50 protein-coding genes and 1 tRNA gene (2 of these 51 cut by a window edge) are annotated in these 57,671 nt (G+C 57.5%); 10 read left to right on the top strand and 41 right to left on the bottom strand.

Annotated elements, in window-relative coordinates; translation table 11 throughout:
* From hflC to HCU74_RS16755, 9 genes are all read right to left on the bottom strand, one after another.
* Positions 1 to 363 carry the 5' end (the start) of a protease modulator HflC gene (gene hflC, locus HCU74_RS16715; protein ID WP_168451556.1) on the bottom strand. Its footprint begins 510 nt before the window's first position, so 363 of the gene's 873 nt are visible here — the first part of the coding sequence; the start codon lies at positions 361 to 363; its stop codon lies off the left edge, out of view.
* 2 nt (positions 364 to 365) lie between these two features.
* Positions 366 to 1,508: an FtsH protease activity modulator HflK gene (hflK, locus tag HCU74_RS16720; protein ID WP_168451557.1), complete on the bottom strand. Its 1,143-nt coding sequence runs from the start codon at positions 1,506 to 1,508 to the stop codon at positions 366 to 368.
* Between the two features lie 110 nt (positions 1,509 to 1,618).
* Complete coding sequence (gene hflX / locus HCU74_RS16725) at positions 1,619 to 2,911, bottom strand: ribosome rescue GTPase HflX (RefSeq protein WP_168451558.1); 1,293 nt, start codon at positions 2,909 to 2,911, stop codon at positions 1,619 to 1,621.
* A 26-nt stretch (positions 2,912 to 2,937) separates the two neighbouring features.
* Positions 2,938 to 3,192 (bottom strand): RNA chaperone Hfq, encoded by a 255-nt coding sequence (gene hfq, locus HCU74_RS16730; RefSeq protein WP_168451559.1) that lies wholly within the window; start codon positions 3,190 to 3,192, stop codon positions 2,938 to 2,940.
* 126 nt (positions 3,193 to 3,318) lie between these two features.
* Entirely contained in the window at positions 3,319 to 4,233 is a 915-nt protein-coding gene (gene miaA / locus HCU74_RS16735) for a tRNA (adenosine(37)-N6)-dimethylallyltransferase MiaA (protein WP_168451711.1), read from the bottom strand.
* A gap of 37 nt (positions 4,234 to 4,270) precedes the next feature.
* Positions 4,271 to 6,109 (bottom strand): DNA mismatch repair endonuclease MutL, encoded by a 1,839-nt coding sequence (gene mutL / locus HCU74_RS16740; protein ID WP_168451560.1) that lies wholly within the window; start codon positions 6,107 to 6,109, stop codon positions 4,271 to 4,273.
* Positions 6,109 to 7,446, bottom strand: coding sequence for an N-acetylmuramoyl-L-alanine amidase (locus tag HCU74_RS16745; protein WP_168451561.1), 1,338 nt, complete (start codon positions 7,444 to 7,446; stop codon positions 6,109 to 6,111). Before HCU74_RS16745 ends, mutL begins: the two co-directional genes overlap by 1 nt.
* Positions 7,443 to 7,904 carry a tRNA (adenosine(37)-N6)-threonylcarbamoyltransferase complex ATPase subunit type 1 TsaE gene (tsaE, locus tag HCU74_RS16750; RefSeq protein WP_168451562.1) on the bottom strand — a complete coding sequence of 154 codons (462 nt, stop codon included), beginning with the start codon at positions 7,902 to 7,904 and terminating at the stop codon, positions 7,443 to 7,445. Before tsaE ends, HCU74_RS16745 begins: the two co-directional genes overlap by 4 nt.
* Positions 7,894 to 9,393, bottom strand: a complete 1,500-nt coding sequence (locus tag HCU74_RS16755; RefSeq protein ID WP_210425344.1) for an NAD(P)H-hydrate dehydratase — start codon at positions 9,391 to 9,393, stop codon at positions 7,894 to 7,896. Before HCU74_RS16755 ends, tsaE begins: the two co-directional genes overlap by 11 nt.
* A gap of 61 nt (positions 9,394 to 9,454) precedes the next feature.
* Between HCU74_RS16755 and queG the strand changes: the two genes are divergently transcribed.
* Positions 9,455 to 10,534, top strand: a complete 1,080-nt coding sequence (queG, locus tag HCU74_RS16760; RefSeq protein ID WP_168451713.1) for a tRNA epoxyqueuosine(34) reductase QueG — start codon at positions 9,455 to 9,457, stop codon at positions 10,532 to 10,534.
* 28 nt (positions 10,535 to 10,562) lie between these two features.
* Here the strand turns inward: queG and HCU74_RS16765 are convergent, their stop codons facing one another.
* Both HCU74_RS16765 and orn read right to left on the bottom strand, forming a co-directional pair.
* Positions 10,563 to 12,401 carry an autotransporter domain-containing protein gene (locus HCU74_RS16765; protein WP_168451563.1) on the bottom strand — a complete coding sequence of 613 codons (1,839 nt, stop codon included), beginning with the start codon at positions 12,399 to 12,401 and terminating at the stop codon, positions 10,563 to 10,565.
* Between the two features lie 189 nt (positions 12,402 to 12,590).
* Positions 12,591 to 13,136, bottom strand: coding sequence for an oligoribonuclease (orn, locus tag HCU74_RS16770; RefSeq protein WP_168451564.1), 546 nt, complete (start codon positions 13,134 to 13,136; stop codon positions 12,591 to 12,593).
* 108 nt (positions 13,137 to 13,244) lie between these two features.
* On the opposite strand from orn, the gene rsgA reads away from it, so the two are divergent.
* The gene (gene rsgA, locus HCU74_RS16775) at positions 13,245 to 14,255 is read left to right on the top strand and encodes a small ribosomal subunit biogenesis GTPase RsgA (protein ID WP_168451565.1); all 1,011 of its coding nucleotides are present in this window, start codon (positions 13,245 to 13,247) and stop codon (positions 14,253 to 14,255) included.
* 126 nt (positions 14,256 to 14,381) lie between these two features.
* On the top strand, positions 14,382 to 15,254 hold the full coding sequence (asd, locus tag HCU74_RS16780) for an archaetidylserine decarboxylase (protein WP_168451714.1): 873 nt from the start codon (positions 14,382 to 14,384) through the stop codon (positions 15,252 to 15,254).
* Position 15,255: 1 nt separating this feature from the next.
* Here the strand turns inward: asd and epmA are convergent, their stop codons facing one another.
* A complete protein-coding gene (gene epmA / locus HCU74_RS16785) occupies positions 15,256 to 16,212 on the bottom strand; it encodes an EF-P lysine aminoacylase EpmA (RefSeq protein WP_168451566.1) in 957 nt (318 codons plus the stop codon).
* Between the two features lies 1 nt (position 16,213).
* A complete protein-coding gene (gene efp, locus HCU74_RS16790) occupies positions 16,214 to 16,783 on the bottom strand; it encodes an elongation factor P (protein ID WP_168451567.1) in 570 nt (189 codons plus the stop codon).
* 46 nt (positions 16,784 to 16,829) lie between these two features.
* Here efp and epmB point away from each other — a divergent pair, with 46 nt between their 5' ends.
* The 3 genes from epmB (at position 16,830) to HCU74_RS16805 (ending at position 21,748) form a co-directional block, all read left to right on the top strand.
* Positions 16,830 to 17,840, top strand: a complete 1,011-nt coding sequence (gene epmB / locus HCU74_RS16795; RefSeq protein ID WP_168451568.1) for an EF-P beta-lysylation protein EpmB — start codon at positions 16,830 to 16,832, stop codon at positions 17,838 to 17,840.
* Between the two features lie 74 nt (positions 17,841 to 17,914).
* On the top strand, positions 17,915 to 19,705 hold the full coding sequence (locus HCU74_RS16800; protein ID WP_168451569.1) for a hypothetical protein: 1,791 nt from the start codon (positions 17,915 to 17,917) through the stop codon (positions 19,703 to 19,705).
* A 36-nt stretch (positions 19,706 to 19,741) separates the two neighbouring features.
* Positions 19,742 to 21,748, top strand: coding sequence for an EAL domain-containing protein (locus HCU74_RS16805; RefSeq protein ID WP_168451570.1), 2,007 nt, complete (start codon positions 19,742 to 19,744; stop codon positions 21,746 to 21,748).
* Here the strand turns inward: HCU74_RS16805 and serB are convergent.
* Positions 21,724 to 22,962: a phosphoserine phosphatase SerB gene (serB, locus tag HCU74_RS16810; protein WP_345889702.1), complete on the bottom strand. Its 1,239-nt coding sequence runs from the start codon at positions 22,960 to 22,962 to the stop codon at positions 21,724 to 21,726. The two genes, HCU74_RS16805 and serB, sit on opposite strands and share 25 nt — an antisense overlap.
* Before the next feature lie 133 nt (positions 22,963 to 23,095).
* On the opposite strand from serB, the gene HCU74_RS16815 reads away from it, so the two are divergent.
* Positions 23,096 to 24,298: a hypothetical protein gene (locus tag HCU74_RS16815; protein WP_168451571.1), complete on the top strand. Its 1,203-nt coding sequence runs from the start codon at positions 23,096 to 23,098 to the stop codon at positions 24,296 to 24,298.
* Positions 24,299 to 24,307: 9 nt separating this feature from the next.
* On the opposite strand, the gene parC is transcribed toward HCU74_RS16815, so the two are convergent.
* Positions 24,308 to 26,566 carry a DNA topoisomerase IV subunit A gene (gene parC / locus HCU74_RS16820; RefSeq protein ID WP_168451572.1) on the bottom strand — a complete coding sequence of 753 codons (2,259 nt, stop codon included), beginning with the start codon at positions 26,564 to 26,566 and terminating at the stop codon, positions 24,308 to 24,310.
* Positions 26,567 to 26,712: 146 nt separating this feature from the next.
* On the opposite strand from parC, the gene HCU74_RS16825 reads away from it, so the two are divergent.
* The gene (locus HCU74_RS16825) at positions 26,713 to 26,967 is read left to right on the top strand and encodes a hypothetical protein (RefSeq protein ID WP_168451573.1); all 255 of its coding nucleotides are present in this window, start codon (positions 26,713 to 26,715) and stop codon (positions 26,965 to 26,967) included.
* A 32-nt stretch (positions 26,968 to 26,999) separates the two neighbouring features.
* Here HCU74_RS16825 and HCU74_RS16830 read toward each other — a convergent pair whose 3' ends face one another.
* The gene (locus HCU74_RS16830; RefSeq protein ID WP_168451574.1) at positions 27,000 to 27,185 is read right to left on the bottom strand and encodes a hypothetical protein; all 186 of its coding nucleotides are present in this window, start codon (positions 27,183 to 27,185) and stop codon (positions 27,000 to 27,002) included.
* A 103-nt stretch (positions 27,186 to 27,288) separates the two neighbouring features.
* On the opposite strand from HCU74_RS16830, the gene HCU74_RS16835 reads away from it, so the two are divergent.
* Entirely contained in the window at positions 27,289 to 27,771 is a 483-nt protein-coding gene (locus tag HCU74_RS16835; protein ID WP_168451575.1) for an FKBP-type peptidyl-prolyl cis-trans isomerase, read from the top strand.
* Here the strand turns inward: HCU74_RS16835 and HCU74_RS16840 are convergent, their stop codons facing one another.
* From HCU74_RS16840 to rlmE, 18 genes are all read right to left on the bottom strand, one after another.
* Positions 27,772 to 28,665 carry an alpha/beta hydrolase gene (locus HCU74_RS16840; RefSeq protein WP_168451576.1) on the bottom strand — a complete coding sequence of 298 codons (894 nt, stop codon included), beginning with the start codon at positions 28,663 to 28,665 and terminating at the stop codon, positions 27,772 to 27,774.
* Positions 28,647 to 30,449: an Lnb N-terminal periplasmic domain-containing protein gene (locus tag HCU74_RS16845; RefSeq protein ID WP_168451577.1), complete on the bottom strand. Its 1,803-nt coding sequence runs from the start codon at positions 30,447 to 30,449 to the stop codon at positions 28,647 to 28,649. The genes HCU74_RS16840 and HCU74_RS16845 overlap by 19 nt, the downstream gene beginning before the upstream one ends.
* 85 nt (positions 30,450 to 30,534) lie before the next feature.
* Complete coding sequence (locus HCU74_RS16850) at positions 30,535 to 31,023, bottom strand: DUF3015 domain-containing protein (RefSeq protein WP_168451578.1); 489 nt, start codon at positions 31,021 to 31,023, stop codon at positions 30,535 to 30,537.
* Positions 31,024 to 31,321: 298 nt separating this feature from the next.
* Positions 31,322 to 33,442, bottom strand: a complete 2,121-nt coding sequence (gene pnp, locus HCU74_RS16855) for a polyribonucleotide nucleotidyltransferase (RefSeq protein ID WP_168451579.1) — start codon at positions 33,440 to 33,442, stop codon at positions 31,322 to 31,324.
* 76 nt (positions 33,443 to 33,518) lie between these two features.
* Positions 33,519 to 33,788, bottom strand: a complete 270-nt coding sequence (gene rpsO, locus HCU74_RS16860) for a 30S ribosomal protein S15 (RefSeq protein WP_168451580.1) — start codon at positions 33,786 to 33,788, stop codon at positions 33,519 to 33,521.
* A gap of 148 nt (positions 33,789 to 33,936) precedes the next feature.
* Positions 33,937 to 34,902, bottom strand: a complete 966-nt coding sequence (truB, locus tag HCU74_RS16865; RefSeq protein ID WP_168451581.1) for a tRNA pseudouridine(55) synthase TruB — start codon at positions 34,900 to 34,902, stop codon at positions 33,937 to 33,939.
* Between the two features lie 2 nt (positions 34,903 to 34,904).
* A complete protein-coding gene (gene rbfA, locus HCU74_RS16870; RefSeq protein WP_168451582.1) occupies positions 34,905 to 35,294 on the bottom strand; it encodes a 30S ribosome-binding factor RbfA in 390 nt (129 codons plus the stop codon).
* Positions 35,295 to 35,320: 26 nt separating this feature from the next.
* Positions 35,321 to 38,143: a translation initiation factor IF-2 gene (infB, locus tag HCU74_RS16875; RefSeq protein WP_168451583.1), complete on the bottom strand. Its 2,823-nt coding sequence runs from the start codon at positions 38,141 to 38,143 to the stop codon at positions 35,321 to 35,323.
* Positions 38,144 to 38,172: 29 nt separating this feature from the next.
* Entirely contained in the window at positions 38,173 to 39,675 is a 1,503-nt protein-coding gene (nusA, locus tag HCU74_RS16880; RefSeq protein ID WP_168451584.1) for a transcription termination factor NusA, read from the bottom strand.
* A gap of 47 nt (positions 39,676 to 39,722) precedes the next feature.
* Entirely contained in the window at positions 39,723 to 40,178 is a 456-nt protein-coding gene (rimP, locus tag HCU74_RS16885) for a ribosome maturation factor RimP (protein ID WP_168451585.1), read from the bottom strand.
* Positions 40,179 to 40,434: 256 nt separating this feature from the next.
* The gene (locus tag HCU74_RS16890; protein WP_168451586.1) at positions 40,435 to 42,201 is read right to left on the bottom strand and encodes a hypothetical protein; all 1,767 of its coding nucleotides are present in this window, start codon (positions 42,199 to 42,201) and stop codon (positions 40,435 to 40,437) included.
* 346 nt (positions 42,202 to 42,547) lie between these two features.
* Positions 42,548 to 42,633, bottom strand: a tRNA-Leu gene (locus tag HCU74_RS16895).
* An 18-nt stretch (positions 42,634 to 42,651) separates the two neighbouring features.
* The gene (gene secG, locus HCU74_RS16900; protein WP_168451587.1) at positions 42,652 to 43,020 is read right to left on the bottom strand and encodes a preprotein translocase subunit SecG; all 369 of its coding nucleotides are present in this window, start codon (positions 43,018 to 43,020) and stop codon (positions 42,652 to 42,654) included.
* The gene (gene tpiA / locus HCU74_RS16905) at positions 43,021 to 43,776 is read right to left on the bottom strand and encodes a triose-phosphate isomerase (RefSeq protein ID WP_168451588.1); all 756 of its coding nucleotides are present in this window, start codon (positions 43,774 to 43,776) and stop codon (positions 43,021 to 43,023) included.
* A gap of 61 nt (positions 43,777 to 43,837) precedes the next feature.
* Positions 43,838 to 45,172: a phosphoglucosamine mutase gene (gene glmM, locus HCU74_RS16910; RefSeq protein ID WP_168451716.1), complete on the bottom strand. Its 1,335-nt coding sequence runs from the start codon at positions 45,170 to 45,172 to the stop codon at positions 43,838 to 43,840.
* Positions 45,168 to 46,031 carry a dihydropteroate synthase gene (folP, locus tag HCU74_RS16915; protein WP_345889703.1) on the bottom strand — a complete coding sequence of 288 codons (864 nt, stop codon included), beginning with the start codon at positions 46,029 to 46,031 and terminating at the stop codon, positions 45,168 to 45,170. Before folP ends, glmM begins: the two co-directional genes overlap by 5 nt.
* Before the next feature lie 67 nt (positions 46,032 to 46,098).
* Positions 46,099 to 48,054: an ATP-dependent zinc metalloprotease FtsH gene (gene ftsH, locus HCU74_RS16920; protein ID WP_168451590.1), complete on the bottom strand. Its 1,956-nt coding sequence runs from the start codon at positions 48,052 to 48,054 to the stop codon at positions 46,099 to 46,101.
* Between the two features lie 145 nt (positions 48,055 to 48,199).
* Positions 48,200 to 48,823, bottom strand: coding sequence for a 23S rRNA (uridine(2552)-2'-O)-methyltransferase RlmE (gene rlmE, locus HCU74_RS16925; RefSeq protein ID WP_345889704.1), 624 nt, complete (start codon positions 48,821 to 48,823; stop codon positions 48,200 to 48,202).
* 113 nt (positions 48,824 to 48,936) lie between these two features.
* On the opposite strand from rlmE, the gene yhbY reads away from it, so the two are divergent.
* Entirely contained in the window at positions 48,937 to 49,245 is a 309-nt protein-coding gene (gene yhbY, locus HCU74_RS16930) for a ribosome assembly RNA-binding protein YhbY (protein WP_168451591.1), read from the top strand.
* A gap of 33 nt (positions 49,246 to 49,278) precedes the next feature.
* Here yhbY and greA read toward each other — a convergent pair whose 3' ends face one another.
* The 7 genes from greA to dnaJ all read right to left on the bottom strand — a co-directional run.
* Positions 49,279 to 49,764, bottom strand: a complete 486-nt coding sequence (gene greA, locus HCU74_RS16935; protein ID WP_168451592.1) for a transcription elongation factor GreA — start codon at positions 49,762 to 49,764, stop codon at positions 49,279 to 49,281.
* Positions 49,761 to 52,982: a carbamoyl-phosphate synthase large subunit gene (gene carB / locus HCU74_RS16940; protein ID WP_168451593.1), complete on the bottom strand. Its 3,222-nt coding sequence runs from the start codon at positions 52,980 to 52,982 to the stop codon at positions 49,761 to 49,763. Before carB ends, greA begins: the two co-directional genes overlap by 4 nt.
* An 84-nt stretch (positions 52,983 to 53,066) precedes the next feature.
* Positions 53,067 to 54,215, bottom strand: coding sequence for a glutamine-hydrolyzing carbamoyl-phosphate synthase small subunit (carA, locus tag HCU74_RS16945; protein WP_168451594.1), 1,149 nt, complete (start codon positions 54,213 to 54,215; stop codon positions 53,067 to 53,069).
* Positions 54,216 to 54,457: 242 nt separating this feature from the next.
* Positions 54,458 to 54,886, bottom strand: a complete 429-nt coding sequence (locus tag HCU74_RS16950; protein ID WP_168451595.1) for an acyl-CoA thioesterase — start codon at positions 54,884 to 54,886, stop codon at positions 54,458 to 54,460.
* A gap of 8 nt (positions 54,887 to 54,894) precedes the next feature.
* Entirely contained in the window at positions 54,895 to 55,713 is an 819-nt protein-coding gene (gene dapB, locus HCU74_RS16955; RefSeq protein WP_168451596.1) for a 4-hydroxy-tetrahydrodipicolinate reductase, read from the bottom strand.
* Positions 55,714 to 55,756: 43 nt separating this feature from the next.
* Positions 55,757 to 57,178, bottom strand: coding sequence for a YhjD/YihY/BrkB family envelope integrity protein (locus HCU74_RS16960; protein WP_168451597.1), 1,422 nt, complete (start codon positions 57,176 to 57,178; stop codon positions 55,757 to 55,759).
* A gap of 102 nt (positions 57,179 to 57,280) precedes the next feature.
* Positions 57,281 to 57,671: the end of a molecular chaperone DnaJ gene (gene dnaJ, locus HCU74_RS16965; RefSeq protein ID WP_168451598.1), read on the bottom strand. Its footprint extends 734 nt past the window's final position; only the last 391 of its 1,125 coding nucleotides appear in the window; its start codon lies beyond the right edge, outside the window; its stop codon occupies positions 57,281 to 57,283.

The raw sequence follows: 57,671 nt of genomic DNA on the forward strand, positions 1-57,671 counted from the left end.
GGTATTGATACGCTGCGCCAGCAGGCCCTCGGCGCGAACTTCCTCGCCGTTGGTTGCGGTGTAGAACTTCTGCGTATCGGTGACCCGCCATTTGGCGTAGAAATCCACGTCCAAAGGCTTTTTCTCAATCGTCAGAAAGCGCTGAGTAGGCGCGTCCAGAGTCAGAATACGCCGCTCAAACTTGCGCACCACGTGAACGAAGGGCATTTTGATACCCAGACCCACTTCGATATCCGGGTCTACCATTTCACCGAACTTGAGCATTACCGCCCGCTCGGTTTCCTTGACGATAAACAGCGAGTTATAGCCGATAACGATCACCGCCAGCGCCGCCAGTAGAACTGTAAATTGACGTCCCGCCATGATTAACGACCCTCCCGACGACTGATCTGACTATCGCGACGCAGCTGCTCGATAACCTTGTCGGTCAGCTCGCGAATATCGATATCCTGAGAACCGCTCGGACGCGACACGGAACGTTGCTCCAGCAGCTTGTCCAGCGGCAGATACAGCATGTTGTTGCCACCCTCGACCTCGACCATCACTTTGGTGGAGTCGGCATAGAGTTCCTCCAGCGCGTCGATATACAGACGCTCCCGGGTCACCCGTGGCGATTTTTTATACTCGGTGTGCAGCTCGGCAAAACGCTGGGCTTCACCTTCGGCCTTGGCAATCACTTGCTCTTTATAGGCCTGGGCTTCTTCCAACTGCCGCTGGGCACTACCGCGAGCCTCGGGAATAATACCGTTGGCGTAGGCTTCGGCCTCGTTTTTCAAACGCTCACGATCTTCCTTGGCGCGGGTCACGTCATCGAAGGCATCCTGCACCTGTGAGGGTGGCTGGGCATCTTCAATATTGACCTTGGCCACCAGGATCCCGCTCTGGTAAGTCACCAGATAATCCTGCAGACGCTGCTGGGTATCGACGGCGACCTGTTCCCGGCCCTCGGTGATAACCTGATCCATTTTGGAACTACCCACCACATGACGCAGGGCGCTTTCCAGAGCGTGCTCCAGACTCAGCTCGGGGCTTTTCACCTTTAACAGGAAGTTGGCGGGGTCAGAAACGGTGTACTGCACCGACACCGAAATATCGACGATGTTTTCGTCTTCGGTCAGCATTTGGCCACGGCTTTCGGCTGCTCTCACCTTGGTGACGTTGATAACATGGACTTCGTCGATGAGCGGTGGGTTCCAGCGCAGACCCGGCATCACCGTGTCGTGGTACACCCCAAAGCGCAGCACGACGGCGCGCTCCTGCTGATCGACCTGATAGAAACCAAACAGGCCCCAGGCGACCAGCACCAACACCAGCAGGGCACCAAGGCCACCCAGCGCCGCGGCGGGACTGCTGCCACCCCCGCTGCCACCACTGTTGTTGCCGCCACCGAAAATAGTATTCAGTTTTTCCTGCAGCTTTTTCAGTGCTTCGTCCAAATCCGGGGGACCTTGGTTCTTGCCCCCCCAGGGATCGTTGTCACGACCACCACCCGGTTCATTCCAGGCCATATGTATCTCCCTGACTAGGTTGTAATAGGTTTTATTCAATACCGACCTACATTGGTCGATGTCATTAGAATGTTTACGCTGCGGCAGTCTAGCAGATTCACACCGAGCCTCTAAACTGTATCGTCCCGGCGCGGCGCTCCCGGCAAATTCTCCGCAGACAAAAAGCGATACCACTCCACCGCGGGCAGGCGCAGGTGCAGGTGACTGCCCCCGTGCTCGTCCAGCTCCTCGGTCTGCACGGCACCAAGGCTGTACAGGCGCGCACGGAGACGACCCTGCCCCGGTGTTAAATCTATTGTTGTCTCGACGATATCGCCACCCAGAATTTCACTCAGCGCCTGGTACAACAGCTCAAGCCCTTCCTGACGACGCGCAGACAACCACACCCGCACAGGCCTACCCTGCTCATCGCGCTCGATTTTGCACTCAGCGCCGAGCAAATCCGTTTTATTGTAGACCTCCAGCACGGGAATCTCGTGGGCGCCGATCTCCTCCAGCACCCGCTTCACCTGGGTAATATTGTCGCGACGCTCCGGGTCAGCGCAGTCAATAACATGCACCAGCAAATCTGCCAACACCGCCTCTTCCAGGGTCGCCCGAAAGGCTTCCACCAATTTATGCGGAAGATGACGAATAAAGCCCACCGTATCCGCCATCACAACCGGCCCAACGTCATCTATGGCTATGCGCCGCAGGGTCGGATCGAGTGTGGCAAACAGCTGGTCAGCCGCATAGACCTCAGAGGTGGTAAGGGCGTTAAACAGAGTGGATTTGCCGGCATTGGTATAGCCGACCAGCGACACCGCGGGAATATCTGCCCGAACCCGTGCGCGCCGAGCCTGTTCGCGCTGACGGCGCACCTTGGACAGGCGGGCCTGAATGCTTTTGATACGCGCACGCAGAAGCCGTCGGTCAGTTTCCAACTGGGTTTCACCGGGGCCGCGCAGGCCAATCCCCCCTTTCTGTCGCTCAAGGTGGGTCCAGCCGCGAACCAGCCGGGTAGACATATGCTCGAGCTGGGCCAGCTCGACCTGCAACTTACCTTCGTGGGTACGGGCGCGCTGAGCGAAAATATCGAGAATCAAGCCGGTGCGATCCAGCACCCGGCACTGTAATTCCTTCTCGATATTGCGCTCCTGGCTTGGAGACAGGGCGTGATTGAACAGCACCAGCTTGCCGTCATTGGCCTCCAATGCCGCACGAATCTCCTCCAGCTTACCGGAGCCGACAAACAGGCGGGAATCGGGGTGCTGACGGCTGCCAGTGATAAATGCCACCGGGTCGCCACCGGCAGAGGTCACCAGTTGCACAAACTCGTTGGCATCTTCACGCTCGTCCTCACTGCGCAGATCCAGATGGACGAGTACCGCACGCTCACCGGAATCGGGTCTTTCAAATAGCAAGGACGAACCTCAACAGTATTATAGGTTTACGCGTCGCCCTGTTCGTCATCTTCCGGCGGATGAGCCATGGGAAGACGGACAACACGAGACGGAACCACGGTAGAAATGGCGTGTTTGTAGACCATTTGGCTTACTGTGTTTTTAAGCAACACGACAAATTGGTCAAAGGACTCTATCTGTCCCTGTAGTTTGATACCGTTAACCAGGTAAATGGATACCGGAATACGCTCCTTGCGAAGAATATTCAGATAAGGGTCTTGTAAGCTATGCCCTTTTGACATGGTAGAGCCTCCTTGAGTGCCCAAAACGGGCTTTGATAAAAATGTATCAATAAAATACGAGCTTCTGACCGCACTGGGCGTCGCGAGTTCGCAAATCGACCTGAGTAACCCGCAGTATAACGCAAGTCAATTCTTTATAGCATCGCCGAGAGCGTCTATCACCGTATTTAGATGATCTTTCTGATCTCTTCCTGTTTCCAGCCAGCAAAGATCAGGCCATGCCCGCAGCCAGGTCATCTGGCGCTTGGCCAACTGGCGGCTGGCGATCAGCGCCCGTTCCAGTGCCTCGTCGTAACTCAGCTCGCCGTGGAGGTGCTGCCACAACTGGCGATAGCCCACCGCCCGCACCGCCGGCAATCCGTCGTGCAGGTCTCCCCTGGCCACAAGGGCACGCACTTCGTCGAGGAACCCCGCCGCCATCATCAGTTCCAGGCGGGTCTTGATCCGCTCGTGCAATGTGCGCCGCTCCAGCGGCGCTATGGCAAACTGAAACACCCGCCAGGGCAGGTGCTGAGCCTGCTGACGGCGGCGCCACTCGGTCATGGTGACGCCGCTGATACGGTACACCTCCAAAGCACGGCTCAGGCGCTGACTGTGGTTGGGGTGAATCGCGGCGGCGATCTCCGGGTCGACACCGGCCAGTTCGGCATGGACCGCCGGCCAGCCCTCGCGATCAGCCAGTTCCGCAATCGAGGCTCGCACTGCCTCATCGGCCTCAGGCATCTCGGCCAAGCCCTCAACCAGCGCCTTGTAATAGAGCATCGTGCCCCCGACCAACAAGGGAATCCGCCCCGCCGCGGTAATACGCTGCATTTCCCGCAGCGCATCCTCGCGGAACTGAGCCGCCGAATAAGCCTCGCTGGGGTCGCAGATATCGATGAGCGCATGGGGATAGCGGGCCAGCAGCTCCGGCTCTGGCTTTGCGCTGCCTATGTCCAGCCCGCGGTAAACCAGCGCCGAATCCACACTGATCAACTCGCAGGGCAAGACATCGCAGAGCGCCATCGCCAGATCGGTTTTGCCGGACGCTGTTGGCCCCATCAGCAAGATGGCCGGTGGCAGCGACCCTGAATTCTGCTCACCGACCACGCAAAAACCACTTATCCAGCTCGGTCATGCTGACCTGCACCCAGGTAGGGCGCCCGTGATTACACTGACCACTGCGCTCGGTGGCCTCCATATCACGCAGCAGGGCGTTCATTTCCGGGATGCTCAAACGACGGTTGGCGCGCACCGAACCATGGCAGGCCATCGTCGACAAAATTTCGTTCATATGGGCGGCGATGCGGTCGCTGGTGCCAAATTCCAGCAGGTCGGCGAGCACATCGCGCACCAGCTGTTCCACTTCGCCTCCTGCAAGCATCACCGGCAGCTCGCGCACCACCAGCGACTCCTCCGACGCCCGCTCTACTCGAATACCCAATTGCGCGAAGACCTCGGCATGCTGCTCCGCACAATCGGCCTCGCGCTCGCTTACCGCCATGGCCTGGGGTACCAGCAGCGGCTGGCTACGCAATCCCTCGCCATCCCGCGCGGCTTTCATGCGCTCGTAGGTAATCCGCTCGTGAGCGGCATGCATATCCACCAGCACCATACCGCTGGCATTCTCCGCCAGGATATAAACCCCTTTGAGTTGTGCCAACGCATATCCCAGCGGGGGAATTTCATCGGACTCAGCCTCTGAGGGCGCTTGCAGACGCTGATACGCCGAAATTTGCTCGCCAATTCCCGCACTGCTATTCGCCGCTGGCCGACTGCTTTGATAGCCACCGGGGGGCGCAGCTGGCGACCCACCCAAAAATGCCGGGGACTGGGGCGATGTTTCACGCAGCGGCATCGCTTCCTGCTGCCGGGGCATCGCCATCATCGTCTCAGTAGGCACGCCAGTGGTGGCATTTTGTGCCACCGTGTCAGGTCGCACATCCGCCAGCACCTTGTGCAGGGTACGGAAGATAAAATCATGCACAGTACGGCCATCACGAAAACGCACTTCGTGCTTGGTCGGGTGAACATTGACGTCCACCGAGGTCGGGTTCAACTCAAGATACAGGACAAAAGCCGGATGACGGCCGTGAAACAGCACATCGCGATAGGCCTGACGCACAGCGTGAGCCACCAGCCGGTCGCGAATATAGCGGCCATTCACGTAAAAGTGCTGGAGGTCGGCCTGGCTGCGGGAAAAGCCCGGCAGGGCCACCCATCCCCACAGCCGCAAATCGACGGCACTGCGATCGATAAACAACGCATTTTCCATAAACGCCGGACCGCATACCGAGGCCAAGCGCCGCTCCTGCTCCAACTGGCTCTGTGCAGGTTTCAGGCTGTGCACTGCGCGGCCGTTGTGGCGCAGGGAAAACCCCACATCAAATCGCCCCAACGACTGTCGCTTCATGACTTCTTCAAGATGGGAGAACTCGGTTTTTTCCGTGCGTAAAAACTTCCGCCGCGCCGGCGTATTGAAAAACAAGTCCCGCACTTCTACCGTCGTCCCTCTGGGATGGGCGATTGGCTCTAGTACTGCGGCCATATCGCGACCTTCAGACCGAGCCACCCAGCCGGATTCGCCCCCCTCCTGTGCGCTGCTCAAACTCAGCCGGGAAACCGAGCTGATACTGGCCAGGGCCTCACCGCGAAAGCCGAGACTGGCCACCGCCTCAAGATCCGACAGCTCGGAAATTTTACTGGTGGCATGGCGACTCAGTGCCAGCGGCAGGTCCTCCTTGCCGATACCACTGCCGTCGTCGCGCACGCGAATCAGCTTTACGCCACCCTCTTCAATATCGAGGTCAATGCGACTGGCTCCTGCGTCGAGGCTGTTTTCTACCAGTTCTTTTAATACCGAGGAGGGGCGTTCAACCACCTCCCCTGCCGCGATCTGGTTGGCAAGGCGAGGATCTAATAAATGAATCTTGGACATCAGGATGCGGGTATCTGTATTTTTTGGCCGACGCGAATAGTGCTGCCGGAAAGACCATTGTGTCGCTGTAACTCACCAACGCTGATGTTATAGCGGGCGGCAATACCAGAGAGGGTATCCCCTCGCGCGATAATATGTTCGCGGGCGCCGGGATCAACCACCGTATCGCCCCGCTTTACCGCGGCAAAGTAGGTATCGGGGGGAGGACTCTCGCGGAAATAACGGTCGATCCCCTCAAAGATCGCCTGGGCCATCTGCGCCTGGTAACGGCTGGTGCGCAGTTTATTGGCCTCACCAGGGTTGGAGATAAAGCCGGTTTCCACTAGCAGCGAGGGAATATCCGGCGACTTCAACACTGCGAAGCCCGCCTGCTCCACCCGTTTGCTGTGCAAGCGGGAGATCTTGGCCATTTCCCCCAACAACTGGGCTCCGACATTAAGACTGGCATCCAGCGTTGCGGTCATCGATAGGTCGGTCAGCACACCGGCCAGCACGTGGTCCTTGTCAGATAGGCTCACTCCGCCAACCAGATCGGCCTCGTTTTCCCGCTTCGCCAGAATGCGCGCCGAAGCACTGGTGGCGCCACGCTGAGAAAGGGCGTACACCGAGCTGCCATTGGCGCTCGGGTGGGTAAAGGCGTCGGCGTGTATCGACACAAAAAAATCCGCCTGGGCCTTTCGGGCCAGGTCGCGGCGTTTGGCCAATCCCACGTAATAGTCGCCATCGCGAATCATTACCACCCGATAGCCGCGTTTCTGTTCAAATTTAGCCTGCAGCTTCTTGGCAATGCTATAGACCACATCTTTCTCTTGCAGACGCCCCGGCCCAATGGCACCGGGATCTTCCCCGCCATGACCGGCATCGATGGCAATAACCACGTCGCGCTGGGCACTCTGGCTGACGCTTTTCACCACTCGGGGCTCATCGCTGGGCTCCTGATCGAGAAAGTCCACTACAAGGCGGTCATGCTGCCCCGCACTGGCGGGCAGAAAGAAACTGCGGGCTTGGACACTGGCGGAAAGGTCGAACACGATGCGCAATTTGCCATCGGGCTTTTCCGCATAGCGGAGCCGGGCTATAGGACTGTTTTCAAAGGTCAAACCGTCGGTGGACTTGGCCATGTTGGCGGTGGCGATATCCAGCACCAGACGATCGGGGTTACTGAGGGTAATCACTTCATGGCTGACCGGGGCGCTGAGATCAAACACCACCCGGCTGTGGTCCGGTGCCCTCCAGAAACGGACATCACGCACTTCCGCCGCGAACGCTGTCCCCGCGCAGAATAACGACACGTATAAAAAGGATAAACACAGGGCGGCGATGTGATGAGGTTTCATAGAGCCTTAAATTTAGTAATAAGCTGTTTACCGCGCTCTGACTCAGCCTGCAGCGTGAGTTTTCGCCCCAGACCTTGCTGGACGATGTTAACCCTTATATCCGGGCTTGGCAAAATACCCGCCCCGCGCCCCGACCATTCCACCAGACAAATGGCATTGCCGTTCAGGTAGTCGCGAATCCCCATATACTCCAGCTCCTCGGGATCGCCAAGACGATACAAATCAAAGTGATACAGGGTTTGTTCGGCCAGCTCATAGGGCTCAACCAGGGTATAGGTCGGACTTTTAACCGCGCCCTGATAACCAAATGCCCGCAACACCCCACGACTGAAGGTGGTTTTTCCCGCGCCCAGCTCACCGTCAAGAAACACCAGACAGGGTGAGTCCAACCCCTGCCCCAACCGTTCGCCCCAGGCCACTGTTGCCGCTTCATCGGCTAATTCCACATCAAACTGCATTGATTACACCACGAAGTTCATGAATCACATCTCCCGCCAGCAGGCCCCGCTGTCCCCGCTGCGCCGCCCGGTCCGCGGCGCGGCCGTGCATATCAACCCCGAGACAGCAGGCGTCTTCCGCCGACATCCCCTGCGCCATCAACGCGGCGATCACGCCGCTGAGCACATCACCCATACCGCCACTGGCCATACCCGGATTCCCGGTGGCATTGATCCACATTCGGTCACCGTCACCCACCAACGTGCCCGCTCCCTTCAATACCACCACGGCAGCGTAGCGCCGAGCCAGGGCGGTTACGGCGGCAAACCGGTCACGCTGCACCTCGGCGACACTGCATTCCAGCAGGCGCGCCGCCTCACCCGGATGCGGGGTAAGCACCAGTGCCGCGGAGCGCCCCGCAACGGCATCGGGCTGCTGCGCGAGAAGGTTCAGGCCGTCGGCATCGAGCACCAACGGTCGGTCGGCGGCGATCACCTGCTGCCAGAGTTCCCGACCCCAGGCCTGCTGCCCCAACCCCGGCCCCAATGCCACAACCGAGGCCCGGGATAACTGCTCTGCCAGCACCGCGCCGGGCCCCAGACCGTGGGCCATCACCTCTGGACGCACGCTCACAATTATTGCGACGTGCTCCGGGCGAGTCAGGCACGACACCAACCCGGCACCACTACGTGCGGCCGCCGCGCTGGCCAACGCCGCCGCCCCGGCCATCCCGTAATCGCCGCCCACCACCAGCACATGCCCGGCCTGCCCCTTGTGACTGCTCGCACTGCGAGGCCCCCACTGGCCGAGCATGGCCACACCGTCGATACGCCGCGCCGACGGACGGACCTGCTGATATACCTCTGCGGGCACCGCCAGACGGTCAAACACCACGTCACCCACCACCTCGGCAGCCAGCCCGGTGCACAGCCCCTGCTTCAAACCGATAAAGCTGACAGTGACATCTGCCAATACACAGTCGCCGCAAGGCATCCCGGTATCAGCGTGCAAGCCGGAAGGGAGGTCAATCGCCAGTACCGGACAAGCGCGTCGATTAATCTGCTCGATGGCCTCCCGGTATATCGGGCGCAGCTCGCTGTTTACACCGGTACCGAGCAGAGCATCGACCACTACCGCCGCCCGCAGTGCACACTGCGGCGACCACTGAATAATTGGCACTCCCGCCGCGCGGGCGCGAGCGGCGGCGCGCAGGGCCTCTCCCTTCAGCTCATGCTTTAGCGACAAACAGCGCACCGACATTCCCTGCTGGGCCGCGAGGGCCGCTACGATATAGCCGTCACCGCCGTTATTTCCGCCGCCGCAGTACACATCGACGGCAGTAGCATCCGGCCAGCGCCGCCGCAACTCATCAAAGGCCACCTGCCCCGCACGGCACATGAGTTCAAATCCCGAAGGACCGGACGCAATGGCCAAGCGGTCCAGTTCCCGCACCTGCTCTGCACGATATACCGCCTGCGGATATCCATCAGTGTTCATTTCCACGGCCATTTCCACTCCTTGGGGTGTAGAATGCGCCCATGATACCTCTCCCGATACTGAACGTAAGCTGATGGACGCCGCCGACACGGAAAAATTTTATGCTGACCTCGCCACCCAGGTAAAAACCTGGGGGAAGGAGCTGGGCTTTGCCCATATTGGCATCGGCCCGGCAGACAATGTTCAACACGCGGTACGCCTGCGGGAATGGTTAGCAAAGGACTTCCACGGCGAGATGTCCTATATGGCCCGTCACGCCGATTTACGCGCCGATGCCGATGCCCTGCTGCCGGGGACCGTACGGGTCATCAGTGCACGCATGGATTATTTGCGTGAGGGTGAAGACCCACAACAGGTGCTGGACAACCCCGACAAAGCCTATATCTCACGCTATGCGCTGGGCCGCGACTACCACAAGCTGATTCGCAAGCGCCTGGCGCAACTGGCAGAGCGGCTGGGTGAGCACGCCGGGAGTAGCCATCGCGCCTTTGTCGATAGCGCACCGGTACTGGAACGGGGCTACGCGGAACAGGCAGGGCTGGGCTGGATCGGCAAGAACAGCATGTTAATCAACAGCCGCGCCGGGTCGTGGTTCTTTCTGGGTGAAATATATACCGATGCGCCACTGCCCATCGACCCACCACAGCAAACCGCCCACTGTGGTAGTTGCACGGCCTGTTTACAGGGCTGCCCCACCGGCGCAATCGTCGCGCCCTACCAGGTTGATGCCCGGCGCTGCATCTCGTACCTGACGATTGAGCTGAAAGGCAGTATCCCGGAGGAGCTGCGACGCCCCATGGGCAACCGGGTATTTGGCTGCGACGACTGTCAGCTGGTGTGCCCCTGGAACAAGTTCGCCCACAGCAGCGCCGAACAGGATTTCTCCCCCCGCCACCAGCTCGACAACAGCGAATTACTCAGCCTGTTTCGCTGGACCGAGGCCGAATTTCTGGAGCGCACCGCCGGTTCGCCGATTCGCCGCATCGGCTATCAGCGCTGGCTAGGAAACCTCGCGATCGGCCTTGGCAACGCGCCAGCAAGTAAGGAGATAATGCAGGCACTGCTTGGCCAGCGCGATATAGCCAGCGACGTCACCAGAGAACATATTGACTGGGCCCTTGAGGAACAACGGGAAAAAGCCGGTCAGCACTGACCGGCACGACTTTGACACCGCCAAGGTATTAGAGCGGACGGGAGTAACGCAGGGTAAGTGCTTCGCGTCCCTCGCCTTCGCCGCTGTAATCGAAACTCACTGCCATGGTTGAGTCACCGGCCTGTGCGCTAATGCCGACACTGGCCTCAGCAAAGCTGTCGCCATCGGCGCGATAGGAGGGCAGCGTGTAGGAGTCGAAGCCGAGATTGCGATTGCGCACTTCAATCGTTTCATCCTGATCTTCAAGCTCACTGGCGGCAAACACTTCAACATGGGCGTTCACGTGCTGGGCCAAGCGCAGCTCAGCCAACACACCGGCCTTTACCACTCGACTGGAACGGCTCTGCTCACCCCATTCGTAATTGGATACCTCGCCACCGGATTCACGGTAACCATCAACATCAGCCTTTAGATAGCGCGCACCCATCGCGGGGCGCAGGGCAAGGTGGTCGTTGGCAAAGCTTTGATAGCTGAGCAGACCGTCGAAGTGCCAGCCAAAGCCGTCACTGCCACCCCGGGCCGTCACGCCTTGATCACCCAGGCGCACGCGGCGGTCGAGGGTATCGTAATTCACCACCGACAAGCCGCCGCCACCTTGTGCCCGCCAGTTGCCGTCGCGGAAGTTCAACGCACCGGACACGCCGACACTGCTGGCCGAGAATGAGGATTTTTGCGACTCCAGTTCATGACTGGCAAAGCCAATCATCAACGCCGCATCGAGCTGGTCACTGAGCGCATCAGTGAACCCAACGCTCAGCGACCGGTTTTCACTGTCGCCAAACTGCTCGGCATCCATCGCCACGCCACTGAGCACCCAGCGGCTACTTCCGGGATTCGCCACCAGCTGACGCTGCGCAGCCACAGAGTGCCCTTGTTGAGCACGCATAATATTCAGCCCCAACTCCGGTATCAGTCCGGCCTCCTGGGGCGCAGTTACCACGTCGATCAGGTAATCACCGGTAATTTCTCCCATACGTCCAGTGGGGTGCACGCCGTCGTTGAATATCAGTTTATCCGGGTCGGGGGTCGCTCCGTCGATACCGAACTCCGGGTGTTCAATACAATCACCACCGGCATCGTCAAAGCACATATAGCGCTGATCAAAACTCCCCAATACCCCGGGGTAACTGGTATTCACCCCGGCGGCGAAACCGAACTGCTCGGCGTTCGTCGAAACATAGTTAATCAGTCCGGCAAGATCGACCGGAACCAGATTGGCGCGCCCGGCTACGGAAAAGGCTTCCAATGCGGAATTAAACCCAGCCGCCCCCGCCGATGCAGCGGCGGCACTGCCCGGCGCACTGAGATCCTGTGCCTGCAAGGCCGGCGTATTCCCCAGGTCTGGCAGATTAGACAGCAAAATATAATTGCCACCCGCATTGTGCAGCAGCTCTGCGGAGCCCAACAGCCGTCGCGCCGAGGCGATAATGGAGGCCTGATCGTTGGCCGTACCATTAAGGAAGTCGTTGCCGCCACCGTCGATCATAATCAGTGCGCGGGGGTCAATACGCGGCTGTTCGCTCAGAAAGGATGGCCTCACGACCGTACCATTACGCGGCAGGGCCAACCCGCTGCCATTGATGGAATTCAGAATATCCGAGGTTTCATAGCCCCCTACCGCCCAGTTGTTACCGGCGCCGGCGGCGGGTTCCAGCGAGATACCAAGGGCCTCGGCCAGGTACTGCGGCGCGACACGGGCGTATTCCCCGCTGCTGAAATCACCCACCCGGTTGGTGAAACGGCGTCCGCCAAAATTACCGGAATCGAGCAGGCTGTCGCCGAACACATAAAAATTGCTGTACTGCACATCGGCATAAGCGGGTGCGGCCATGGCGATCGCCAGCGCAAGGGTACTTGGTTTCATCATTACATTTCCCACCGTTCTTATTGTTTGCCGGGACAAATGTCCCGCACTGACGCGACTTGACAGTAGCGCACACGATAAATTTACATCGAACACATCACAAAACTGATACGGTCTTGTACCTAAGGGACTAGGGAGGGAAGTAGTAAAGGAGCGAAGACGGCGGCGGGACGAAAGCCCCACCGAGGGCGGTCAGGGCAATTTCAGGAAGTGCTTGCGGTAATGTTGTAGCTCGGCAATGGAATCGCGAATATCGTCCAACGCCAAGTGGCTCCCCTTCTTTTTCACACCCGCCGCAACCTCGGGATGCCAGCGCTTGGCCAGCTCCTTGAGCGTACTGACATCCAGATTGCGGTAATGAAAATAGCGCTCCAGCCGAGGCATTTCCCGGGCCAAAAAGCGGCGATCCTGGCAAATACTGTTGCCACACATCGGCGACGCCCCTTCATCCACGTGTTTATAGAGAAATTCCAGGGTCAGTCGCTCCGCCTCGTCAACGGTCATACAGGTTTCGCGCACCCGCTTGGTCAAGCCCGACTCGCCATGCTGCCGTGTATTCCACTCGTCCATCGCATTCATCACCTCGTCGGGCTGGTGAATGACCAGCACCGGACCTTCGTCAATGGTGTTAAGGTCAGCGTCGGTCACAACGGTGGCAATTTCGATAATGTGGTCGTTCTGGGTGTCAAGCCCAGTCATTTCGAGATCGATCCAGATCAGATTTGTTTCCTTTGACATCGAGCTTTTCTCCAATTCGCCTCGGTTCAATGCCTTATGACACCTTATTTGATGGATTGTAGCAGTTCATCGGGTAAGATTAGCCAAAATTCACTAGGGCACCGCCCAATGAGCAAACGTCGAATCAGCCGCCAGCAGCGTTGGCGCATCGAAAAAATCCAGTCGGAGCGGGGTGAGCGCGCCCAACGCCGCGCCACTCAAACCGAAGCGGCGCTGAATGAGGGCGAACTTGGCCCCGAGCAAACCGGCACTGTGGTCAGCCACTTCGGTCAACAGCTCGACGTAGAGGCGGCCGATGGCACTCGCCAACGCTGCCATGTGCGCAGCAATATCGACAGCCTGGTCACCGGCGACCACGTTATCTGGCGGGAGGGCAAGCCCACCGGGGTCGTCGTTGCCCGACAGCCGCGCCAATCACTGCTGGAGCGCCCGGACAATTTCAACCGCTTGAAGCCCGTGGCGGCCAATATCGACCGTATTATTGTGGTGTTCGCCCCGGAACCCCACGCCCACGCGAACTTGATCGACCGCTACCTGGTCGCCGCCGAGGCCTGCGGCATACGGCCCACCCTGTTAATGAATAAATCTGACCTGATTGACGTGAACCGCCACCAGGATCTGATCGCGATGTGCGCCCGCTACGAGCAGATTGGTTACGACGTGATCCACGCCTCCTGCGCCAACGATGACGGCCTTGCTGCCCTCAAGGCAGAACTGCGCGACCACATCAGCGCCTTTGTCGGGCAATCCGGGGTGGGTAAATCATCTCTGGTCAACGCCTTGCTGCCCGGCACCGAAACCAAGGTCGGAGAACTGTCAGAGGCCACCGCCAAGGGTCGTCACACCACCACCGCAGCTCGCCTTTATCACTTTGCCGAGGGCGGCAGCCTGATAGACTCGCCGGGAATAAGGGAATTCGCCCTGTGGAATCTCGACCACCAACAGGTACTGGAGGGTTTTATGGAATTCCGGCCATTTATCGGCCACTGCCGTTTTCGCGATTGCAGCCACGCCCACGAACCCGGCTGCGCCCTGTTGGCCGCCTGCGAGGACGGCGCCATTCATCCTCAGCGCATGGCCAGCTATCGCCAGATCATTGCCAGCCTCGACAATCAATAAGCCCCTTTGCCGACCAAGGTTAAAATTGATCGAGGTGGGCTTGTGCTGGATAATCCTGCCAGCACCTCACCGATTTGCCACGAATGGCTCGACCTCCCCGCGAGCCAACAACACAGAGAGCCGAATGTGAATATCGTCTTTATTATCCTCCAGCACATCATTCCTCAGCACCTGCTGTCACGGCTTGTCGGGCGACTCGCCGAGTGCGAAGCACCGTGGCTGAAGAATCTGCTGATCACCCGCTTCATCAAGCAATACAAGGTCGATATGAGTGAAGCGGCGGAACCTGATCCCGCCCATTACAGCAACTTCAACGCGTTTTTCACCCGAGCCCTGCGCGACGGCGCCCGCCCCATCGACGACGACCCCAAGGGAGTGTGCTGCCCCGCCGACGGCGCGATCAGCCAGCTGGGCAACATTCAGGAAGGGCGGATATTTCAAGCCAAGGGTCAGGACTACAGCCTGCATAGATTATTGGGTGGCGATCCCGAGCTGGCAGCAACCTTTGCCGAGGGTAGCTTTGCCACAATCTACCTTTCGCCCCGTGACTATCACCGGGTGCACATGCCGGTTACCGGCACCCTGCGCAGCATGACCTACGTACCCGGCGACCTGTTTTCAGTTAACACCGTGACCGCAGAAAACGTGCAGGGACTGTTCGCCCGCAACGAACGCGCGGTGTGTGTCTTCGACACGGAGTTTGGCCCCATGGCCATGGTTTTGGTCGGCGCGATGATCGTCGCCGGCATAGAAACCGTCTGGGCAGGACAGGTTGCGCCGATCAAGCGCGAGGTTATTCGCCACGACTATCAGAAGAGCCAGGAGCCGATCGTCCTGGAAAAAGGTGCCGAGATGGGCCGATTCAAACTCGGCTCGACGGTGATTCTGCTGTTCGGCCACGATCAGATCGAATGGCTGGAGAAGTTCACCGCGACAACGCCGACACGGCTAGGACAGGCGCTGGCCACAGCGGCAATGTCACCCGTCAGCGACACCTGAGTCAGCAGCGCTCCAGCGGGAACGCTATCACCTCGTCAATGCGGTGGGCATCGTTGCTGAGCATCACCAGCCGATCCAGCCCCATCGCCACACCCACACACTGGGGCAGCCCCGCCTGCATTGCCTTTAATAGCAAGCGATCAATGGGCGGCAGCGACTGCCCAGCCCCCTGACGCACCTCATGGTCGCGGCGAATTCGGCGAAGCAGCTCCCCCGCATCGCGCAACTCATCGTAGCCATTGGCCAGCTCCATGCCGCGATAAAACACTTCAAATCGACGGGCCACCTCCCGCCCATCAACGCAGGTGACCTTGGCCAAGGCCGCCTGGCTGGCGGGAAAGTCACTGACCACCACGATGTGATCCTCGGGCATCGCCGGCTCCACCTGAGTCGACATCAGCAGCTGCAACCACAGATCCCGGTCGTCGGAGTCGAAGGACAGCTCCATATTCCGGGCAGCATAGTCACGGAGCTCACTCAGACTGGCGCCGAATGGATCCAGATCGCAGTAACGGGCAAAGGCCTCGGCATAGGTCAGTCGCAGAATCGGTTGCGAACCCACCGCGAGCTGAACCACCGCCACCACCTCGTCAATCAAACCGCCGAAGTCGCGATCAGTGCGATACCATTCCAGCATGGTAAATTCAGGATTGTGGCGACGCCCCCTCTCCCCACAGCGGAATGCCTTACATATCTGATAGATAGACCCACTACCCGCCGCCAAAAGTCGCTTCATGGCGAATTCCGGAGAGGTCTGCAAATACATAGGGTGCTCACCACCAGCGGGATGGGCAGTGGTGATAGCGTCGATATTTGGGTCAGTCACCGGTGCCGACGCCAGCAGTGGCGTCTCGACCTCCATGACTCCCTGATCAGCGAAATACTGGCGCAGCCGCGCCAGCAGTTCAGCGCGGCGTCTCAGCGCCGCGATCGACGCCGAGGGTCGCCAGTCGCTCAATTTAGCTTTTCACCCGGCTAACATATTCGCCGCTGCGGGTGTCGATGCGAATCACCTCGCCCTGGCTGATAAACAGCGGCACTTTCACCACCGCACCGGTACTCAGGTGGGCCGGTTTGGTGCCGCCCTGGGCCGTGTCGCCCTTCAGGCCGGGATCGGTCTCGACAATTTCCAACTCGACAAAATTTGGCGGTGTCACTGACAATGGCGCGCCGTTGTACAGCGTCACGGTGAACAGATCCTGTTCTTTCAGCCAGTTTTTCGCGTCGCCAACCGCTTTTGCATCGGCCTGAACCTGCTCAAAGCTGTTGGGATCCATGAAATGGTAGAATTCACCGTCGTTGTAGAGGTATTCCATCTCCTGATCCATGACATCCGCCCCTTCCAGGGACTCGCCGGACTTGAAGGTTCTCTCCCAGACCCGACCGGAGTTGAGGTTGCGGAGTTTGACGCGGTTAAAGGCCTGACCTTTACCGGGTTTGACAAATTCATTATCCAGAATGGAGCAAGGCTCGCCGTCGAGCATTACTTTTAATCCTGAACGGAATTCATTGGTAGAATAGCTGGCCATGACTTTCCTCGGCGACAAATTAGAAGCGTAATTTTAAAAGGGCACAATGATACCTCTTAACTCGTCACATTGGCAGACTACAGATTGGCAGGATCAGCTGCGCAATATGATTCGCGACCCCGCTGAATTGCTGGACCGCCTGCAACTGAATCCGGAGGATCAGCCCGATATCGCTGCGGCTCTAGCGGACTTTCCCCTGCGCGTCACCGAAGCCTTTGTCGCCAAGATGAAGCCCGGTGACTGGCACGACCCACTGTTGTTGCAAATTCTGCCTCGCGCGGAAGAAATGGCGCCCAGCCCGGGTTACAGCAACGACCCCCTGGAAGAACAACAGGCCAACCCCGTGCCGGGCATCATCCACAAATACCACGGGCGAGTGCTGTTGGTTTCCACCCCCGCCTGCGCCATACACTGCCGCTATTGCTTTCGCCGCAGCTTCCCCTATGGCGACAATCGCCAAAGCAGCGACAGCTGGGCGCAAGCCCTGGACTACGTGGCCGGGCGACCGGAAATCCACGAGGTCATTCTCAGCGGAGGCGACCCACTGACCGCTCCCGACAATTACCTTGGCCAGCTGATCGAGCATATCGCCGCGATCCCCCATGTGCGCACGCTGCGCCTGCACACGCGACTGCCCGTGGTGCTACCGGCAAGAATTACACCGTCATTGACAAATATTCTGACCCAAAGCCGCCTGCGCACCGTAATGGTTATACATTGTAATCATCATCAGGAATTGGATGACGCGACAGATGCGGCCTTCGCCCAGCTACGCGGAAAAGGTGTAACTCTGCTGAACCAAAGCGTATTACTCAGAGAAGTCAACGACAATTCGAACGACCTCACCCTTCTGAGCCACCGATTATTCGAGTCTGGAGTCTTGCCCTACTATTTGCATATACTGGACAAGGTGCAGGGATCCCGGCACTTTAGTGTCGAAGTGAAGGAGGCCAGGCAGTTGGTTAATACAATTCTAAAGAACCTGCCGGGCTACCTCGTGCCCAAGCTGGTTCGGGAAGACCCGGGCGCCCACAGTAAAACACCACTTGCACTATGATGAATTACCAAGTAGAAACATAGACTTAATGTGCCTCGTTACAACGGCGCACGAACATTCACTGATAGGACGTTATGAACAGCCCAACCAGCCTGCTCGTTCCGCTGCCGGAAATTAATCGCACAGAGCACAGCTTATTTGAGCTGGACAGCAGTGCGGTCGAGAAATGGCTGCAGGCGCTCCCTCGCGCCAATATCGGCGAAACCACTCGCCGGCTCTATCAGGCACTCACCGAGCTCAGCCACGTTAACTGCAAGGGCAAGGAACGCTTCGAGATACTGGAAAAGATTCGACCCCATGTACACTTTGTCGCTTCGGGGCTGGCCCAACACTTCCTGAACAAACCGATTGTGCTGCCACCCAAGGCAGAAAAGATTGTGCTACTGGCGGACACCCTGAATTCGCTGCTGGCCACAGGTTACTGTCAAGCCTATGTCAGCATGAGCCAAGGGTCGCGCCTGATTAAGCCCAAGGAGAGCATGGCCTGCTGTCTGCATCGAGCACTGTCGGAGCAAAGCTGTGTCTTGCTGCGCACCTACCAACTGTATCGCTCGCCGCCATCGGGCTTTTGGCTGAATTTGCACCGTATATTTCAAGTTGCCTTGGCGGCGAAGCTGAACAAATACCGCATCACTGACAAGTCGTTGGGTGATAGCACGCTGCAGCAGGCCTATATTCGACCATTATTACTGGCTACCAGTCGCACCCACCAATTGCCTCAGCGCTACATCGAAACCCTGTTTCGCGCGCTGCGCTACTGGAGCAGCAGTGTCGAGCTGCAACAGAAGCAACTGGAAACCTGCGTATTTTTGCTCAACCCCGAAGAAGACGCCCCGTCGACATACCGGGAACTGGCCAGGGCGCCGTCGCCAGGCTGGCTGGGGTTGAACACCGACCTGCTACAGGGTGGCCACAGCGTATTGCAAAACCTGATTCCCGCAGGGAAGCTGACAGGCACCTTTCCGTTATCGAACACGATCCTCGCGCAGCTCAGCACGGCATGGAGCTCCTCTACGGCGCGGGCCGCGGAGCGCATCCCCTGCAATGAGGCCACACTGATTACCGTCGGCATGAACGCAACCCACTTTTTTATTGGTAATCAGCTCGCCTTTGATCAATTTGAAATCGACAGCGACGACGCCGAGCTGCGCGCAGACCCCTTTGCGGGAAGCAATGGCGACTCCTGGGGACACAACCTCAGTCGCGACACCCGGGACTATGATCCCGACACCCCTGGCTGGCAGCGTAAGCACCACGGCATGACCATCGAGAACATCGACTACGAGCTGCCCAACCGCAAGAAGAAATCCGCGGTAGAAAAACCCTACCAATATTTGCGCGCCCGCATACTCGACCGCAGTGCTACGGGCTATCGCATCGAGTGGCCTGAGTCCGCCGAGTCACGCATTCGCACCGGCGAAGTTATCGGTGTTAAAACCAGCGACTACGAAAGCTGGCGCATCGCCATCGTGCGCTGGCTACGCAGCGACGACAGCCATCAAATGGGACTGGAAGCCATCGCCACCGCAGCAACCCCCTACAGCGCCCGATTGGTTCACGCCGGCCTGGCGGTAGATGAATATCAGCGCGCCATGCTGCTACCTGAAAACCCTTCAGACCATGCCCCGCGGGTGCTACTGACCAGCGTAGCCAGCTTTGACAAGGACCAGACCGTAGAGCTGCTTCGACCCGGCCATGTCATGCGCATCAAGCTGCAGGAACTGCTCGATCATTCCAGCTCCTACAAACTGTTTACCTACAAAGCCTTGCGGCAAGGTGTTCAGCAAACAAAAACAAAGGCCGATACAGCTCCACAGCGGGAAGAGGGCGATGAAGAGTTCACCAGACTTTGGGACATACTTTAATCAAACCCGCTCAGCGGCGCACAACAAAGAGGCAATATGAAGCGCGAAACCGCCATCAACCTGATTCTGGTCGGCTTGCCCGACGCTGACGCACAAGCACTCGTCAGTACGTTTCGGCGCGCCGGCAAAGTCGCACACCCGCAAAGCATACAAAACAGTGAACAGCTGAGCGAGATTCTGCGCCGGGAAAACGGCGACCTGCTGTTCTTCAATGCCGCCCACGCCCCGTTTTCTATCGCCCAGTGCGGGCAGATACTGCGCCATGAAAACGCCGATTTGCCGCTGATTTACCTCCACGATGACGAAGCCGCCCTCCCACCCGACGAGTCAATTTCGATCACCCTGAGCACCCATAACGTCCAGCGACTGTTCTTCTATGCCCAGCGTGAGTTGCAAGCACTGCAGACCCGTCGTGAGTTGCGCCAACTGGAGACCGAGCTGGACGAGGAGCGTCAGCGCAATGCGCTGCTGCTGAGCAACCATCAGGACGCCGTCACCTATATCACCGACGGCATGATTATCTATGCCAACGAAATATTCTGTCAGCGTTTGGGACACGAGGAACTGGATGGCTTCCCCATCGTCGACCTAATCAGCAACAAGGATCAGGAGCGCTTCAAAAGTGCCCTGAAAAAATTACAGAAGGGCAAGGACGCAACCCACCTGGAATTGAGCTTTGTCCACGCCGATGGCAGTGAGCAGCATTACAGCGTGGCCTGTGACAGTGCCAGCTATGACGGCGAAGCCTGCATCCAACTCACAGTGCAGGAAGACAATGGCGCACTATCCTCGGGCCTGCTTGACGCCACCACCGGGCTCGCCAACCGGGTCTACTTCCATCAATTGCTGCAGGATTTCGTTGATCAGCACCGGGACAGCAACAGCAGTCTGATCTTGATCGCCGTGGACAGATTCAGTGAATTGCGGCGGGACCTCGGGCTGTGTGACGCCGAGGACTTTATCAAGCTGTTAACCAACCACATCCAAACCCATCTGCCCGCTCAGCATTACGGCCGTGTCGGCGACGATTTGATTGGCGTGATCGCCCACCACGTGCCCACCAGTCGCGCCCTCGATCTGGCCACAGAGCTGCTGCAAAGTGTTGAAGGTGAAATTTTTGAGCTGCGCAAGCAGTCCCAGCAGTGCACCCTGAGCGCTTCAATTCTGCCGATTAACCACCTCACTTCGCCGGACGTCCGCTCACTGCTCGACAGCTGCTTCATCGGCATACAAAGGATCTCCGATAGCGGCGGCAACACCGCCGAGGTCTACACCAAGGAGCGCCAGGATCTGGTCAACTCCAGCAGTATTGGCGAGGTGGTTAACGAGGCCTTTGCCGACAACCGCCTGCAGCTGCTGTTTCAGCCGATTATCAACCTCAGCGATGCCTACGGCGACCACTACGAAGCCTTTCTCGATGTGAAGGACTGGCGCGAAGGGGAAGTTTCCGCCGGGGAGATGCTGCGGGTTATTGAGCAAGAGCCTCTCAACAACAAACTCGATCGGTGGATTGTCGTCGAAACCACCAAACAATTGGCGAAAAAGCGCCAAAGTGGCGAGGAAATCAAACTTATTATCAACCTGAGTGGCAATGTCTTCCACGACACCGAGTTCTGCTCATGGCTCAGCGTGGCGATGAAGGCCGCAGGCCTGCCGGGCAGTGCTCTGTCATTACAGTTCAGTGAAGAAAGTATCGCCAAGGCGCTGAAGCCGGCGCTGGACTGCTACCGTCAACTGCAACACTTGGGGGTGGAAATGGCGGTGCGCAACTTTGGCCGCAGCAAAGGCGGCAACAAATTTCTCTCCCACATTCGCCCGTGTATGGTCAAACCAGGGGTGCGCAAAAGCGACACCCTCAACTCAGAGCAGATTCGCGATATTATCAACGGGGCACGTCAGTTCAACAGTCGCGTGCTGATACCCAATGTCAGCAGCGCCGCCAACCTTGCCATACTCTGGCAGCTCGGCCCTGACTTTATTCAGGGCAGTTACGTGCAGGACCCGACCCCGGAAATGGGTTACGAATTCGCCGCCTTCAGTTGAGCCGCGACCGTCAACCGGTCGCTGATACCGAGCAGATACAGAATGCCATCGAGGCCCAGGGTCGAAATCGACTGTTTGGCATTGGCGCGCACAATCGGCTTGGCCCTGAAGGCGATACCCAGGCCGGCAATACTCAGCATCGGCAGGTCGTTGGCACCGTCACCCACGGCGATAACCTGTTCAAGATCAATGCCTTCACGGCGCGCAATTTCTCTCAGCAGCTCGGCCTTGCGCTGCCCGTCCACCACAACGCCCTGCACTTCGCCGGTGACCTTGCCATCGACAATTTCCAGCTCATTGGCGTAGACATAATCGATGCCCAAGCGGCGCTGGAGATATTCGCCAAAATAATTAAAGCCCCCGGACAAAATCGCCGTCTTGTAACCGAGCTTCTTGAGGGTCGACACCAGACGCTCTGCGCCCTCGGTAATCGGCAATTGCTCGGCGATGTCGGCCAGCACCGATTCGTCGAGGCCCTTGAGTAATTTCAGCCGCGCGGCAAAGCTCTCGGTAAAGTCCAATTCGCCGCGCATCGCCTGTTCGGTAATCGCGGCAACCTGCTCGCCCACCCCGGCCGCATGGGCCAGCTCATCGATCACCTCCGCTTCGATCAGCGTCGAATCCATGTCGAAGGCCACCAGACGGCGGGTGCGCCGATACATGCTGTCTTCCTGATAAGCGATATCAATGTCCATCTCGCTGGCAAGATGCAGCAGCTCGCGACGAAAATCCGTCGCGTCCTCCAGGTAGCCCCGCACCGATAATTCCACCGACGCCTTGGACTTTTCCTCGACACCACCCAGCGGCACACGTCCGGACAAACGATCGATACGGTCGATATTCAGCCCATAGCGGGACACAATTTCAGTCACTCGAGCGATATGCCGCGCGCTGATCTTGCGCGCCAGCAGGGTCACGATGTGCCGCTGCTTGCCCTGCCCCGAGACCCACACGCCGTAACTTTCGTCGCTGACCGGCAAAAACCGCACCTGCAGGCCCATTTCATGGCAGCGGAACAGTATATCCTTGAGAATATTCGCCGCTTCGCTTCCCGCCGGCATTTCAACCAGTAAGCCCAACGACAATGTGTCGTGAATCACCGCCTGACCAATATCCAGCACAGTGACGTCGTGATCGGCCAATATACCGGTTATCGAGCTTGTCACACCGGGTCTGTCGTCACCGGCTATGTTGATCATGATGATTTCGTTCACGCTACCCCCTTGGCAATCGCGCTATTGTAGCCGCCTTCTGCCGCGCACCCAAGTAAGATCACATGGCGTACCCCACGCCAAGGCTTGGTATACTCCCGCGAGATAATCCTGAACCGGTTAGGGATCCACCACCATGCTGAAACAGCTTCTGCGCCTGCCGCTGACCACCAAGTGCGGCCTGATCGCCGCATTGATCTGCGCTATTGCAGGCCTGACTCTGTTGGTCACCAGCATGACGGCCAGCAAGCAGATTCTGCTGGAAACCACCCGATTGATCGGCCAGCAATGGACCAACCAGCTCGCATCGCAGAGCCAGCAGTCGCTGCTGCGCAACGACCGGGTCAGCCTTCAGGCGATATTGCAGGACTATATCAACAGCCCGCTGATCGTCTACGGCAGCATTTCCGATGCCCGTGGCGATGCGGTCGCCGAGGCCGGCATAAAGCGCGAGGAAAACCTGAATTATGAAGCCGGCGTCGCCGCCGACGGGCGTCTGGGCCGGGTTCAGCTTTCGCTGAACCGGGAAATGATTGGCAATGAGATCCGCGACCTGGGCAAAACTCTGTTATTACTCACCATAATTCTTTGCGCCCTGAGCTACGCGCTGGTGGCGGTGCCAACGCGCTCCCTCGAACACTATCTACGTCTCGCCCAGGCGCGGCTTGCACAGCCCCTGCGCGACGACAAAGCTCCCTATCCGGGCGAAGACAGCCTGGGTGAGCTGCTGCAGGAAATCCACAACCCCCATATTCGCTTGATGGAAGTCGGGGAAAAGCGTTACCGCGATTACTATATGATGCATTGCCACTGGCAAGCCTATAGCGACTGCCGGGCGCAGATGGCCCCTGACCGCTTCGCCCTGCAACGCCAGCTGGCCTACTCCCGAGCCGAGGCCATAGCCCGGCTCTACCACGGTGAATTACTCATTCACCGTCACAACGGCATCAGCATGCGGTTTAACACCCTGCAGCAATGTGACCATCCATTGTTTCGCGCGCTGTGTGCCGCGGACCTGATGCAGAAACTGGACCGCGGTTTCAAATGTCGAGCAGGGATCACCAAAGTGAGTATCGAAGGTACGATGTGGGTATGCCAGGCAGCAGAGTGCGAAGCAGTGGAACGACTGGAGCGGGCCACCGCCGAGGGAGCGGACACCTGGCTGGATCACAACTGCCGCAACCACGAGCGACTGGACGCCTGGGCCAACTGCCGCGGCAGTCAGCTGAGCAGTATGAAGCCTCCCTATGACGAACTGCTGCAACGGCAGTATATGCAGCTGAAGTCTCTCGACCTCGACTCGCTACAGCGTCACTCCAGCGAGTCTACCGCCAGCTGAGGGTCTCACTCAGCTGGCGCTCACCAGTTCAATACCATCGACCTTCTGGAAGCCCCGCGGCAATTTGTGACCGCGGCGGCCACGCTCGCCGATATAGTGTTCCAGCTCTGACAGTTTCAGTCCCAGGTGGCGCTTGCCCGAATACACCTTGATGCTGTCGTTTTGGCCCATCACCACCATCGCAACCATATATTCTTCACGAGACTGCACCCGCGCGGAAGGAATGCCTACCAGCTTGTTACCCTTGCCTCGCGGCATAATCGGCAAGTCGGCCGCAGGGAAGACCAGCATCCGCCCTTCAGTCGTCACCACGACCACAAAGTGCTCCTCTATAGCCGCGACCGGCACTGGAGCCATCACCTTCGCACCCTTGGGCAGGGTCAACGCAGCCTTACCCGCCTTATTCTTGCTGTGCAGGTCAGCCAAGCGAGTGATAAATCCATAGCCGGCATCCGAGGCCAACAGGAAGTACTGGTCATCACGCCCCAGCAGCATACCCTCAAAGCTGACTCCCGAAGGCGGATTGATCCGCCCGGTCAAGGGCTCGCCCTGTCCCCGTGCAGAGGGCAGGCTGTGGGTGGCGACGCTGTAACTGCGCCCGGTACTGTCGAGCAGCACCAGGGGCTGGTTACTGCGCCCCTTGGCGGCCATTTTAAAGCGATCGCCCGACTTGTAACTGAGCGCTGCAGGATCGATATCGTGCCCCTTGGCAGATCTGATCCAGCCCATTTCAGACAACACTACCGTAACCGGATCGGCAGACAAAATATCTTCTTCGGCGAAGGCCTTCGCCTCTTCACGCTGCACCAGGGGCGAGCGGCGGTCGTCACCAAACTCCTCTGCCGCCGCCAGCAATTCCTTGCGCACCAGGGTTTTCATTCGGCGAGTTGAACCCAGAGTCTGTTCCAGACTATCCCGTTCAGCGGCCAGCTCTTCCTGCTCGCCGCGGATTTTCATTTCTTCCAGTTTGGCCAGGTGGCGCAATTTCAGCTCAAGAATGGCCTCGGCCTGAACATCGGTGATACCAAAACGCGCCATCAGTACCGGCTTGGGCTTGTCTTCCTCGCGGATGATCGCAATCACTTCGTCGATGTTCAAAAACGCGATAAGCAGTGCGTCGAGCACATGCAGTCGTTTAAGTACCTTATCCAGGCGGTACTCAAGACGCCGCCGAGTCGTCGTGGTGCGAAACTCCAGCCATTCGCCGAGAATCTTATCGAGGCTTTTCACCTGTGGGCGGCCATCGATACCAATCATGTTCATATTGACGCGGTAACTGCGCTCAAGGTCAGTGGTGGCAAACAGGTGTTTCATCAAGGCCTTGCAGTCAACCCGATTGGAGCGCGGCACAACCACCAGCCGCGTCGGGTTTTCATGGTCTGACTCGTCGCGCAGGTCAACCACCATCGGCAGCTTTTTGGCCTGCATTTGTTGGGCAATCTGCTCCAACACCCGCGAACCCGAGGTCTGGTGGGGCAGTGCGGTAATCACGATATCGTCGTGTTCCATTTGCCATAGCGCGCGCATTCTCAACGAGCCCCGCCCGGTTTCGTAGATCTTACGAATATCCTCCGGAGCGGTAATCAGTTCAGCATCGGTGGGGAAGTCCGGCCCCTGAATATGCTCGCACAGCTCGGCGACTGTGGCCTTTGGCTCGTCCAGCAGGCGCACCGCCGCGCTGACCACTTCGCGCAGGTTGTGCGGCGGAATATCGGTGGCCATACCCACGGCGATACCGGTGGTACCGTTAAGCAGGATATTCGGCACCCGAGCCGGCAGCATCGCCGGCTCATCCAAAGCACCGTCGAAATTCGGCGTCCAGTCCACGGTACCCTGCCCCAGCTCACTCAGCAGCACCTCGGCATAGGGCGTCAGCTTCGACTCTGTATACCGCATCGCCGCGAAGGACTTGGGGTCGTCGGGGGAGCCCCAGTTACCCTGACCGTCGATCAGGGGGTAGCGGTAGGAGAAGTCCTGGGACATCAACACCATCGCCTCGTACACCGCGCTGTCGCCGTGAGGGTGAAACTTACCAATAACATCGCCCACGGTACGGGCAGACTTTTTGTACTTGGCATTGGCCTTCAGACCCAATTCGCTCATGGCGTAAACAATGCGGCGCTGCACGGGCTTGAGGCCGTCGGCGATATTCGGCAACGCGCGATCAAGGATGACGTACATGGAATAATCCAGGTACGCCTTTTCGGTGTAGGCCTTTAACGGCATCTGTTCGACGCCATCAGCGCCAATCACGATTGAGTCAGACATAGTCCAGTTGATCCTTAATTATTCCACTACAACACAGTATTGCCACAGTGGTCAGTAGTTCGGCTTACACCGGTAGGTGTATCTACGAAGCGCGACGGCAGGGCTACAACCGTATACTTTTGCCCATCACTAGAGGAGTTATCAGCATGGTAATGTCAAAGGTCGTCAGCCTCGTAGACTATCGTCAAGACTCGCAACAAATGCAGATCGACGATATCAGCGCACAAGCGTTCCTGTTTTTACAGGAACAAGCCAACGAGAACAATCTCCCCATGCGGAAATTATTGATGGAGCACCTTCTCGGCATTGCCAGTGTGGTCAAAGCTGTGGAAGGCCTGGAGGAAGCCCAAACCTGGCTGGCCACTATCAGCGACGAAATCGGCGGCACCAATCCCCACTGAGCACACTCCTCGCCTCGTCGCGCGCGGTAAGCCTAGTGAGCGGTGTTTTTCCGCTTGCCGCAGCGCACACACCGGTACACGGTAACCAGCTTCCCCTGCTTTACGTCAAACTGACTGTTTTTCTCAACCTGCCACTTGTGATGACCTTCCCGGCACAGGCTATTGCCCTTGGGCGACGGCCTTGAACCCCGTGGCACAAAATCAATGACATCGCCCATACAGCCTCCCCGGCGTTGATAAAGACCTACCACTTCCCATTGCGGCGATTTACTATACGCGCCATTGCCTAGGTACTCATTCACAATTATCGCAGAGGAATATATGGAGATCGAAAAAAACAGCGTGGTGTCATTCTACTATGAGCTGCGCGACAGTGCCGGTGCGCTGCTGGAAAGTAATTTTGGCGAAGATTGTACGCTGTTTCTCCACGGCGCCAACAATATCCTGCCGGGACTGGAAAAGGCCTTTACCGGCCGCCGTGCCGGCGACCAGTTCGAAGTAACGCTACCTCCGGAACAGGCCTATGGGGTGGTTCGCGAAGGGCAACAGCAGCGGATTCCGGCAAAATATCTGAAGCATGAAGGCAAGCTCAAGGTTGGCCAGGTCGTGCGCTTTAACACCGACAAGGGCAGCCGCTCCGCCACCGTGCTGAAAGTCGGCAAGTTCTCCGTGGACGTCGACACCAACCATCCCCTGGCCGGCAAGACTCTGACCTTCCGCATTGAAATTGCCGATGTACGCCACGCAACGGCAGAGGAAATCAGCCACGGACACGCCCACGGCGTCGGTGGTCACCAGCACTGATTACTTGATCAGGGCGGGAAACGGGCACGCCGATGCACCGGCACAGGCACCTTCGGCAATAAAGCCCAACAGCGCCTGCCGCCCCGCAGGATGAGCAAAACCGGCGATATGCTCGCCGTCGTGAAGGTATACCTGTGTTGCTTCGGGATTGGCGGCAGCGTGCAGCGCATCGAAGTGCGCCATTGATACCACCCGGTCACGGCGGCCGTGAATCAACATCACCGGCAATGCCCCCAGCTGAGGCAAGGCATCGACCAGATCGTAGCCCTTTGGCATTGCCCAGCTGGCCGGTTTTTGCAGCAACCAGGTTAACGGGTGGCTGGCGGCGGTATCGGCGGCAATCTGCGCATAGCGGCTAAAACCTGAGTCCAGCACCACCCCCGCATAGCGCTGGCGCAGTGCGTCATCCCGTGCCAGCGCCTGCCCGGCAAGGCTTGCCCCGAGGCTCTGCCCCAGTACATACAGGGGGTGTTCAGCACCGCTGTCGGCCATATAAGCCAGTGCAGCCTGCACATCATCAATCGCCCCCGCCACGGTCGGCTCACCCGCCGATTTGCCGTAACCCCGGTAGTCCAGCAAGAGCACATTGACGCCCTGCTCCGGCAACCAGTACACACTGGCAATGTGATGGCTGATGTTTTGCGCATTCCCGTGAACAAAAAGGAGACTGGCGCGAGGTGTGCCCTCGGCGGGCAACCACCAGCTGTGCAAACGCGGCCCGCCCACAGCACTCAGATAGCGATCTTCATAGCGGAGATGTATATCTGCCGGCGTTCTTACCAATGTCTTCGACGGATAAAACAGCAACGACTCGCAACCCGCTGACAGCGCGAAACATCCCAGCATCACCAGGCGGGCAAGCAGTCCCCCTGGTTTTAAAAATAACTGCGCCATGATAACTGCACCTCGGTACTGTCACGCTCTGCAATACTACGCTGGGCAGCGCTGAACCGCAGCGACTGGTTACGGCCCACTGTCCAGGCGAGGCTGGCCGCCACTGTTTCCCGGCGCCCATCGCGACCGAAGTCACTCACCGTTGCCGTCACTTCGACCGACACCTGTTCACCCTGATAAAGTTGCCCGAGTTCCACCAACGGTGCCAAGCGCCAATTTTGCTGCGCGTCACTATTGTGCTCAAGCTGTACACTAGGAAGCAGATAGCTGACGCCGCCCAGCAGTGACCAGCTTCCCCCCATACCTGCTTTCACTCGAGCGGTCATCGGCGCGCCCTCAGCCCCCTCAAGTCGGGTGAAACCCGCCCTCACCTGCCAGCTCTTTGGTGAAAAGAAACGGTCCCGCACCGACAGTGAGCGGATATACAGGGGGTCAAAGTATTGCAGCCGGGCACCGTCCTCGCGGTACTGACGAAAGGCCAGCTGCCCCATTGCCAGCGTCGCTCCCGGCAAATAGCCGGGCAACGGATCCAGCGCATCGTGATAGCTGATGCGCCACTCTCCCTGTACAAAGTCACGGCCGTCACTGCGCCCCAGCGACACACTTGCGCGGCCGCTACCGTGGGCCAGATCAGGACGGGGCGGTGTCGGCACAGCGAACGCGGGCAGCTTAGCCCTATACTGCCCGACTTCGCGCAGCAGGGCGTGACTACGCTGCGCAGCCGCACTGTCGCGGGCGTCCCGGTTGCGTCGATAACGCAGCAGTCGATAGCTGGCCAGCGCGACCGCCGCGCGATCGGCCTCGGACTGCCGGGTATAAGCGGCACTGCCCAGCACGGCAACATCATCATGCAGTGCTTCGACCAGCTGTTTTTGCTCGTCGTTCAGCGACTGCAACACTGCGTCCAGCTCTACCCGTTTTGACGGTCGATATTCCACCTCGGCAAGGAGTCCCGCCGCCGCGACGGCGCGAACCGTGTCTACGGGAATCGCGGTATAACGGAAGCGGTCAGAAAGATCGACACCCGGGCGAGCAACATCGAGGACCTCAAGCAATCGATAGGCGCAGTTTTCATCAAAGAAATAATAGCCGAAATTCACACCGCGCAGCTCCCAGACATGGCCCAGCAATCGGTCGATTTCCTCGGATGTAAGGTTCAGCCCGTACTCCCACATATCGCGGTTTTCCAGGCGGTTATATTCCTGAATTTTTTCGTAGTAGGGCTGCAGGCTGAAGTGACCGGGGTAACCACCGAAAATACCTTTGTAGGCATACAGCATGCCATTTTCGCCCGGAGGAATATTCGCGGCAAAATTCAGCGCATGGGAAAGAAAAGCCGACGCAGAGCGCTCACCGGCAGGGTCGAGACGCAAAAACGTGTGACCATACATTGACGACGGGCTGTTCAGGTAGCTGGCGGCCATCACCAGCACCACCTCATCGACATTGAGCTTGGCCCGCCACGCGGCATACTCTCCACAGGTAGCGGCTTCCGCCTCGTCCACCAGCCCCCGTTCACGTAGGTAGGCATAGCGGGCCGGATAACGACAGCGCAGCAGCGAATCACTCTGCATTGCCGCGATAGTCGCCTGCAACTCAGCGGCGGGGTCGCGATGCCCTCGGTCGCTGATAAAAAATGTTGCGTCGTCGATATCGCTCTGTGCCTGGCCATGCTGGAAGTGCAGCAGAGCCAGCCACTTTCGATCGATGTCCTGTGCGTAAAGCGCACTGCTGAACCAAACCAAGGCCAGGGCTAACAGGCGAGATGCCCCGTGTTTCCACATACGTCCCGGTACGCTCCCCACAAAAAGAAAGGCAGCGCGAAGGCTGCCTGTCGAGTTTTACACTTGGCAACAATAGCCGCAGGTATTAAGCCTGGCTGACGTACTTCACCAGACGCTGATCGTTTTTCATCACTTCAACAATCGACGCCATAACATCCTCTGCTGCAACATCGGCATGTGGGAACAGGCTGTTGAAATTCTGGTGCAGCGCCTGTTTGAATACCGGGCGATCTTCTGCGGTCACACCGAATGACACGGCGACCGCTGTCAGTGCTTCACCATCGCCACGGGCAACGTCTTCAGAAAACTCGTCCATGATCGCGCCGACGTTGATCATTTTCTTGCCACCGTAGGTCAGCGTACCATCGGTGGAGCAACCATTGGTGCCCAGGGTCATGCCAAAGGTGTTATTGCCCGAGGTGCCATTGGTAACCGAAGCCACCAGGTGAGAAGGCAGGCCCGACTGGCCCGCGAACAACATATTACCCCAGCCGCAGTTTGGGCCACCGGGAGCAACCGCGAAGGAGGCACTCGAAGAGAGAACGATGGCAGAGGCCAACAGCAATTTTTTCATCAAATATTCCTCGTCTTTTTTTGATAATTCTTCCAGTTGAATAAGCACTGTATACCTTGGTTACAACCCAGGCTCTCATCAGAAAGCCGGTACGGCAACCCCCAGCACTTGGCAGACTGAGATTAGCACAGTCTGCCAAGTGAACCAGTATTGTTGAGTAAAATGTCGCAACCCTGTACGGCAGAGCTTTGCCAGATTTATTGTTACGGTGGCATATGGCCCTTACTTTCCCCCACGCACAAACAAAAAAGCCCCGCTACCGACACGCGGTAGCGGGGCTTTTTATCGAGCGAAGGGCTTATTCAGCTGCGGGAGCTGCTTCTTCGCCAGTTTCAGCTTCGACTTCTTTCATAGACAGCTTGATACGGCCACGCTGGTCTACGTCGAGCACTTTAACGCGTACGTCCTGACCTTCTTTCAGGTAGTCGCTCACGTTTTCAACCCGCTCATCGGAGATTTGCGAGATGTGCACCAGACCGTCTTTACCAGGCAGGATGGTAACGAAGGCACCGAAATCAACGATGCGCGCCACTTTACCCACGTAGGTTTCGCCCACTTCGGCCTCAGCAGTAATCGCCAGGATGCGCTCAACAGCGGCATCACGCGACTCGGCATTGGCGCCGTAAACGCGGACACTACCGTCGTCTTCAATGTCGATCTGGGCTTCAGTTTCTTCGCAAATCGCGCGAATGGTTGCGCCGCCTTTACCGATGATGTCGCGAATCTTGTCAGAGTCGACCTTCATCATGTGCATGCTTGGGGCGTTGTTGGAAACGCCATCGCGGGAAACAGCCAGCACCTGGTTCATCTGACCCAGAATGTGCAAACGGGCCTGTTGAGCCTGCTCCAGAGCGATTTCCATGATCTTTTGGGTAATACCCTCGATCTTGATATCCATCTGCAGAGCGGTAACACCATCAGCGGTACCGGCAACTTTAAAGTCCATGTCGCCAAGGTGATCTTCGTCGCCAAGGATGTCGGTGAGAACTGCGAAGCGCTCGCCTTCCTTGACCAGACCCATCGCAATACCGGCAACCGGAGCCTTCAGCGGCACACCGGCGTCCATCAGCGACAGGCTGCCTACGCAAACAGAAGCCATTGAGCTGGAGCCATTGGATTCAGTAATTTCCGATACCACGCGAATGGTGTACGGGAATTCTTCAGCGGTGGGCAGCACCGCTTCCAGGCTGCGGCGCGCAAGGCGACCGTGACCAATTTCACGACGACCCGTGCTACCCATACGACCACACTCACCTACCGAGTAGGGAGGGAAGTTGTAGTGCAACATAAAGTTGTCTTTGAACTCACCCTGCAGCGCATCAATAAACTGTGCGTCACGGGTAGTACCCAATGTTGCAACACCAATGGCCTGGGTTTCGCCACGGGTAAACAGTGCGGAGCCGTGGGACTTGTTCAGCACGCCAACTTCGACGTTGATCGGGCGCACAGTGCGGCTGTCACGGCCATCGATACGGGGCTCGCCGTTCAGAATACGCTGACGAACAATTTGCTTCTCAAGCTTGGACAGCACGCCTTTGACGTCATCGGCGGAGAATTGTGCATCCTCACCAGAGGCCAGAGCGGCAACCGCCTGCTCGCGAATTTCAGCTGTTTTCGCGTAGCGCTCCATTTTGTCAGTGATGCGATAGGCATCACCCAGTGCGGCTTTGTAGCCCTCGGCCACGGCACCCATCAGTGCAGTGTTTTCTGCCTCTGGCTGCCAATCCCAAGCAGGCTTGCCTGCTTCCTGAGCCAGCTCTTTAATGACAGCGATCGCCGCCTGCATTTCCTGGTGTGCGTACAGCACGGCGCCGAGCATCTGGTCTTCAGTCAGTTGCTTGGCTTCGGATTCAACCATCAGTACCGCGTCTTGTGTACCGGCAACCACCATGTCCAGCAGGCTGTTATCCAGCTGCTCGAAGCTCGGGTTGAGGATGTAACCGTCTTCGGCGGTAAAGCCAACACGGGCAGCACCCACAGGACCAGCAAAGGGCACACCGGAAATTGCCAGTGCAGCAGAAGTACCAATCAATGCCGCAATATCGGGGTCGTTTGCCTTGTCGGCAGACATGACCGTACAGATCACCTGCACTTCATTCTGGAAGCCATTGGGGAACAGCGGACGAATGGGACGGTCGATCAGGCGTGACGTCAGTGTCTCTTTTTCCGAGGGACGGGCTTCGCGCTTGAAGAAACCACCGGGGATTTTACCAACGGCGTAGGTACGCTCCTGGTAGTGTACCGACAGTGGGAAAAAGTCCTGGCCGGGCTTGGCGGATTTTGCCGCGACAACCGTACACAACACCTGTGTTTGATCTATCGTTACCAGCACAGCGCCGGTAGCTTGTCTGGCGATACGGCCAGTTTCCAGGGTGACAGTCTGATTGCCCCACTGGAATGTTTTAGTTACGGGATTCACTAATAATTTCCTCCCTAATATAGGGGTTACAAAAAGTATGAGGGGGCCGATAAGGCCCCCTCACTTATTCTTTATTTTAGCGACGCAGACCCAGACGCTTGATCAGATTCCCGTAGCGGGTCTGGTCTTTGCGCTTCAGGTAGTCCAGCAGTTTACGACGCTGGTTAACCATGCGGATCAGACCACGGCGTGAGTGGTGGTCCTTTTTGTGGCCTTCGAAGTGGCCCTGCAGCTTGTTAATGTTAACAGTCAGCAGTGCAACCTGTACTTCCGGAGAGCCCGTATCGCCTTCAGCGGTCTGGTACTCTTTTACAACTTCAGCTTTTTCAGCAGCAGATAATGCCATGATTATTCCTCAACAATGATATGCCCAAATAAACGAGCCTGACCGCGCACATCTACAGACAGGTTCGGAGGGTCAGCGACCCCCGGGTACTTCCCAAATACACTTCAGATTACTGGCGAATTCGACGCAATAATAATTTGGCCGCGCATTATCCCATATTTGCCAGCAAACGACGAGGCGTAACACGCCCGTCATCCAATATTTCTCCAATTCCCAGAAATTCACGGCCAGTTCCGACGGTTTCACCCGTGGATAACATCCCCACAGGACCATATAAACGCAGCAAGCCCTCAGTCGGGGCCTGGGAAATCTGCACCGCCTGCCCCTGCAACAAAAAGTGGGCGGAAACTTCACCGAAGGTTTTTTCCGGAATGTGGTCCAGCGCGGCGTCTACGGGCAACAACAGAGCATCCAGCTCGTCAAAGGCCTCCTTGTCCCTCAGCGCTTGCAGCTCATCAAAGCCATAGCTCTGCTCTTCGACAAAGGGCCCAGCCTGAAGGCGACGAAGACCACCCACATAACCACCCACACCAAGGGCGGCGCCGAGATCCTCAGCAAGGGAACGTATATAGGTGCCCTTGCTGCAATGTACTCTCACCGTCGCTTCAGCTCGGGGACCGGGAACAAAGGACTCCAGCTCAAAATGGGAAATCGTCACCGGGCGAGCCTCGCGCTCGACCTCGATGCCCTTGCGCGCCAATTCATAAAGGGGCTTGCCATCGCGCTTGAGTGCAGAATACATCGGCGGAACCTGAAGGATATCGCCCTGAAAGGCGACCATCGCTCGGGTAACATCCTCGGCCGTCAGACCGCTGGCATCGGCTTCGGCGACGACCTCACCCTCGGCATCGCCGGTGCTGCGGCATTCGCCAAACACAAAGGTGCTGCGATAGACCTTATCCGCATCGAGGAGATACTGGGAAAACTTGGTGGCCTCGCCCAGACAAATCGGCAATACCCCAGTCGCGAGCGGATCGAGAGCACCGGTGTGCCCTGCTTTGGCGGCCTTGTAGATAGCTCGACACACCGTCAGTGCAGAGTTTGAGCTACGCTCCAGCGGCTTATCGAGAATGAGAATACCATTGACCGCTCGGCCCTTGCGACGACGTCCCAAACTCAGGCCTCGTCGTCGTTGTCCGCGTGGCGGCTGCGATCAGAATCAACCGCACGCTGGATCAACTGGCTGAGCTGCTGGCCACGATTGATGGAGGAGTCGTAGTAAAAACGAAGCTGAGGAGTGGTACGGGCATTGTTCACCTTGGCAACATGACTGCGCAAAAAGCCAGCGGCTTTATTGAGGGCCGCCAGAGATTCAGCGGCCTCCTCGGCACTGTCTTTACCCATTACGGTGACATAGACCTTAGCGTGACTGAGGTCACGACTGACCTCAGCATCAGTCACACTGACCATACCGATACGTGGATCTCTCAGCTCCATCTGGATAAGCGTACCCAGTTCTCGCTTGAGAAAATCCGCAATGCGGGCGGTGCGGCTAAACTCTTTCATTTACACTGCCCTCACTATCACGCGACTTACAGCGAACGCGCAATTTCTTTCACCTCGAACACTTCGATCTTGTCGCCGGGACGAACGTCTTTGTAGTTCTTCACGCCGATACCACACTCGAGGCCGTTTTTGACTTCATTGGCGTCGTCTTTAAAGCGGCGCAATGACTCCAGCTCACCCTCGTAGATCACCACATCGTCACGCAGTACGCGGATGGGCTTGCTGCGGTAAACCGTACCTTCCAACACCATACAGCCGGCGATATCGCCAAATTTCGGCGAGCGGAAAACGTCGCGAACTTCGGCAATACCAACGATCTCTTCACGCATTTCCGGGCTCAGCATGCCGCTCAGCGCCGACTTCACGTCGTCAATCAGGTCGTAGATAACGCTGTAGTAACGCAGGTCAATGCCTTCGCTTTCGGCCAGCTTTCTGGCACTGCCGTCGGCACGCACGTTAAAGCCGAACATAACTGCACTGGACGTTACCGCGAGGTTAACGTCGGTCTCGGTAATACCACCGACACCACCGGACACAATGTTCACGTTAACTTCTTCGTTGCCCATATCCAGCAGCGAGGCCTGAATAGCTTCCAGGGAACCACGAACGTCGGCTTTAACGACAACGTTAAGGGTCTTGCGATCACCCGCTTCCATGCTTTCAAACATACGGTCGAGCTTGGCGGCCTGCTGGCGCTTGATCCGCTGCTCGCGCTCACGCACCTGACGGAAGTCAGCAACTTCGCGGGCTCGGCGGTCATTTTCGACCACCACAAATCCGTCACCGGCATCCGGCGTTCCATCCAGACCGAGAATTTCTACGGGAATGGAGGGTCCAGCGGCCTTAATCGGCTTGCCGTTCTCATCCATCATCGCCCGAACACGGCCGGAACACTGGCCTGCAAGTACAATATCACCCTGATTCAAGGTGCCGTGCTGCACCAGCAGCGAGGCAACCGCACCGCGCCCTTTATCGAGACGGGATTCAATAACGATACCCTGAGCCGGCACATCGCTGGCCGCCTTCAGTTCAAGCAGCTCAGCCTGGAGCAAAATAGCGTCGAGCAGAGAGTCGATGCCTTCACCGGTATGAGCCGAGACGTAACAGAACTGAGTATCGCCGCCCCACTCCTCGGAAATAACTTCCTTCTGGGACAGTTCGGTTTTCACCCGATCAACATCGGCGCCTTCCTTGTCCATCTTGTTCACCGCAACCACCAGTGGCACACCGGCTGCACGGGCATGGGCAATGGCTTCTTCGGTCTGAGGCATTACGCCGTCATCCGCCGCCACAACCAGAATTACGATATCAGTACTCTTCGCACCACGGGCACGCATGGCGGTAAAGGCCGCGTGTCCCGGGGTATCGAGGAAGGTAATCATGCCGTGGCCGGTTTCTACGTGGTAGGCACCGATATGCTGGGTAATCCCCCCGGCTTCGCCACTGGCGACCTTCGCCGAGCGAATATAATCCAGCAGCGAGGTTTTACCGTGGTCGACGTGACCCATTACCGTTACAACCGGAGCACGGGGTGTGAGGGTACCTTCGCCAGTCTGGGCAACCAGAGTTTCTTCCAGCGCCTCTTCCACCGCGTCTTCCGACACCAGCTTGGCGTTATGGCCCATTTCTTCCACCACCAATTGGGCAGTTTCCTGATCCAGTGGCTGGTTGATGGTAACCATCATGCCCATTTTCATCAGCTCTTTGATGACTTCAGCAGCCTTGACCTTCATCTGCTGCGCCAGCTCACCCGCAGTGCTGGTTTCACCAATAGAGACTTCGTAGGTGATTTTTTCAGTGGGCGCCTGGAAGCCATGACGCTGCTGATCTTCAGGCAGTTTCAGGGTTTTCTTCTTGCGGCGACCAGAGGCGCTGCGATCGTTGTCAAACTCGTCACGGCGACCGCGACCCTTGCCTTTCTTGCCCTTGCTGCGACGATCATCGTCGTCACCGGCTGGAGCGGCACGCAAATGGCGCGGCCCGGCGGGCTTTTTGTCGCCGGCAGTGTCAGCTGTGGCGCGTGGCGCAGCGGGTGTCGCCGCAGCACGTGCTTTCTTTTTACGCTCGCGCTCTTCTTCTTCGCGCTTTTTCTCCGCGAGGACAGCGGCACGGCGTTCACGCTCGCGCTCTTCCTCTTCCTTGCGCCGCAGAATCGCGCGCTGACGCAACACCTCTGGATCGACATCAAGGGGATTTTCTTCAACTGGAGTTTCAACCGGCGCCGCGTCTTCCTTCGCCGCAACGGCAGGCTCTTCGGCAGCTTGTTCGGCCACCTCTTCTACCGGCTCAGAAACTTCTTCTACCGCAGTTTCGACCGACTTCGATTCAACCGGGGCTTCAGCGGGCTCCTCGGCAACAACCGGTTCAGCCACTTCGGGCTCAACGGCTTCCGGCTCGCTGGCCACCTCGGGCTCATCGACCGCGACCGGCGCTTCGGTGGTTTCGACCACTTCAGGGGTCGCTGCAACGTCCGCCGGCGCAAGGTCTTCGACCTCGCGCAGCTCTTCTACAGGTGCGCTGTCCGCCGCCGAAGGCTCCGGAGTTTCCACCTCGTCGCGCTTCATGTAGGTGCGTTTTTTACGCACTTCGATATTGACCGTTTTCTTACCTGCTCCAGAGCCGGTTTTCAAGGTGCTAATCGTCTTGCGCTTCAAGGTAATCTTGCGTGGCACATCGGTGGATTCACCGTGGCTACGCTTCAGAAAAGTGAGCAGGGTCTGCTTATCTTCGTCGGATACTTTCTGATCCGCCGAGCTATGCGACAACCCAGCCTCTTTCATTTGTCTGAGCAGGCGTTCCACAGGTGCGCCAACAACGTCAGCTAGCTGGCTCACGGTAACTTCGGCCATTCATTATCTCCCTAAACTGTACGACTCGCTTAGCTTGCTGATTCGTCTTCGTCGGCAAACCAGGGGGCACGGGCGGTCATAATCAATTCAGCGGCCCGTTCTTCAGTCATATCTTCAATATCGAGAAGATCTTCAACGGCTTGTTCAGCCAGATCTTCCATCGTTACGATGCCGCGACTTGCAAGAATGAATGCGAGATGTTTTTCCATCCCATCCATTGTTAACAGATCTTCTGCCGGCTCGGCATCGTCTAACTGCTCTTCACTGGCGATAGCCTGGGTCAGCAGCGCGTCCTTGGCACGAGCACGTAGCTCCTGCGCAATATCTTCATCGAAGCCTTCGATAGCCATCATTTCTTCCATGGGCACGTAGGCAACTTCTTCCAGGGTGGTAAAGCCTTCCTCTACCAGCACCTCGGCAACATCTTCATCAATGTCGAGACTGTTCATAAACAGTTCGATGATCTGACCGGACTCCTGCTCGTGTTTCTCGGCCATTTCCTCAATGCTCATCACATTGATAGTCCAGCCGGTCAGCTCACTCGCCAGACGCACATTCTGCCCGGCACGACCAATCGCCTGAGCGAGATTATCGTCAGCCACGCCAACGTCCATTGTGTGGGTGTCTTCGTCCACAACAATAGATTCAACTTCAGCGGGGGCCATTGCGTTAATAACCAGCTGAGCGGGGTTATCATCCCAAAGAATGATGTCGACACGCTCATTGCCCAACTCTCCTGACACCGCCTGTACACGCGATCCGCGCATACCCACACAGGCACCCACCGGGTCGATACGGCCGTCGTTGGTTTTCACTGCAATTTTCGCGCGCGAACCGGGGTCACGCGCCGCTGCGCGAATCTCGATAACGTCTTCAGAGACTTCCGGCACTTCAATTTTAAACAGCTCAATGAGCATTTCCGGGCAGGCGCGGCTCAAAAAGAGCTGCGGGCCCCGAGCTTCGGGGCGCACGTCCTGCAGGATAGCACGCACGCGATCATTGATCCGAAATACTTCGCGCCCAACCAGCTCCTCACGGGACAGCAGGGCCTCTGCATTGTTGCCCAGATCGACGATAATGCTGTCGCGGGTCACCTTTTTGACGGTGCCGTTAATCAGCTCGCCAACCCGGTCGCGATACTCGTCAACCACCTGCGCCCGCTCGGCCTCGCGCACCTTCTGCACGATAACCTGCTTTGCGGTTTGCGCGGCAATGCGACCGAAGCCCACGTTTTCAACCAGCTCCTCGAAGACGTCACCCACTTTCAGATTCGGGTCGCGCTCGTGGGCCTCCTCCAGCGTAAACTGGGTACCCAACAGCGCCATTTCATCATCCGGCATCACCAACCAACTACGGTAGGTTTCGTAATCGCCCGTATGACGGTCGATGACAACGCGGATATCCGAATCTTCCTCGTAGCGTTTTTTCGTTGCAGTGGCCAAAGCCTGCTCTATCGCTTCAAAGATAATGTCCTTGGACACACCTTTTTCGTTAGATACTGCTTCAACTACCAGCAATATTTCTTTACTCATTGTCCGCCTCTATTCCGTAGCCGGCTGATATGGTTAATCGCTGCCACTCAAAAAGAGGGAACGACCTGTGCTTTTTCAATCTGGTCAAATGGCAGCAGATATTCGTGATCTTCAAACTGCACGATGACTTCATCACCCTCGACACCTACCAGGCGACCGAGGAATTTCCTGCGCCCCTCAAAGGCCATACGCAGGCGCACACTGACATCGCTGCCAATGTAACGGGTGAACTGATCCAGGGTGTACAGGGGACGATCCATACCCGGCGACGACACCTCAAGGGTGTATTCGCCCGCAATGGGATCCTCTACGTCCAGCACACCACTGATCTGGTGACTGACCTTTGCACAGTCATCCACCGAAATACCGTTTTCACTATCGATATAGACACGCAACATGGTGTTGCGCCCGTGGGATTGATGCTCAATCCCCCATAGCTCAAAGCCCAGCGCTTCAACGCCAGGGCGTAACATTTCTTCAAGCTTGTCGCGCTTTGCAGACAAATTCTTAACCCACCAATAAAAAATGGGCCCAAGGCCCACTATCGAAATTCTCTGTCGCACGCGGGAGTAAAACCATAAACCCTACACCGCAATACGAAAAAGCCCCTGCGTAAGGGGCTCTTTAAAACTTCTAACTCAGCACGCCGCCTTACGTTCAAGAGCGATAATACCACCGCTTTAAGAACCGACCCGCTCTCAGGAGGCGAAATTATAGACACCATCCACTCACAGGTCAAGGCGCGCAAGCATTACCACACTACTCTTCAACCCTTACACCGAGCTTTTTGGCGATACTATCAAAGTCGAAGGAAGACTGGTTTTCCCAGAGCGAAATCAACACTGGCAACTGGCTCACGCCGTCCTTCCCCGCCGGCAGGGCGTAGCGGCGAAGAGCCTCGTCAACCTCAACCAAATCTTCAAGCTCCAGATAGACCGTCAGCCCGGTCATGCGCTTGCAAATGCGAATCAAACTGACCAGGCACTGCTTCTTTTTCAGACTGAGGGCGAGCTCCAGCCGCTCAATGGATTCGCGACGCTTCTGCTGGCGACTGAAGGCGCGATCAAGCACACCACTCAAGCCCTTGCTCGGCTCAATAATGGCTTGTCGCAAACGCCGCTGCCGCTCAGCAAGCTGACGGGCACTCGGCCCAAACTCCTTCAGCGCCGACTTGAACTCCAACAACGGCAACTTCGCATCTTCTATCGCCGCCGGATTTTCCCGCAGACTCAACGAAAACAAGGTGTCGCGACGCTTCTCCAGCAGACGGAGATAGCTCAGCAAGCGCAACTCCAATTCCTGGGCGGCGTCATTGAACGACAGAGCAAATTGATCGCTGAAGTCCCTGACATCGGCGGCCAACTGCATGATATAGCTACGCAAACCAAAGAACAGGTAGTCGTGATCGTCCTCGGTTTTCGCAAACTCCAGCAAAACCCTGGGCAAGCGACTCAACACACTGGCGGCAAGCAACTCTTCAAAGGCACGCAGCTTGCTGGAAATCGCCGCTGCAAAACCGGAGCCATCTGCCGAAAGCCCACCAGCCAGTAACGGCAACAACACCTCTGCACGCGCATTATGCGCCGCCTCCATCATTGCCAACACACCGGCACTGACCTGACGCTCGACCGTAACGACCCGCGACAGCGACCACTGCAAATGACGGGTAATGTCTTCGTTACCCAGCGACCCAAAGGGAATCGCCATGCCATTAAAGTACACAGACGCCCCGTCCAGCAAAGTCTCCTCTGCCAGAAATCGGCGTGCCGAATAGGCATTGAATGACAACTTTTTAACCGGCCCCACCAGAAAAAGATAACGCTCCGTGGCAATCACCTCGCACTGGCGCATACACGCCTCGTCGGCGATCTGCTCGCGAATAAAGGGGTGAGCGTGATCCAACAGACTTTTCGCGGTCTGCGTGCGAAAACGATAGCCCAGCATCTGCTGCTTGAGGAAGACCTCGATTATAAATTCCCGCAGCACTCCACTGGTCAGCCCACGACGGGACGATGCTATTTCCAATGGCGCGCTGCGAGTCAACAGCACCAGCTCATCCAGATACGCCTGCCGCAGCAGGTTTTTCTGACCAATTTGATGGAGATCCCCTTCGGAGTCGTAGGCATCGAAAACCGATACACTCCCCTCCAGAAGGTCCACATAGGCGCCGGCATCACTCATCCCTCGCAGCGACTCAAGCGTGGCCTCCAGCTTTTTCGCCACCACGATCAGCTTCGGCGAATCGAGCTTTGCCCTGGCGTCGGCCAATCTGGGACGACCGGAAAACGCAAGCCGCCGATTCTCCCGATCCAACACAATTCCCTTTGGCGCAAGATACCGGTGGTAGGCATAACGCCGTTCCGCCCCGCTCAGTTTTTTGAACGCCTCACTTACCGTTAATTGCCATTTGGCATTTAACAAGGGATCAAGATTACTGAGATCATAAGAAATTTCGGGGGCAATTCTCGGCCGAAATTCGCCGCCCTGCTTGCCGGCGACAGCCCGCACGCTACTACCTGTATCCATATATCGCGTCTCCATGGGCACACTAGCCCCGCGTCGGATGAAATATAACCAACTAAACTACATCAATAAATAAAGCCCATCACTAACAGGACTATAAGCCCCCGGCAACCCAGCAAAGATCATCTAACAGGTTAGACCAAAGATACTTATACCGCGTATTCCCACCAAGAAAAACATATCGCACCCTGTTTTTGCCGAGGAAAGAACAATCCAAATCCTCGACGACTCCAACAAAGGGGGGCAGCCCTGCACAACCCAGCACCTGCGAACCCGCAAACACAGGCACTCCAGATGCAAAAAAGCCCCGCATGACCTTGTCATGCGGGGCTTTCACTTTCTACGTAGTTGGTGCCGAAGGCGGGACTTGAACCCGCACGAGCTATGCTCACCACCCCCTCAAGATGGCGTGTCTACCAATTCCACCACTTCGGCTAATTTTTGCGATCCGGCTTATTGCGGGATATCACTCTCCGGCCCCGCCGGCATATCGGACTCCGGCGCCACCGGCAACTCATCGCTGGGCACTGGAGCCACTTCGCGACTCTCCTCCAGAACGGGCACATCAATGATGTCTTCGTCGATGCCACTACGATCTTTCGCCACATAGGCAAGCGCCAAACTGGTAGCAAAAAACAGTGTTGCCAGAATGGCTGTCGCGCGGGTCAGCACATTACCACTACCCGAGCTGCCAAACAATGTTTGCGATGCACCCGCACCAAAAGAAGCGCCCATGTCGGCACCTTTACCCTGCTGAACAAGGATCAGGCCGATTATGGCCAGCGCCGCAAGTACGTGCACTATCAGTATAATTTGTTCCATTTACTCCGCCGCCCGACAAATTGCGGAAAATTCCTGCGCATTCAAAGAAGCGCCACCTACCAAACCACCATCAATATCGGTCTGGCTGAAAAGCTCTGCGGCATTCGCCGCCTTAACACTACCGCCGTACAAGATTCGCAAACGCTGAGCAAAGTCAGCATCCCGCTCAGCAAACACCCCGCGAATAAAGGCATGCACTTCCTGCGCTTGGGCAGGGCTTGCGGTCTTACCTGTGCCAATGGCCCAAACCGGCTCGTAGGCCACAACCAGCGAACTCAGCTCTTCGAGCGAGAAGCGCGCCAGCAACGGTGCCAATTGTGCTGACACCACCTCAAGGGTACGCCCTTCATCGCGCTCGCTTTCGCTCTCGCCAACGCAAACAATCGGCAACAAGCGCGCTTCAATTGCCCGCGCCAACTTATCCGCAACCTGCTCGTTGCTCTCGCCGTAAAGCGCGCGGCGCTCCGAGTGCCCGATCATCACATAGCGACAACCGATGTCTACGGCCATCTCCGCCGAGACCTCTCCGGTAAACGCGCCCTCACCGCCCTGATCGCAGATATTCTGCAAGCCCACCGCAAGCGCACTGCCACGCAGTGCCTCGACGGTTTGCGCAGCAAATACCGCTGGCGGAAACACCGCCATATCGAGTTTCGGCTCGGAGGGTAACGCCTTGATGAGCTCGCTCAGCAATTCACTGATAGCCGCACGGCTTCCGTGCATTTTCCAGTTACCCGCTACCAGTTTGCTCCGCATACTACGTCCCTTAGCGCAAAATGGGCGCCAATCTTACATAAACTTATCGGGACATACAACATCAGCTTGCGAGCTTGCTGACCTTGTCCGCCAATTGTTCGCAAAGCTTGCGTACAACAGCCTCGTCCCGACCTTCAACCATCACCCGAATCAGCGGCTCAGTACCCGATGCACGCAACAACACACGACCCTCAGCACCGAGCTCTCGCTCAACCTTTGCCACCTCTCGCTGCAAGCTGTCGTTTTGCAGGTCAACTTTACGCGACGTGCGCACGTTCAACATGATCTGGGGCAGCATGGTCAACGGCTCCAGTAATTGGCTGAGACTGCGCTCTTGCTGAGCCATCGCACGCAACACCTGCAAAGCCGCTACAATGCCATCGCCAGTACTGCTGACATCAGAGCAAATAATGTGCCCTGAATTCTCGCCACCCAGCTCGTAACCCAGTGCGTCCATCTGCTCTTTCACGTAGCGGTCGCCCACCTTGGCCCGCACGAAGGGGATATCCAGATCTGCCAGCGCCAATTCAAAGCCGAGATTGGACATCAGGGTGCCGACGACACCTCTACAGGGCAACCCCAACTGGCGTCGGTGGGCGGCAATCACATAGAGCATGGCATCACCGTCGATCAACCCACCATTAGCATCGACAAACATCACGCGATCGCCGTCGCCGTCAAAGGCAATTCCCAGGTCCGCCCCCTCTTCTGCGACCCGCTTCTGCAGGGCCGCCGGGTGTGTCGACCCCACATCGGCGTTGATATTAAGCCCATCGGGATCACCGCCAATAACCGAAACCTTCGCACCCAGCTCGGAAAACACCGCAGGGGCGACGTGATAGGTGGCACCATGGGCGCAGTCGAGCACGATTTTCATGCCGTGCAAATCGAGCTCGGAGCCCGCGGTAGACTTGCAGTATTCGATATAGCGCCCCGCCGCGTCATCTATGCGCTTAACCCGCCCCAGCGCCCCGGAATCCACCGTTGTCATCGGCAGTTCTATAGCCGCTTCAATCGCCGCCTCGACGGCATCATCCAGCTTGGTGCCGTTGCCGGAGAAAAATTTGATGCCGTTGTCATAATAAGGATTGTGGCTGGCACTGATCACTATACCGGCCTTGGCCTTGAAGGTGCGGGTGAGGTAAGCAATAGCGGGCGTGGGCATGGGCCCCAATAATTTTACGTCCACACCGGCAGCGACCAACCCCGCCTCCAGGGCGGACTCAAACATATACCCGGAAATCCGCGTATCCTTGCCTATCAATACTGTGCTGCGCCCTTCTCGCGCAAACACCTGCCCTACGGCCCAACCCAATTTCAGCACGAACTCGGGGTTAATCGGCCCTTCACCTACTCGGCCGCGCACACCATCGGTGCCGAAATACTTACGCTCAATCTTCAATGGAGTCACTGTCGCTGCTTCGCTTGCCATGGTTCGATTCCTCCGCTGCCAACGCCCCGACTACAGCAAGGGCGTCAACGGTTTCGCGGACATCATGGGCGCGAATTATGTGCGCCCCGCTCTGAGCGGCCACCGCCGCCAGAGTAATGCTACCAGCCAGTCGCTCATTTACCGGCCGAGCCGTGATGTCGCCAATCATTGTTTTTCGCGACACACCGACCAACACCGGATAGTGCATCGCCACGTAGTCGGGCAGTGCGCGAAACAGCGCCAGATTATGTTCAAGGGTCTTGCCAAAACCAAACCCCGGGTCGATCACTATCTGGTCTGACGCGATCCCCACCGCCCTACATGCGGCAATGCGACCGCAAAGAAAGTTCCGAACCTCTGTAACTATGTCACTGTATTGGGGGGACAACTGCATCCTGTCCGGCTCGTCAGACATATGCATTACGCACACCGGCAAGCCTGCATCAGCCGCCGCCTGCAGGGCGCTGTCACGACGAAAAGATCGGACATCATTCAGCAAACCCGCCCCCAGTGCCGCCGCTTCACGCATCACTCTGGCATTACTGCTATCCACGGAAATAATCGTATCAAACCGGCGGGAAATCGCCTCGACAACAGGAAGCACTCTGTCTGCTTCCTCGCCTTCACTCACGGCAACAGCCCCCGGACGAGTGGACTCACCGCCGATATCGATCAGCGCCGCGCCATCGTCAATGGCACATTCGACCTCACGCAACACTGTATCGAGGTCCACGCGACCCTCGCGGTACAGGCGCCCGCCATCCGAAAAGGAATCCGGGGTAACGTTAATTACCGCCATCACCCGAGGCTGGGACAAATCCAATACGCGCCCTCCGCAGCGAAGCTGCAGGGGGCGAGAGTCCGATGGAGTCATGGGCTGGAGTGAATATTCAGTGGTCGCTCACGGAGCCCACAAAGGGGTCTTCCGGGCCGCGCTTTGGCTTGGTCTCGGGAGCATCTTCTTCGGACTCGGCATTATCTTCAGCACGAGCCTGATGCCCACCGCGCCCGTTGTCATCATCCCAACCGGCGGGACGACGGGGCTTTTTACCCGACATGATGTCGTCGATCTGCTTGGCATCAATGGTCTCGTAGAGCATCAACGCATCGGCCATCATTTCGAGCTTGTCGCGATTTTCTTCCAGGATCTGTTGGGCACGGGTATAGCACTCATCGATGATACGGCGCACCTCCTCGTCGATTTGCCGAGCAGTCTCACCGGAAACACCCTTGCCGGACTGCCCCGCAGAGCGACCGAGGAACACCTCCTCCTCGGCATCATCGTACATCAACGGCCCCATTTTTTCCGACAGCCCCCACTTGGTCACCATCTTGCGGGCAATATCGGTGGCCCGCTGAATATCATTGGAGGCACCGGTGGTCACCCCCTCTGCACCGAGGGTCATTTCTTCAGCGATTCGACCGCCAAACAGGGAGCAGATTTGGCTAGTGATATGCCGACGACTGAGGCTGTAACGATCCTCTTCTGGCAGGAACATGGTCACACCCAAAGCCCGGCCACGGGGAATAATGCTGACCTTATAAACCGGGTCGTGTTCGGGAACAATTCGCCCGACGATGGCATGCCCAGCCTCATGATAAGCGGTATTGCGCTTCTCTTTATCGGACATCACCATGGATTTGCGCTCGGCGCCCATCATGATTTTGTCCTTGGCCAGATCGAACTGCTCCATACTGACGAGACGCGAATTACTCCGAGCCGCGAACAGCGCTGCTTCATTGGCGAGGTTAGCCAGATCAGCCCCGGAGAAACCGGGTGTGCCCCGAGCAATCACCGCCGCATCGACGTCATCGCCCACAGGCAATTTGCGCATATGCACTTTCAGGATTTGTTCGCGCCCGCGAATATCCGGCAAGCCAACCACGACCTGGCGGTCGAAGCGACCAGGACGCAGCAGCGCGGGATCAAGCACATCCGGGCGGTTGGTCGCGGCAATAACAATGACACCGTCGTTAACTTCGAAGCCGTCCATTTCCACCAGCAACTGGTTGAGGGTTTGCTCACGCTCGTCGTGGCCACCGCCCATACCTGCGCCCCGGTGACGGCCCACCGCATCAATTTCGTCGATAAAGATAATGCAGGGCGCCTGCTTCTTTGCCTGCTCAAACATGTCGCGCACACGGGAGGCGCCGACACCGACAAACATTTCCACAAAGTCGGAACCGGATATCGAAAAGAAAGGCACTTTGGCTTCGCCGGCGATCGCTTTCGCCAGCAGTGTTTTACCGGTACCCGGCGGCCCCACCATCAACACACCACGGGGAATACGACCGCCCAGGCGCTGGAATTTACCCGGATCGCGCAGAAACTCTACCAGCTCCTGCACATCTTCCTTGGCTTCATCCACCCCCGCCACATCGGCAAACGTGGTTTTGATCTGATCTTCGCTCAGCAGGCGAGCCTTACTCTTGCCAAAGGCCATTGGTCCGCCTTTGCCACCGCCACCCCCGCCCTGCATCTGGCGCATGAAAAACATGAAAATAGCGAGAATAATCAGGATGGGGAAGCTGGCTACCAGCAACTGGGCCCACAGGCTCTGCTGCTCGGGCTTGGTGCCTTCGACGACGACATTGTGCTCCAGCAGATCATCGATCAACTTGGGGTCGTCAAGCAGGGGGCGAACCGTTTCAAAACGGCTGCTGTCGTTACGCTCGCCATTTATTACCAAGCCATCGATGATGACTTTGCGCACGCGCTCGTTCTGTACTTCAGAGATAAACTGCGAATAGTTGAGCTGCTCGGTGGGAGCTTGCACACTGAAGTTGTTGAAAACTGTGAGCAGCACCGCCGCTATAACCAGCCACAACAGTAAATTTTTTGCCATGTCGTTCAAAAACCAATCCTCATTCTGCGAACCGCGCAGAGCCGGATGGTGGCAAGGCGCAAAGTCCTAGACCCCACTCTACTACATAAATTCCGCCCCCTCCACGACATTCGCCATTGGGGGACAGCACCGGTTGAATCCAATTTCAGGCCTTGAGACCGCGCCCCAGCAAGTACACTTCCCGCGAGCGGGGACGCGATGCCGCTGGCTTGCGGGTCAACACCTTGACGAAACGTTCGCGCAGACTCGCCAGGTAAGTTTCGAAGCCTTCGCCCTGAAACACTTTTACTACGAAGTCACCACCCGGGCGGAGCACCTGGTCTGCCATATCCAGCGCCAATTCACAAAGATACATTGCCTTGGGCTGATCTACGTCGCGCATACCACTCATATTGGGGGCCATATCAGAAATTACAAGGTCTGCCTGCCCCCCCGCCAACATTGCCATCAGGCGATCGAAGACCTCTTGCTCGGTAAAGTCGCCCTGCACAAACTCCACCCCTGCCAGTGAATCCATTGGCAGGATGTCAGAAGCCAGCACCCGGCCATTGTCACCCACCAGTTCAGCCGCAACCTGTGACCAGCCACCGGGGGCCGCCCCCAGGTCCACCACACACATGCCCGGCTTGATAAGCCGGTCTTTTTGCTGAATTTCCAATAGTTTGTAACAGGCACGGGAGCGATAGCCGTCCTTCTGCGACTGTTTCACATAGTGATCGTCGAAGTGCTCCTTTAGCCAGCCGCCGCTGGATCCGGATCGTTTAGCCACGATGGTTTCCTCAAGTGAACTTGACTGCATCACCGGCGAGTAGCGTCCTCGCTTAGACTGATGCTTTCACGTACAATACTGCCCCTTTCCCAGCCAGCCAGTATGCACGCACTATGAGCACATTATCCGCCAGCGACAAAAAACAACTTCGCAGCATTGGACACAAATTAAATCCGGTCGTAATGATTGGTGATCGCGGTTTAAGCGAAGGCGTCATGCAGGAATTGCTGCGGGCACTGGACGACCATGAACTCATCAAGGTCAAGGTCAATGTTGCCGACCCCACAGAGCGCAAAGCCCTGATTGAACAAATGTGCGGCGACAGCAAATCCCAACTCGTTCAAGCCATCGGCAAGATTGCTCTGATTTACCGCCCCGCCAAGAAACAAAACCCACGACTGTCGAACCTGGTTCGCGTGTAACGCGAGAGGGCCGCACATTGGCGGCCCCTGGTATTATTCTGCCAGGTGCTCGACTTTCTCAATTTCGTATTCGATCGCTCCGCCCGGCGCATTGACCACCGCAACGTCGCCCTCCTCTTTGCCGATCAACGCACGAGCGATTGGCGAGGTGACTGAAATTTTGCCGTGTTTCACGCTGGCTTCATCTTCACCCACAATACGATAAACCACTTCTTCATCGGTTTCGCAGTTGATAAGAGTGACGGTCGTGCCAAAAATAACCTTGCCCGTGTAAGGGATCTTGGTGATATCAATCACCCGGACATTGGACAATTTGCTTTCGATTTCCTGAATGCGACCCTCACAGAAACCCTGCTGCTCCCGCGCAGCATGGTACTCCGCGTTTTCTTTCAGGTCGCCGTGCTCGCGAGCCTCGGCGATGGCCTGGGTGATCCGCGGACGGTCCACCGATTTAAGCTGTTTCAACTCGTCACGCAGGGCCTTTTCCCCTGCAACAGTCATAGGTGTTTGTTGACTCATTTGACTAGTTCCTCATGCACATCCTGCAAACGACGCACTGTGCGCTCCTCACCATAAACCAGCGCCTGACAGATCGCCTCAGCGCCCGCCAGGGTTGTGGTATAGCTCACCTTGTTGGCCAAGGCACTGCGACGGATCAACGAGGAGTCCGCAATCGCCTGCTTGCCTTCAGTGGTGTTAATGATGAGGTCGATGTCGCCATTTTTCACCATATCAACGATATGGGGACGACCTTCCAGTACTTTGTTCACACGCTGACATGCCAGACCCGCGTCCGTCAACACCTTGTAGGTGCCCCGGGTTGCACGCAGGTTGAAACCGAGATCAGCCAGTTGACGGGCAACAGCAATGGCACCTTCCTTGTCGGGATCCCGCACGCTGATAAACGCCGTACCACTGGTGGGGAAAAACTCCCCGGCACCACGGGCGGCCTTGGCAAAGGCTTCGGCAAAGCTTTCACCCAGACCCATCACCTCACCGGTCGATTTCATTTCCGGCCCAAGAATCGGGTCGACACCCGGGAACTTGTTGAATGGAAATACCGCTTCCTTCACCGCGAAATAATCGGGGATACGTTCACGGGTAAAGTCCTGCTCAGCCAACGTTGTGCCTGCCATACAGCGGGCAGCGACCTTCGCCAGCGACACACCGATACACTTGGAGACGAAGGGCACGGTACGCGAGGCGCGAGGGTTGACCTCGATCACGTAAATCTCACCATCCTGTACCGCCAGCTGAACATTCATCAAGCCCACCACGCCCAACTCGAGGGCCATGCGCTTGACCATATCGCGCATTTTGTCCTGCACGTCCGCGTCGAGGGAATAGGGCGGCAATGAACAGGCCGAGTCACCGGAGTGAACCCCCGCCTGTTCGATATGCTGCATAATCGCGCCGATGACCACTTCCTTGCCGTCTGACACTGCATCGAGATCGACCTCGACCGCCGCATTCAGGAAGTGATCAAGCAGTACCGGCGACTCGTTGGACACCTTCACTGCTTCGCGCATATAGCGCTGCAATTCTTCTTCCTTGTACACGATCTCCATCGCGCGACCACCGAGAACGTAGGATGGGCGCACCACCAGTGGGTAGCCAATCTGGGCCGCCGCGGCCAGTGCTGCTTCTTCCGAACGCACGGTAGTATTCGGTGGCTGCTTGAGGTTCAGGCGCTGAATCATTTGCTGGAAGCGCTCGCGGTCCTCGGCCCGGTCGATAGCCTCAGGGGTGGTACCAATGATTGGCACACCGGCCGCCTCAAGGTCCCGCGCCAGCTTAAGCGGGGTCTGTCCCCCGAACTGGACGATAACTCCCTTGGGCTTTTCCTTGGCGACAATTTCCAGCACATCTTCAAGGGTCACCGGCTCAAAGTAGAGACGGTCGGAGATGTCGTAGTCAGTGGACACGGTTTCGGGGTTACAGTTGACCATGATGGTCTCGTAACCGTCTTCGCGCATTGCCAGCGCCGCGTGTACACAGCAGTAGTCGAATTCAATACCCTGACCAATTCGGTTGGGGCCGCCGCCGATAACCAGAATTTTTTCGCGGTCACTGGGCTGGGATTCGCACTCTTCTTCATAAGTGGAATACATATACGCCGTGGAGGTGGCGAATTCCGCGGCACAGGTGTCTACCCGCTTGTACACCGGGTGCACCCCCAGGCTGTGACGACGTGACCGCAGTTGGCGCTCGCTTACCGCCAGCAGTACAGACAGGCGCTGGTCACTGAATCCCTTGCGCTTTAACTGCCACATCGCATCGCGGTCAATGTCGTTGAGAGCCGTCGTTTTCAGGCTGTTTTCCGTCTTGACGATGTCTTCAATCTGCACCAGGAACCAGGGGTCGATCCAGGAGTGTTCGTAGACTTCCGCCACGCTCATACCCGCGCGGAAGGCGTCGGCGACGTACCAGATCCGCTCGGGACCGGGGTTGGTTAATTCGGCAATCAGAATATCCCGAGCGTCGTCGCGATCCACATCGATCTTGTGCTCGAAACCCGCTGAGCCGACTTCAAGGCCACGCAGGGCTTTTTGCAGGGATTCCTGGAAGCTGCGACCAATGGCCATCACCTCACCCACAGATTTCATCTGGGTGTGCAGCTTGGTCTGGGCCTCGCCGAACTTCTCGAAGGTGAACCGGGGCACCTTGGTGACCACATAGTCGATACTCGGCTCAAAGGAGGCCGGCGTTGCGCCGCCGGTGATGTCGTTCTGCAGCTCGTCGAGGGTATAGCCCACCGCCAACTTGGCCGCCACCTTGGCAATCGGGAAGCCGGTCGCCTTGGAGGCCAGCGCCGATGAGCGCGACACCCGGGGGTTCATCTCGATCACGACCATACGGCCGGTTTCAGGACACATACCAAACTGTACGTTGGAGCCACCGGTTTCCACCCCGATCTCGCGCAGCACCGCACAGGAGGCGTTACGCATGATCTGGTATTCTTTGTCAGTCAGGGTCTGGGCGGGCGCCACGGTGATGGAGTCGCCGGTATGCACGCCCATCGGATCGAAGTTTTCGATCGCGCAGATAATAATGCAGTTGTCGTTCTTGTCCCGCACCACTTCCATTTCGAACTCTTTCCAACCGATCAGGCTCTGATCGATCAGCAGCTCCTTGGTTGGCGACAGGTCGAGACCCCGGGCGCAGATTTCAACAAATTCTTCCTTGTTATAGGCGATACCACCGCCACTGCCACCCATGGTGAACGAGGGGCGAATAATCGCGGGGAAGCCGATGGAATCCAGCACTTGCAAGGCTTCTTCCATACTGTGGGCGATCATTGAGTTCGGCGTTTCCAGGCCAATGCGCTTCATCGCCTGATCGAACAGCTCGCGATCCTCCGCCTTGTCGATCGCCTCCTTGGTCGCACCGATCATTTCGACGCCGTACTTCTCCAGCACACCCTCGCGATCGAGGTCGAGGGCACAGTTCAGCGCCGTCTGGCCACCCATCGTCGGCAGGATCGCGTCGGGGCGCTCCTTCTCAATAATTTTGGCAACAGTTTCCCATACCACCGGCTCAATATAGGTGGCATCGGCCATTGCCGGGTCGGTCATGATGGTGGCCGGATTGGAGTTCACCAGGATGACACGGTAGCCCTCTTCGCGCAGCGCCTTACAGGCCTGAGCACCAGAGTAATCAAACTCGCAGGCCTGGCCGATAACGATAGGGCCGGCACCAAGGATGAGGATGGATTGGATATCAGTTCTTTTAGGCATAGTGTCTCCGCTTTACGCTGAACGGGAGACGGGAGGCGCACATGCACCGCTCCCGTATTTGCGCAGGGCGCAATCCGAAATTACTCAGCCGGCTTTGTGGGCTGCAATTAACTCAATAAAATGGTCGAACAGGGGCGCAATATCGTGCGGACCGGGACTGGCCTCAGGGTGACCCTGGAAGCTGAACGCCGGCAGGTCATTGCGATGAATACCCTGTAGTGAGCCATCAAACAGCGACTTATGGGTTACCGAGAGCGTCGCTGGCAGGCTCGCCTCATCCACCGCAAAACCGTGGTTCTGACTGGTGATGTGCACCACCTTGCTGGCCAGGTCCTGCACCGGATGGTTGGCGCCATGGTGACCAAACTTCATTTTCAGGGTCTTGGCACCCGAGGCCAGGGCAAGCAGCTGATGACCCAGGCAGATGCCAAACACAGGAACACCGGTCGCCAGAATCGTCTCAATGGCCGCAATCGCGTAGGTACAGGGCTCTGGATCACCGGGGCCATTCGACAGAAATACGCCGTCAGGCTTGAGGGCGAGCACTTCTTCAGCGGGTGTGGTCGCCGGCACGACGGTCAGGCGACAGCCGCGATCAGCCAGCATACGCAAAATATTGCGTTTAACGCCGAAATCGTAGGCGACAACGTGGTGGGGCAACTCGGCATCGGCAAAGACCTTATGGCCCTCACCCAGCGCCCATGTCCCCTCGCGCCAGTCGTAGGGTTTGGCGGTGGTCACTTCCTTCGCCAGATCCATACCCTTCAAGCCGGCAAAGCCACGGGCCAACTCCAGCGCCTTGGCTTCGTCCTCGGCACCGAGGTCGTCCCCGGCCATCAAGCAGCCATTCTGCGCACCCTTGTCCCGCAGAATACGGGTAAGGCGGCGAGTGTCGATGTCAGCGATGCCGACAATATTCCGCTCAACCAGATAGTCGGACAGACTCTGCTCACTGCGGAAGCTGCTGGCCAGCATGGGAAGATCACGAATCACCAAACCCGCAGACCAGATCTGGTCTGCCTCTTCGTCTTCGCTATTCACACCGGTATTACCGATATGGGGATACGTCAGGGTGACAATTTGGCGAGCATAGGAGGGATCGGTGAGAATCTCCTGATAACCGGTCATGGCGGTATTGAACACCACCTCTCCAACCGAATGCCCTTGCGCACCGATGGCGATGCCCCGAAAAATACTGCCGTCTTCAAGGGCGAGTATGGCTGAAACCGTCAAGATTACCTCCTGGATCAGATTTGCGGCCAAGAGTCACCACCAACATTACTGCCGGAGACGACCAGGGAACCACAGAGGAAAACACGCGTGCAAAAAAGCGAGATGAAGTGTACTTCATCTCGCTCCTTGCGGGGCTCTCGGATCCAAATGATCCAACGCCCAAATCTGAGGCGCGATTTTACGCGATTTTATCACCGCAAGTCCACCGACAACTCCGGCTAAACCGGCTTTAGATGGTGTGATTATTCCGCTTTCAACCGCTCCCTCATGGCGCTCGGCATATCCAGGGCGGCACGGGTCGATTCATCAATCACAATATGCGCCGTTTTCGCCTCGGCAATAAGACGCCCGGAACGACTTTCGGAAACTCGGTAACACAGATCAAAACCGCAGCGATGGAGGGACTGCGCAGCCACCTCGATGCGGGCAACATCACCGTAAAAGCCCTCGCCGCGGTATCTCACCGCGAGATCCGCATTGACAACAGACCAGCCTTCGGAGCTACTTTCAAGAACGCCCTGAGCCAGCAAATATCGTGCCCTGGCCTCGTTCAACAGGCCGATCAGAGCGTCATTACCCATGTGCCCACCGGAATTGATATGACTGCACAACAGGGCGATTTCAGTGGAAAACTCAAAACGCTCCGGCAACTCAACCGTAACTCGCGACATACGCCGCCCTAACTCTGCGGCGGCTTGAGGCCAAGCACATCCTGCATGTCGTAGTGCCCTGCGGACTGCTCGCTGAGCCACTTGGCCGCCCGCACGGCGCCGCGGGCAAAGGACATCCGCGAACTCGCTTTATGGGTGATTTCCACCCGCTCACCATCGGCACAGAACATCACCGTGTGGTCACCCACAATATCTCCGGCCCGCACCGTGGCAAAACCGATGGTCTCGCGCTCCCGAGCACCGGTCTGCCCTTCCCGCCCGTAAACAGCAACCTTGGACAAATCCCGACCAAGGGCATCAGCCACTACCTGCCCCATGCTCAGGGCCGTACCGGAGGGAGCATCGACCTTATGACGGTGATGGGCCTCGTAGATTTCGATATCCACATCATCACCCAGCACCTTTGCCGCCATATCCAGCAGCGTAAAACACAGATTCACCCCTGTGCTGAAATTCGATGCCTGACACACCGCAATGGACGCGACGCTGTTGGCCAGGGCCGTCTTCTGCGCGTCGTCAAAACCAGTGGTGCCTATGACCATACCCTTACCCGCGGCGGCACAGACACTGGCGTTATTCAATGTTGCCAGCGGCGCGGTAAAGTCAATCAATACGTCGAAATCATTAACCACGTCGGCAATATCGCCGACGATGGTCACGCCATTTTTACCCAACCCCGCCAACTCACCGGCATCGGCGCCGATTAGTGAGCTTTCCGGGCGTTCGATCGCTGCGCTCAATTCACAGCCCTCGGCCTGCGCCACAGCTTCGATCAGGGTTTTACCCATGCGACCGGCGGCGCCGGTCACTGCAATTTTTACCGTCATCTGTTAATCACTCTACGTTCACAATCTTTGAAAATAATGAAAATCACTCAGCCGTCTTCGCGGACTCAGCCTTCCCGGCCTCACCTACGGGAGGACGATTCGACCCAGTCAGGAGCTCACTCACGCTTCCGTCTTCGCTAAGCGCCAGGTCCTTTACCGTGATATGCCCCAGCGCATCGGCCATCACCTTGTCGATGTGGGCACTCACCTCCGCCACCCCTGGCACCTTGCGCCGGGGCACCTTAAACCCGACCCTCAGGCGGCCACCCTCGCTGCGCACCGCATCAACAACCTGTTTAAGCGATACGGTTTCGAGCGGCGCATTGGGCAAATAACGCGGCGGATCATCGCCGTTAGGGGTAATCAGCCCGGCATGGGTCAGCGACTTTATCACCCGCATCACCCCCTGAATCTGCACCCGCAGGCGAATCACATATTCCCCCGCAGTCATCGGACGGCGCCCCTCATAGTAACGCCGCCCGAGCACCGCCATAACCTGCAGGGCCAACTCCTCCTGCTGATCGATATTCATATCGCCGCTACGACGGGTAGGCACAACGTATTCAGGGTGCTGCACATAGAAGGCAACACTGCTGCCAACCAGCAAAATCAGCCAGCTGATATACATCCACATCATAAACAGAATCATGATCGCAAAGCCCGAGTAAATGGCGTAGGTGCCACTATCGCTGGCCGAGACCACCACACTGCCAAAGCCCCAACCCAGGCTCTGAAATAACACTCCCGACACCACTCCGGCAATCATCCCCGCGCGAAAGGTGACCCGGGTGTTGGGAATAAACATATAAAAAAAAGTGAAGGCGGCGATAATCATCAGATAGGGCGCCGCCGCAGTCAGCGAGGAGATCAGCACCTCGACGAAGGGCAGATGCTCGCTCGCACTCTTCACCACCGACCCACTCAGCACACTGGCTGACAGGCCGATGGCTGAAAACACCAACAGCGGCCCGATCAGCATCACGCTGCCGTAGTCGGCAAAGCGGCGACCGAGACTGCGCGCCTCCTCCAGCCGCCAGATGTAATTGAAGGTTGTCTCAATTTTCTGAATCAGGGAGATCGCCGTGTAAAACAGCAGCGCAATACCGAAGGTGCCCAACACACCAATTTTGACATTATCAATGAAGCCGATAATTTTCGCGGTGATCTCAATGCCCTGCTCCCCCATCGGCGCCAAAAACTGCAACATGATGGGCTCGAGCTGCTTGTTATGCATGCCGAAGGCCTTGAGCACGGAAAAACTCACCGCCAGCATCGGCACCAATGACAGCAGCGTGGTATACACCAGGCTCATGGCCCGCAGGGTCAACTCCCCCTTGGCCAGATCATCCAGCACGACATACGCATAGCGAGCAACGTGGACAAGATAACGCTTCCACAGCGGCATATCGGAAATTTTTTCCGACCAGAGATAATCCGCGATAAAGCGATTAAGGGTTTTATCCATGGATCAGCCAAACCTGTTATGACATAAGGGCCACAGGATGGCGAAAAATGCTGAACAAGTCGAGGGAAGAGCGCCATCTAATGATGGCGCCCGAAGTCGCAATCAGATTTTCATGTCGTCAAAAAAGTCTTTAACGCCATCAAACCAGCTCTTCTTGCGCGGCGACTGCTTGTCGTCACCTTCCATGCTCGCACGAAACTCCTCAAGCAGGTCTTTCTGGTGCTTGTTCAACGACACCGGCGTTTCGATGACCACCTTACAGATCAGGTCGCCGGTCGTACCACCGCGCACCGGCGTGATGCCCTTGCCACGCAGGCGGAAGGCCTTACCCGTCTGGGTTTCCGCGGGAATCTTCAATTTAACCCGGCCATCCAGGGTCGGCACATCCAGCTCACCACCCAGGGCGGCATCAACAAAGCTGATCGGCACCTCACAGTGCAAATGTTTGCCATCGCGCTTGAAGATGGGGTGCGGGCGCACCGACATTTGCACA

Source organism: Spongiibacter thalassae, from assembly GCF_012272835.1.
In the GTDB taxonomy this organism is placed as follows: domain Bacteria; phylum Pseudomonadota; class Gammaproteobacteria; order Pseudomonadales; family Spongiibacteraceae; genus Spongiibacter; species Spongiibacter thalassae.

Coding starts and splice junctions, on each gene's coding strand:
- hflK (WP_168451557.1), bottom strand. CDS start 1,508: ATGGCCTGGAATGAACCGGGTGGTGGTCGTGACAACGATCCCTGGGGG.
- hfq (WP_168451559.1), bottom strand. CDS start 3,192: ATGTCAAAAGGGCATAGCTTACAAGACCCTTATCTGAATATTCTTCGC.
- miaA (WP_168451711.1), bottom strand. CDS start 4,233: ATGGGGCCAACAGCGTCCGGCAAAACCGATCTGGCGATGGCGCTCTGC.
- mutL (WP_168451560.1), bottom strand. CDS start 6,109: ATGTCCAAGATTCATTTATTAGATCCTCGCCTTGCCAACCAGATCGCG.
- HCU74_RS16745 (WP_168451561.1), bottom strand. CDS start 7,446: ATGAAACCTCATCACATCGCCGCCCTGTGTTTATCCTTTTTATACGTG.
- tsaE (WP_168451562.1), bottom strand. CDS start 7,904: ATGCAGTTTGATGTGGAATTAGCCGATGAAGCGGCAACAGTGGCCTGG.
- HCU74_RS16755 (WP_210425344.1), bottom strand. CDS start 9,393: ATGGCCGTGGAAATGAACACTGATGGATATCCGCAGGCGGTATATCGT.
- queG (WP_168451713.1), top strand. CDS start 9,455: ATGGACGCCGCCGACACGGAAAAATTTTATGCTGACCTCGCCACCCAG.
- HCU74_RS16765 (WP_168451563.1), bottom strand. CDS start 12,401: ATGATGAAACCAAGTACCCTTGCGCTGGCGATCGCCATGGCCGCACCC.
- orn (WP_168451564.1), bottom strand. CDS start 13,136: ATGTCAAAGGAAACAAATCTGATCTGGATCGATCTCGAAATGACTGGG.
- rsgA (WP_168451565.1), top strand. CDS start 13,245: ATGAGCAAACGTCGAATCAGCCGCCAGCAGCGTTGGCGCATCGAAAAA.
- efp (WP_168451567.1), bottom strand. CDS start 16,783: ATGGCCAGCTATTCTACCAATGAATTCCGTTCAGGATTAAAAGTAATG.
- epmB (WP_168451568.1), top strand. CDS start 16,830: ATGATACCTCTTAACTCGTCACATTGGCAGACTACAGATTGGCAGGAT.
- HCU74_RS16800 (WP_168451569.1), top strand. CDS start 17,915: ATGAACAGCCCAACCAGCCTGCTCGTTCCGCTGCCGGAAATTAATCGC.
- HCU74_RS16805 (WP_168451570.1), top strand. CDS start 19,742: ATGAAGCGCGAAACCGCCATCAACCTGATTCTGGTCGGCTTGCCCGAC.
- HCU74_RS16815 (WP_168451571.1), top strand. CDS start 23,096: ATGCTGAAACAGCTTCTGCGCCTGCCGCTGACCACCAAGTGCGGCCTG.
- parC (WP_168451572.1), bottom strand. CDS start 26,566: ATGTCTGACTCAATCGTGATTGGCGCTGATGGCGTCGAACAGATGCCG.
- HCU74_RS16825 (WP_168451573.1), top strand. CDS start 26,713: ATGGTAATGTCAAAGGTCGTCAGCCTCGTAGACTATCGTCAAGACTCG.
- HCU74_RS16830 (WP_168451574.1), bottom strand. CDS start 27,185: ATGGGCGATGTCATTGATTTTGTGCCACGGGGTTCAAGGCCGTCGCCC.
- HCU74_RS16835 (WP_168451575.1), top strand. CDS start 27,289: ATGGAGATCGAAAAAAACAGCGTGGTGTCATTCTACTATGAGCTGCGC.
- HCU74_RS16840 (WP_168451576.1), bottom strand. CDS start 28,665: ATGGCGCAGTTATTTTTAAAACCAGGGGGACTGCTTGCCCGCCTGGTG.
- HCU74_RS16845 (WP_168451577.1), bottom strand. CDS start 30,449: ATGTGGAAACACGGGGCATCTCGCCTGTTAGCCCTGGCCTTGGTTTGG.
- HCU74_RS16850 (WP_168451578.1), bottom strand. CDS start 31,023: ATGAAAAAATTGCTGTTGGCCTCTGCCATCGTTCTCTCTTCGAGTGCC.
- rpsO (WP_168451580.1), bottom strand. CDS start 33,788: ATGGCATTATCTGCTGCTGAAAAAGCTGAAGTTGTAAAAGAGTACCAG.
- rbfA (WP_168451582.1), bottom strand. CDS start 35,294: ATGAAAGAGTTTAGCCGCACCGCCCGCATTGCGGATTTTCTCAAGCGA.
- infB (WP_168451583.1), bottom strand. CDS start 38,143: ATGGCCGAAGTTACCGTGAGCCAGCTAGCTGACGTTGTTGGCGCACCT.
- nusA (WP_168451584.1), bottom strand. CDS start 39,675: ATGAGTAAAGAAATATTGCTGGTAGTTGAAGCAGTATCTAACGAAAAA.
- HCU74_RS16890 (WP_168451586.1), bottom strand. CDS start 42,201: ATGGATACAGGTAGTAGCGTGCGGGCTGTCGCCGGCAAGCAGGGCGGC.
- secG (WP_168451587.1), bottom strand. CDS start 43,020: ATGGAACAAATTATACTGATAGTGCACGTACTTGCGGCGCTGGCCATA.
- tpiA (WP_168451588.1), bottom strand. CDS start 43,776: ATGCGGAGCAAACTGGTAGCGGGTAACTGGAAAATGCACGGAAGCCGT.
- ftsH (WP_168451590.1), bottom strand. CDS start 48,054: ATGGCAAAAAATTTACTGTTGTGGCTGGTTATAGCGGCGGTGCTGCTC.
- yhbY (WP_168451591.1), top strand. CDS start 48,937: ATGAGCACATTATCCGCCAGCGACAAAAAACAACTTCGCAGCATTGGA.
- greA (WP_168451592.1), bottom strand. CDS start 49,764: ATGAGTCAACAAACACCTATGACTGTTGCAGGGGAAAAGGCCCTGCGT.
- carB (WP_168451593.1), bottom strand. CDS start 52,982: ATGCCTAAAAGAACTGATATCCAATCCATCCTCATCCTTGGTGCCGGC.
- HCU74_RS16950 (WP_168451595.1), bottom strand. CDS start 54,886: ATGTCGCGAGTTACGGTTGAGTTGCCGGAGCGTTTTGAGTTTTCCACT.
- dapB (WP_168451596.1), bottom strand. CDS start 55,713: ATGACGGTAAAAATTGCAGTGACCGGCGCCGCCGGTCGCATGGGTAAA.
- HCU74_RS16960 (WP_168451597.1), bottom strand. CDS start 57,178: ATGGATAAAACCCTTAATCGCTTTATCGCGGATTATCTCTGGTCGGAA.